At 59.3% G+C, this 57,671-nt stretch carries 45 protein-coding genes and 3 pseudogenes; 31 read left to right on the top strand and 17 right to left on the bottom strand.

Annotated elements, in window-relative coordinates; genetic code table 11:
* Positions 1-218: 218 nt before the first annotated feature.
* From mraY to ACVWZF_RS10035, 4 genes are all read right to left on the bottom strand, one after another.
* Positions 219-1,265, bottom strand: a complete 1,047-nt coding sequence (gene mraY / locus ACVWZF_RS10050; RefSeq protein ID WP_457411368.1) for a phospho-N-acetylmuramoyl-pentapeptide-transferase — start codon at positions 1,263-1,265, stop codon at positions 219-221.
* A 148-nt stretch (positions 1,266-1,413) separates the two neighbouring features.
* Positions 1,414-3,789 carry a phosphoketolase family protein gene (locus ACVWZF_RS10045; RefSeq protein WP_414329861.1) on the bottom strand — a complete coding sequence of 792 codons (2,376 nt, stop codon included), beginning with the start codon at positions 3,787-3,789 and terminating at the stop codon, positions 1,414-1,416.
* 111 nt (positions 3,790-3,900) lie between these two features.
* On the bottom strand, positions 3,901-5,016 hold the full coding sequence (locus ACVWZF_RS10040; RefSeq protein WP_457411364.1) for a pentapeptide repeat-containing protein: 1,116 nt from the start codon (positions 5,014-5,016) through the stop codon (positions 3,901-3,903).
* A gap of 23 nt (positions 5,017-5,039) precedes the next feature.
* Positions 5,040-5,414, bottom strand: a complete 375-nt coding sequence (locus ACVWZF_RS10035) for a DUF1257 domain-containing protein (protein WP_011432773.1) — start codon at positions 5,412-5,414, stop codon at positions 5,040-5,042.
* Between the two features lie 935 nt (positions 5,415-6,349).
* On the opposite strand from ACVWZF_RS10035, the gene ACVWZF_RS10030 reads away from it, so the two are divergent.
* Positions 6,350-7,309, top strand: a complete 960-nt coding sequence (locus ACVWZF_RS10030; RefSeq protein ID WP_011432772.1) for a sigma-70 family RNA polymerase sigma factor — start codon at positions 6,350-6,352, stop codon at positions 7,307-7,309.
* Between the two features lie 9 nt (positions 7,310-7,318).
* Here the strand turns inward: ACVWZF_RS10030 and gcvT are convergent, their stop codons facing one another.
* The gene (gene gcvT, locus ACVWZF_RS10025) at positions 7,319-8,443 is read right to left on the bottom strand and encodes a glycine cleavage system aminomethyltransferase GcvT (protein WP_011432771.1); all 1,125 of its coding nucleotides are present in this window, start codon (positions 8,441-8,443) and stop codon (positions 7,319-7,321) included.
* A 270-nt stretch (positions 8,444-8,713) separates the two neighbouring features.
* Here gcvT and ACVWZF_RS10020 point away from each other — a divergent pair, with 270 nt between their 5' ends.
* The gene (locus ACVWZF_RS10020) at positions 8,714-9,421 is read left to right on the top strand and encodes an RNA-guided endonuclease InsQ/TnpB family protein (protein WP_011432770.1); all 708 of its coding nucleotides are present in this window, start codon (positions 8,714-8,716) and stop codon (positions 9,419-9,421) included.
* Between the two features lie 164 nt (positions 9,422-9,585).
* Here ACVWZF_RS10020 and ACVWZF_RS10015 read toward each other — a convergent pair whose 3' ends face one another.
* Positions 9,586-10,731 carry an energy transducer TonB gene (locus ACVWZF_RS10015; protein ID WP_457411363.1) on the bottom strand — a complete coding sequence of 382 codons (1,146 nt, stop codon included), beginning with the start codon at positions 10,729-10,731 and terminating at the stop codon, positions 9,586-9,588.
* Positions 10,732-11,030: 299 nt separating this feature from the next.
* Here ACVWZF_RS10015 and ACVWZF_RS10010 point away from each other — a divergent pair, with 299 nt between their 5' ends.
* Both ACVWZF_RS10010 and ACVWZF_RS10005 read left to right on the top strand, forming a co-directional pair.
* Complete coding sequence (locus tag ACVWZF_RS10010) at positions 11,031-11,507, top strand: VOC family protein (protein WP_414382198.1); 477 nt, start codon at positions 11,031-11,033, stop codon at positions 11,505-11,507.
* An 18-nt stretch (positions 11,508-11,525) separates the two neighbouring features.
* A complete protein-coding gene (locus ACVWZF_RS10005; protein ID WP_011432767.1) occupies positions 11,526-12,407 on the top strand; it encodes a Tab2/Atab2 family RNA-binding protein in 882 nt (293 codons plus the stop codon).
* 361 nt (positions 12,408-12,768) lie between these two features.
* Here the strand turns inward: ACVWZF_RS10005 and psbQ are convergent, their stop codons facing one another.
* The gene (gene psbQ / locus ACVWZF_RS10000; RefSeq protein ID WP_414349863.1) at positions 12,769-13,212 is read right to left on the bottom strand and encodes a photosystem II protein PsbQ; all 444 of its coding nucleotides are present in this window, start codon (positions 13,210-13,212) and stop codon (positions 12,769-12,771) included.
* 143 nt (positions 13,213-13,355) lie between these two features.
* On the opposite strand from psbQ, the gene ACVWZF_RS09995 reads away from it, so the two are divergent.
* The 11 genes and pseudogenes from ACVWZF_RS09995 to ACVWZF_RS09945 all read left to right on the top strand — a co-directional run bounded on the left by ACVWZF_RS09995 (position 13,356) and on the right by ACVWZF_RS09945 (position 25,147).
* Positions 13,356-14,534, top strand: a complete 1,179-nt coding sequence (locus ACVWZF_RS09995) for a TRC40/GET3/ArsA family transport-energizing ATPase (RefSeq protein WP_414332153.1) — start codon at positions 13,356-13,358, stop codon at positions 14,532-14,534.
* Positions 14,535-14,770: 236 nt separating this feature from the next.
* Positions 14,771-15,337 (top strand): thylakoid membrane photosystem I accumulation factor, encoded by a 567-nt coding sequence (locus tag ACVWZF_RS09990; RefSeq protein ID WP_457411361.1) that lies wholly within the window; start codon positions 14,771-14,773, stop codon positions 15,335-15,337.
* A complete protein-coding gene (locus ACVWZF_RS09985) occupies positions 15,334-15,618 on the top strand; it encodes a hypothetical protein (RefSeq protein ID WP_041436379.1) in 285 nt (94 codons plus the stop codon). Before ACVWZF_RS09990 ends, ACVWZF_RS09985 begins: the two co-directional genes overlap by 4 nt.
* A 51-nt stretch (positions 15,619-15,669) precedes the next feature.
* Positions 15,670-16,539, top strand: a complete 870-nt coding sequence (locus tag ACVWZF_RS09980; protein WP_148202707.1) for a prohibitin family protein — start codon at positions 15,670-15,672, stop codon at positions 16,537-16,539.
* A 423-nt stretch (positions 16,540-16,962) separates the two neighbouring features.
* A pseudogene (locus tag ACVWZF_RS09975) lies at positions 16,963-17,146 on the top strand (hypothetical protein); the annotation flags it as partial.
* A gap of 187 nt (positions 17,147-17,333) precedes the next feature.
* On the top strand, positions 17,334-18,353 hold the full coding sequence (locus tag ACVWZF_RS09970) for an HD domain-containing phosphohydrolase (protein WP_457411360.1): 1,020 nt from the start codon (positions 17,334-17,336) through the stop codon (positions 18,351-18,353).
* Positions 18,354-18,397: 44 nt separating this feature from the next.
* Positions 18,398-18,688, top strand: a complete 291-nt coding sequence (locus ACVWZF_RS09965) for a YlxR family protein (protein ID WP_011432759.1) — start codon at positions 18,398-18,400, stop codon at positions 18,686-18,688.
* Between the two features lie 396 nt (positions 18,689-19,084).
* Entirely contained in the window at positions 19,085-22,249 is a 3,165-nt protein-coding gene (gene infB, locus ACVWZF_RS09960) for a translation initiation factor IF-2 (protein WP_457411359.1), read from the top strand.
* Between the two features lie 114 nt (positions 22,250-22,363).
* Complete coding sequence (locus ACVWZF_RS09955; RefSeq protein WP_457394030.1) at positions 22,364-24,193, top strand: proline--tRNA ligase; 1,830 nt, start codon at positions 22,364-22,366, stop codon at positions 24,191-24,193.
* A gap of 21 nt (positions 24,194-24,214) precedes the next feature.
* Entirely contained in the window at positions 24,215-24,832 is a 618-nt protein-coding gene (locus tag ACVWZF_RS09950; protein WP_414382213.1) for a hypothetical protein, read from the top strand.
* Positions 24,833-24,859: 27 nt separating this feature from the next.
* Entirely contained in the window at positions 24,860-25,147 is a 288-nt protein-coding gene (locus ACVWZF_RS09945; RefSeq protein WP_011432754.1) for a hypothetical protein, read from the top strand.
* Positions 25,148-25,228: 81 nt separating this feature from the next.
* Here ACVWZF_RS09945 and ACVWZF_RS09940 read toward each other — a convergent pair whose 3' ends face one another.
* Both ACVWZF_RS09940 and ACVWZF_RS09935 read right to left on the bottom strand, forming a co-directional pair.
* Entirely contained in the window at positions 25,229-26,278 is a 1,050-nt protein-coding gene (locus tag ACVWZF_RS09940; protein ID WP_238376920.1) for a hypothetical protein, read from the bottom strand.
* A gap of 345 nt (positions 26,279-26,623) precedes the next feature.
* Complete coding sequence (locus tag ACVWZF_RS09935; RefSeq protein ID WP_457411358.1) at positions 26,624-27,109, bottom strand: hypothetical protein; 486 nt, start codon at positions 27,107-27,109, stop codon at positions 26,624-26,626.
* Positions 27,110-27,293: 184 nt separating this feature from the next.
* Between ACVWZF_RS09935 and ACVWZF_RS09930 the strand changes: the two genes are divergently transcribed.
* Positions 27,294-27,422 carry a hypothetical protein gene (locus tag ACVWZF_RS09930; RefSeq protein ID WP_011432750.1) on the top strand — a complete coding sequence of 43 codons (129 nt, stop codon included), beginning with the start codon at positions 27,294-27,296 and terminating at the stop codon, positions 27,420-27,422.
* Between the two features lie 407 nt (positions 27,423-27,829).
* On the opposite strand, the gene tkt is transcribed toward ACVWZF_RS09930, so the two are convergent.
* Positions 27,830-29,830, bottom strand: a complete 2,001-nt coding sequence (gene tkt / locus ACVWZF_RS09925) for a transketolase (RefSeq protein WP_457411357.1) — start codon at positions 29,828-29,830, stop codon at positions 27,830-27,832.
* A gap of 175 nt (positions 29,831-30,005) precedes the next feature.
* Between tkt and lipA the strand changes: the two genes are divergently transcribed.
* Positions 30,006-30,893 carry a lipoyl synthase gene (gene lipA / locus ACVWZF_RS09920; RefSeq protein WP_457411356.1) on the top strand — a complete coding sequence of 296 codons (888 nt, stop codon included), beginning with the start codon at positions 30,006-30,008 and terminating at the stop codon, positions 30,891-30,893.
* 91 nt (positions 30,894-30,984) lie between these two features.
* Here the strand turns inward: lipA and ACVWZF_RS09915 are convergent, their stop codons facing one another.
* Both ACVWZF_RS09915 and ppsA read right to left on the bottom strand, forming a co-directional pair.
* Positions 30,985-32,259: a dihydrolipoamide acetyltransferase family protein gene (locus ACVWZF_RS09915; protein WP_457411355.1), complete on the bottom strand. Its 1,275-nt coding sequence runs from the start codon at positions 32,257-32,259 to the stop codon at positions 30,985-30,987.
* Between the two features lie 81 nt (positions 32,260-32,340).
* Positions 32,341-34,806: a phosphoenolpyruvate synthase gene (gene ppsA / locus ACVWZF_RS09910; RefSeq protein WP_011432745.1), complete on the bottom strand. Its 2,466-nt coding sequence runs from the start codon at positions 34,804-34,806 to the stop codon at positions 32,341-32,343.
* 337 nt (positions 34,807-35,143) lie between these two features.
* On the opposite strand from ppsA, the gene ACVWZF_RS09905 reads away from it, so the two are divergent.
* The 6 genes and pseudogenes from ACVWZF_RS09905 (at position 35,144) to ACVWZF_RS09880 (ending at position 40,214) form a co-directional block, all read left to right on the top strand.
* The gene (locus tag ACVWZF_RS09905; protein ID WP_011432743.1) at positions 35,144-36,097 is read left to right on the top strand and encodes an RluA family pseudouridine synthase; all 954 of its coding nucleotides are present in this window, start codon (positions 35,144-35,146) and stop codon (positions 36,095-36,097) included.
* A gap of 290 nt (positions 36,098-36,387) precedes the next feature.
* Entirely contained in the window at positions 36,388-37,566 is a 1,179-nt protein-coding gene (locus ACVWZF_RS09900) for a transaldolase (RefSeq protein WP_011432742.1), read from the top strand.
* 47 nt (positions 37,567-37,613) lie between these two features.
* A pseudogene (locus tag ACVWZF_RS09895) lies at positions 37,614-39,098 on the top strand (cobaltochelatase subunit CobN); the annotation flags it as partial.
* 50 nt (positions 39,099-39,148) lie between these two features.
* The gene (locus ACVWZF_RS09890) at positions 39,149-39,460 is read left to right on the top strand and encodes a DUF2605 domain-containing protein (protein WP_041436371.1); all 312 of its coding nucleotides are present in this window, start codon (positions 39,149-39,151) and stop codon (positions 39,458-39,460) included.
* The gene (locus tag ACVWZF_RS09885) at positions 39,460-39,723 is read left to right on the top strand and encodes a DUF2973 domain-containing protein (RefSeq protein ID WP_011432739.1); all 264 of its coding nucleotides are present in this window, start codon (positions 39,460-39,462) and stop codon (positions 39,721-39,723) included. Before ACVWZF_RS09890 ends, ACVWZF_RS09885 begins: the two co-directional genes overlap by 1 nt.
* Before the next feature lie 98 nt (positions 39,724-39,821).
* A complete protein-coding gene (locus ACVWZF_RS09880) occupies positions 39,822-40,214 on the top strand; it encodes a GerW family sporulation protein (RefSeq protein WP_011432738.1) in 393 nt (130 codons plus the stop codon).
* Positions 40,215-40,219: 5 nt separating this feature from the next.
* On the opposite strand, the gene ACVWZF_RS09875 is transcribed toward ACVWZF_RS09880, so the two are convergent.
* From ACVWZF_RS09875 to ACVWZF_RS09865, 3 genes are all read right to left on the bottom strand, one after another.
* Positions 40,220-43,537 (bottom strand): AAA family ATPase, encoded by a 3,318-nt coding sequence (locus tag ACVWZF_RS09875; RefSeq protein ID WP_011432737.1) that lies wholly within the window; start codon positions 43,535-43,537, stop codon positions 40,220-40,222.
* 134 nt (positions 43,538-43,671) lie between these two features.
* Positions 43,672-45,948, bottom strand: coding sequence for a single-stranded-DNA-specific exonuclease RecJ (gene recJ, locus ACVWZF_RS09870; RefSeq protein WP_011432736.1), 2,277 nt, complete (start codon positions 45,946-45,948; stop codon positions 43,672-43,674).
* 104 nt (positions 45,949-46,052) lie between these two features.
* Positions 46,053-46,220 (bottom strand): hypothetical protein, encoded by a 168-nt coding sequence (locus ACVWZF_RS09865; RefSeq protein WP_083757636.1) that lies wholly within the window; start codon positions 46,218-46,220, stop codon positions 46,053-46,055.
* A 178-nt stretch (positions 46,221-46,398) separates the two neighbouring features.
* On the opposite strand from ACVWZF_RS09865, the pseudogene ACVWZF_RS09860 reads away from it, so the two are divergent.
* The 5 genes and pseudogenes from ACVWZF_RS09860 (at position 46,399) to ACVWZF_RS09840 (ending at position 51,427) form a co-directional block, all read left to right on the top strand.
* Positions 46,399-47,321: pseudogene (locus tag ACVWZF_RS09860) on the top strand (IS630 family transposase).
* A 320-nt stretch (positions 47,322-47,641) separates the two neighbouring features.
* A complete protein-coding gene (locus tag ACVWZF_RS09855) occupies positions 47,642-49,408 on the top strand; it encodes a coiled-coil domain-containing protein (protein WP_011432734.1) in 1,767 nt (588 codons plus the stop codon).
* Between the two features lie 24 nt (positions 49,409-49,432).
* Complete coding sequence (locus tag ACVWZF_RS09850) at positions 49,433-49,912, top strand: hypothetical protein (RefSeq protein WP_011432733.1); 480 nt, start codon at positions 49,433-49,435, stop codon at positions 49,910-49,912.
* A gap of 276 nt (positions 49,913-50,188) precedes the next feature.
* Positions 50,189-50,368, top strand: coding sequence for a hypothetical protein (locus ACVWZF_RS09845; protein WP_011432732.1), 180 nt, complete (start codon positions 50,189-50,191; stop codon positions 50,366-50,368).
* 3 nt (positions 50,369-50,371) lie between these two features.
* The gene (locus ACVWZF_RS09840) at positions 50,372-51,427 is read left to right on the top strand and encodes a DNA polymerase III subunit delta' (protein WP_457384408.1); all 1,056 of its coding nucleotides are present in this window, start codon (positions 50,372-50,374) and stop codon (positions 51,425-51,427) included.
* Here ACVWZF_RS09840 and ACVWZF_RS09835 read toward each other — a convergent pair.
* Together ACVWZF_RS09835 and ACVWZF_RS09830 are read right to left on the bottom strand one after the other, a co-directional pair.
* Positions 51,411-52,715 carry an ATP phosphoribosyltransferase regulatory subunit gene (locus ACVWZF_RS09835; protein ID WP_011432729.1) on the bottom strand — a complete coding sequence of 435 codons (1,305 nt, stop codon included), beginning with the start codon at positions 52,713-52,715 and terminating at the stop codon, positions 51,411-51,413. The genes ACVWZF_RS09840 and ACVWZF_RS09835 overlap by 17 nt on opposite strands.
* Positions 52,716-52,764: 49 nt before the next feature.
* Positions 52,765-53,835: a cysteine hydrolase family protein gene (locus ACVWZF_RS09830; RefSeq protein ID WP_041436368.1), complete on the bottom strand. Its 1,071-nt coding sequence runs from the start codon at positions 53,833-53,835 to the stop codon at positions 52,765-52,767.
* A gap of 306 nt (positions 53,836-54,141) precedes the next feature.
* Between ACVWZF_RS09830 and ACVWZF_RS09825 the strand changes: the two genes are divergently transcribed.
* The 3 genes from ACVWZF_RS09825 to rpsD all read left to right on the top strand — a co-directional run bounded on the left by ACVWZF_RS09825 (position 54,142) and on the right by rpsD (position 57,581).
* Positions 54,142-55,524 carry a nicotinate phosphoribosyltransferase gene (locus ACVWZF_RS09825; protein ID WP_011432726.1) on the top strand — a complete coding sequence of 461 codons (1,383 nt, stop codon included), beginning with the start codon at positions 54,142-54,144 and terminating at the stop codon, positions 55,522-55,524.
* A 132-nt stretch (positions 55,525-55,656) separates the two neighbouring features.
* Entirely contained in the window at positions 55,657-56,793 is a 1,137-nt protein-coding gene (gene gmd / locus ACVWZF_RS09820) for a GDP-mannose 4,6-dehydratase (RefSeq protein WP_011432725.1), read from the top strand.
* Positions 56,794-56,969: 176 nt separating this feature from the next.
* On the top strand, positions 56,970-57,581 hold the full coding sequence (gene rpsD, locus ACVWZF_RS09815; protein ID WP_011432724.1) for a 30S ribosomal protein S4: 612 nt from the start codon (positions 56,970-56,972) through the stop codon (positions 57,579-57,581).
* The last annotated feature ends 90 nt before the right edge of the window (positions 57,582-57,671 follow it).

Below are 57,671 nucleotides of genomic sequence, written 5' to 3'. Positions count from 1 at the left end.
TACAGCGATCCCCGATCTGCAACGGTGAATGTAAAAGATTCAGTTGGAAATTTGACAGGGAACAAACATCGGTCAGTAATCTTTGCGTTTTCCTCACAACAGAAGGGATCCCGGGACTTAGCGGGTGGGGGCCGATCTGCCGGTGGCCATTTCCCACGCCGAACAACCCGTTTGAGGTCAGGCCCCCATTGGAATCCCGGTGGATCCCCAGCTCGAACTCACATTCCGGTCCAGTGCCACCAGGCCCAGCCCAGCCCCACCAGCAGCGCCGTTACCCCGTAGAAGGATCCCACCACCTGCACCTCCGACCAGCCCCCCAGCTCCAGATGGTGGTGCAAGGGCGACATGCGCAACAGCCGTTGGCCTGTGCCGGTTTTGCGTTTGGTGTATTGGAAGTAGCCCACCTGCAGCATCACCGACAGCGCCTCGGCCACCAGCACGCCCCCCATCAGGGCCAAGGCCCAGAGCTGATCCCCCAGCAGCGCCAACCCGGCCAGAGCGCCCCCCAACCCCAGGGATCCGGTATCGCCCATGAACAGCCGCGCCCGGTGGTGGTTGTGAACCAGGAACCCCAAGCAGGCACCGCTCAGTGTGAAAGCCAACACCGATAGCTCTGGATCCCTGTGAAGGAGCCCCAGCCCAATCAGCAGGATGGCCACCACCCCTGCCGCCAAGCCGTCCATACCATCGGTGAGGTTTACGGCATTATTGGTGCCCACCAACACAAACAGGGCCAAGGGCCAGAACAGCCAGCCCAGAGAGAGGGTGCCTATCCCCGGCAAGGTCAGACTGGTCGGGATCCCCTGCCAGGCCAGGTAGACACAAAACCCAAGGGCAACTCCCACCTGGAGCAACAGCTTGTGTTGGGGAGACAACCCCTTGTTGGATTGCTGTCGGATCACCAGCCAATCGTCCAGCCAGCCGACAAAGCTGTAGGCCAGCGTGAGCAGCGCGACGGCCAGCCAATGGGGATCCCAGCCGTTCGCGTAAGCGGGCCGTAGGCCTTTCCAGATCCCGGCCACCAGTAGCCCCACGGGCAAAAAGCTGATCCCGCCCATGGTGGGTGTGCCTGCTTTTTTCTGGTGGGATTGGGGCCCCTCCTGGCGGATCACTTGCCCCGCCTTCCAGCGCCGCAACCCAGGGATGAGCAGGGATCCCAGCAGGGCCGAACCCAACGCGCTCAATCCAAAAGGAACGACCACCTGGGGGCGGATCCCGATCACAAGGGCCGAGAGGGCTAAACCCAGCCCCAGCGAGAGCGCCATCCCGCCCCACTCTGTTTCTTCCACCTCCAGATCGGGAAGGGTATCCGCATCCACCCTTTCTGAACCCCTCACACTCTCAACCTCCAAACCCTCAAAAACTCTATCCTGCCAGAGCTCAGAGGCGAAAGTTAGTTGAGTGGGGATCCCTTCAATAGGGCCACTTCCAGTTGCGCACCTCCGGCAGATCTTCCCCGTGTTTGCAGATGTACTGCTTGTGCTCCACCAGCTTGTCCCGGATAAGCTGCTGGACGTGATCCCGCCGGTACTTGAAGCGATCCACCCGCTCCAAGACGTCGTTGGCCAAGTTAAAGCGATCCACCTGGTTGAGAACGCACATGTCGAAGGGGGTGGTGGTGGTGCCTTCCTCCTTGTAGCCGCGCACGTGCAGGTTGTGGTGGTTGGGACGGCGGTAGGTGAGGCGGTGGATGAGCCAAGGATAGCCGTGGAAGGCAAACACGATGGGCTTGTCGGGGGTGAAGATACTGACAAACTCCTTGTCGCTAATGCCGTGGGGGTGTTCGCTGGGCGGCTGCAGCTTCATTAGGTTCACCACGTTCACCACCCGGATCTTGATCTCCGGCAGGTGCTGCCGCAAAAAGTCCACCGCCGCCAGGGTTTCCATCGTCGGCACATCGCCACAGCAGGCCATCACCACATCCGGCTCTGAACCCTGATCGTTGCTGGCCCATTCCCAGATTCCCAAGCCCTGGGTGCAGTGTTTGATGGCCGCATCCATGTCCAGGTACTGCAGGGCCGGCTGTTTGCCTGCCACGATCACGTTCACGTAGTGGCGACTGCGCAGGCAGTGGTCGGCCACCGAGAGCAGAGTATTGGTATCCGGGGGCAGGTAGACGCGGATGATTTCGGCCTTTTTGTTGACCACGTGATCCAAAAAGCCGGGATCCTGATGGCTAAAGCCGTTGTGATCCTGCCGCCACACGTGGGAAGTCAGCAGGTAGTTGAGGGAAGGAATGGGCCGCCGCCAAGGAATGTGCCGGGTGGTTTTCAACCATTTGGCGTGTTGGTTGAACATCGAGTCCACCAGGTGGATGAAGGCTTCGTAACAGGAAAAGAACCCGTGTCGCCCGGTCAACAGGTAGCCTTCTAGCCAGCCCTGACAGACGTGCTCGCTGAGGATCTCCATCACCCGTCCATCTGGGGAGAGGTGCTCGTCGCAATCGTAGATGGGAGCTACCCAGGTGCGGTCGCTGGCCTCAAACACAGCATCCAAGCGGTTGGAAGCCGTCTCGTCGGGGCCAAAGAGGCGGAAGTTGTGGGGGTTGAGCTTCATCACATCCCGCAAAAATTGCCCCAGAACTCGGGTGGCTTCGGCTTCGGTGGTGCCGGGGCGGGGGACAGGCACGGCGTAGCGACGGAAATCTGGCATTTTCAGCTCCCGCGTCAGCAGGCCGCCGTTGGCGTGGGGCAAAGCCCCCATGCGTTTTTCCCCTTTGGGGGCCAGCTCTTGCAGCTCCGGCAGCAGACGGCCATTTTCATCGAAGAGTTCTTCCGGCTTGTAGCTGCGCATCCAGTCCTCCAGAGCCTTGAGGTGCTCCGGTTTTTTGGCCAGATCCGCCAGGGGCACTTGGTGGGAGCGCCAGAAATCTTCCACCTTTTTGCCGTCCACCTCTTTGGGGCCGGTCCAGCCTTTGGGGGTGCGCAGGATGATCATCGGCCATTGGGGACGAGTGGGATCCCCTTTGCTGCGGGCATGCTGCTGGATTTCTTGGATCTCGTGGATCACCGTGTCCAAAGTGGCGGCCATCAACTGGTGCATCTCTGCCGGCTCGCAGCCTTCTACGAAGTAGGGTTTGTAGCCGTAGCCCACAAACAGATTTTGCAGCTCGTCACGGCTGAGGCGGGCCAAAACGGTGGGATTGGCGATCTTGTAGCCGTTCAGGTGCAGAATCGGCAGCACTGCTCCGTCGTGGATGGGGTTGAGGAACTTGTTGGAATGCCAGGAAGCGGCCAAGGGGCCGGTTTCCGCTTCTCCATCCCCCACCACACAGGCCACCAGCAGATCGGGGTTGTCGAAGGCCGCCCCAAAGGCATGGGCTAGGGCATAGCCCAGTTCTCCCCCCTCGTGGATGGAGCCAGGGGTTTCCGGAGCCACGTGGCTGGGCACGCCGCCGGGGAAGGAGAATTGCTTGAAGAGCTTGCGCATGCCTTCGGCGTCTTGGCCGATGTTGGGATACACCTCGCTGTAGGTGCCTTCCAAGTAGGTGTTGGCCACTAGAGCAGGGCCACCGTGGCCGGGGCCGGTGATGTAGAGGATATTGAGGTTTTCCCGTTTGATGATGCGGTTGAGATGCACGTAGATGAAGTTCAACCCGGGTGTGGTGCCCCAGTGCCCCAGCAGGCGCGGCTTCACGTGTTCCAGTTTCAGGGGTTCTCGCAGCAGCGGGTTATCCATCAAATAGATTTGCCCGACCGACAGATAGTTGGCGGCCCGCCAGTAGGCATCCATTTTGCGAAGCTCGTCGGCGGTGAGCGGTTTTGTCGAGAGCTGTTCTGCCAGAACCATAGCTGTACTCCATAGGTATCTCTACTCCTATGGTGATCCGGGTTTGCCCAATTGCCGGGGGATCTTGGGATTCCTTTGGATTTGGCTCATTGGGTGAGCGGTAGGCACCTGTTACCACCACCAGGGCTTGATCGGGGTGCCGTCGGGAAAGATCAGGCCGGCAATCCGGGATCCGCTGTGCTTTAACCCTTCGATCTGAGCTCCTTCCAGGTTGGCTTGGGTTAGGTTGGCCCCGCTGACATCGGCCCGCCGCAGGTTAGCCCCCTGAAACTGGGCCTGACGCAGCTCGGCGCCGCTGAGATTGGCCCCTTCCAGGTCGGCATTGGACAGCTTGGCCCCCCGCAAGTCCGCCCGCTGTAGGTTGGCTCCCCCCAAATCTGCTCCCTCTAGGTTGGATCCACGCAGATCCGCCCGGTTCAGATCCGCTCCCCTCAGCCGGATCTGACAGAGCACCAGTTCCCGCAGATCGGCTTTGCTCAGGTCTTGGCCGGAGAAATCCTGTCCCTGTCCCCCCCAGTTTTGCAACTGCCAAATGTGGCGCACCCGTTCTTCCAGGTGGGTCTCTTCCGAAAGCCGGGATCCCCGCAGGCTGGTGCCGCTAACTTTTACCCCCCTCAGGTCGGATCCCCGCAGGTCGGCTCCCTGTAAGTCGGCTCCGCTCAGCTTGGCCCCTTGCAAATCCGCTTGGCGCAAATCCGTTTGCCGCAGCCGGGCGCCGTTGAAGTTGCAAAAGCGCAAGTTGGCCCGCCTCAGGTTGGCCTCCCACAGGTTGATCCCCCCCAGCCGTGCTTCTTGAAGGTCGGCTCCCTCCAGGTCTGCATAGGCAAAGTTCCGCTCCCCACGCCGATAGGCCACGATCACCCCTTGCGCTCCCCCCACCGGGCGAAAAGGGCTGTAGGTGCGACAGGCCCGTTCTGCCTCCGGCTGGCCAAGCTGAGACAACAGCCGCCAAGCTGCCAAGCGGACTGCCCAAGAGCTATTGCCGGCGAGGGCTTCAATGAGTTCGGCCAGGCCCGCCGACCCGTACTGCAGCAACTGGGGCAGGGTGGCCAAGCGCACGGCTTCATCGCTATGAGCGAGTCGTCGCCGCGCCCCCTCGAGACCTCCCAGCACTAAGGCATGGGCCGGGGCGCTCCCGGTTGCCGTTTGCCCCCCCAACACCAGATCCCAAGGTTGGGGCCGGGATCCCTGGCCAGTTCTGACAGCCGGCTGAGGCTTACCTACCATGGGCAGATCCCGATGAACCTGGCTTATAGCCAACGCCCCACCACCACGCGGATGGTGCCATCCTCCAGCACTTCTTCGGCCTCGATGGTATAGCCCTGCTCACGGGCTGAGCGCAGCAAACTTTTGTGGGCGTAGCGCTGCAAAATCGGCTCCAGGAAGGTCTTGGGATCGATGCCCGCCCCCCACAGATCGGCCACCAGCTCGTAGTGATCCCCGTTGCGACGAAACCCGATGTCGAAGCCATTCTTTTGCCGGATCACCAGATCGGCGCGGGTGCGGTTCCAGAGATAGCCCCGCAGGCTGGCATTCCGCTGCACAGCGTAGCCCAATTCCTTCAGAGTCTCTTCCAGGAGATCGGCGTCTTTGATTTGCACTTGCAGGGTGGTGAAGTGAGACATGGCCCTTCCAATCCTTTGACCGATGGAGACCGGATCCTCACTATAAAGCGCCCTTGGGGTGGTGGAAGAAATGTAAACCATCCTGCGGTGGGTCGAGCGAGCGGAACGCAGCTCCCCCTTTCTCCCGCAGGAGTGCAACACACCTGGGCCTGGAGGGTCGCTGGGCTGGCCTGACCTGCCTTCTTATGTAGGCGCGCGCTGCGGCATTCGCGATAGCGGTACGGAGCACCAAGGCTGAGGCATCCGCGCCTGGCGTGTTCGGTAACACAGAAATCTTGGATCTACATCTAGCGTCTAAAGTCAAGAATTGACGATAGTCTCCACTATGTTTGGAGGCAGCAGCAAAAATCTGTCCCACAGGGATCTGTTCTCGTCTGTCTCCGGCTGGAATTGCCGGCGATGAGGTACCAAACCAGCCCCAAGCCGTTCCAAAAACCCGCCGATGACCCTTGCTGTGCCTTGCCAAGTAAGCTTTTCCGATGGCTCTGCGAACAAAAATACTCATCTCTAGTCCCACAAATTGGATGAAAAAAATTGCTTTTTTGTCTCTTGAAGATCTCTTGAAGATCTGATTTGGTACCAAAAACTGGTCAAGCAAGTGGAATAATTTTTTCAATCTATCTAGAACTTAAGATTGAGTTTATAAAATAGTTGATCTCTTCCCTCCTACTTGAGGTAGAGTTACTACTCAATAAAAAAGGACTTAAAGCACTGCCGGTAGTGTCTAGTGAAGCAGCCTCAATAAATTTAGTGAGTCAAACACCGAGTTCTGGATTAGATTTTTCGAAGTCAAAGCCTTTACGAAAAGGCTTTTGTGCTGGTATGAATAAGGTGCTGTTTGCAGAAAGGTCAGCTTCGTGTGTAGGAAGAGGGCCCGATGCAGCAGGAGAAGTAGAGATTCTGACAGGACATGAATTTATGGTGTGGGGTTTGATATGTCAGAAAGTCTTGACTTGCAAGATGCGGTGGGGCGTTTCTTAAAGACGATTGGCCGCTACTCGTTGCTCACCGCTGAAGAAGAGCTCCGCCTGGCTCACCAGGTGCAGCGGATGGTGACGCTCTTGGAGCAACGGCAGCCCCATGAGTCTGTGGAAGGTTGGAGCCAGCGGCTGGGGATCCCTTTAGCAGAGCTGCAGCAGATCCTGCGGCAGGGGGAAGCAGCCAAGAAACGAATGGTGGAGTGTAACCTCCGCTTGGTGGTGTCGATTGCCAAGCGCTATCGCAATCGAGGCTTGCCGTTTCTGGATCTGATTCAGGAAGGCACCATCGGCCTCACCCGCGCCGTGGAAAAGTTCGATCCCACCCGTGGCTACAAGTTCTCCACCTATGCCACTTGGTGGATCCGGCAAAGCGTGAACCGGGGCATCCAAAACAAGGGGCGGATGATCCGTCTGCCGGCCCACATGTACGAAAAGGTCTCCCAGGTGAAGCGGCGCTACCGCGAGTTATCTGCCGAAAGGGGATCCCGTCCCCAAGCGGAAGAAGTTTTTGATTCTCTGGATATTGGCGATAACTACCGGGAGCTGATCACCCGCCACATGGCAGAGATGCGTTCCTTGAATGTGGGGGTAGGGGATGAAGACGGCACCGAGCTGCAGCACTTCATCCCAGATGAAGACAACGACCCTGTTGAACACCTAACCCAGCTTGCCCGTCGAGAGGAAGTCCGCGCGCTGGTGGGCCAACTGAGTGAACGAGAACGACAGGTGATCGTGGCTCGCTATGGGCTGGATGGATCGAGGGGCCTAACGCTGCGGGAAATTGGGGAGCACATCGGCCTTTCGCGAGAGCGAGTCCGACAAATTGAGCGGCGGGCCTTGCGGAAATTGCGGCGGCTGCAACAGGAATACTCCACGCCCAAAGCTGCCAAACCCTGGGTTAACGGGAACCTGTAACCGTTTGCGTCAGCGGTGCGCAGCACTGTAGAAAGGTTTTTTCACCACTTCGGCAGGCTGGCGCTGCCCCCGAATTTCAATTTCCAGCCGGGATCCCACCTTGGCCCAAGCCGGAGCGACATAGCCCAAGCCGATGCCGTAGCCCAAACTGGGAGAATGGGTGCCGCTGGTTACCCGTCCGATCGGCTCAGGGGAGTTGGGAGCGTAGATGGCATAGCCGCTGCGGGGGATGGCCGGATGCAGCATGCGAAACCCCACCAGGTGGCGAGGGATCCCTTGCTGCCGTTGGCTTTCGATGGCGGGCTTGCCGATGTAGTCCCCTGGGTTGTTCACCAACCAGCCCAAGCCGGCTTCTAAGGGAGTGGTGCTCTCGTCCATGTCCTGCCCGTAGAGATGGAGCGCGGCCTCCAGACGTAGGGTATCGCGGCAGCCCAGCCCACAGGGTTGCACGCCGGCCTGGATCAGTTGCTCCCAAAGGCGGATGCCGTCTTCGGGGCTGAGCATAACTTCAAAGCCATCTTCTCCGGTGTAGCCGGTGCGGGCCACAAAGATAGTCTCTCCCGAGGTTCCCGCTGCTGTGGCAAACCGACCGTGCTGAAACCGGCGCAAAGCCTTCAGGGATCCCTCTAAAAAGGGCTGGAGAACCTCCTCGGCTGCCGGCCCCTGCACCGCCAACAAGACCCGAGTGTCGGAGTGATCCTGAAGGTTGACTCCGGGGATCCCTTGGAAGTGGTGGTTGAGCCAATCCCAATCCTTCTGCCGGGTAGCTGCATTGACGATCACGCTCCAGTGCTCCAGCTCACCCTCCGGTGGATGCCGGTAGAAGATGACATCATCCAAAATGCCCCCCAGCGGATTGAGCAGGACGGTGTAGCGACCGGATCCCACAGGAACAGCGCTCAGATCGCTGGGAACCAGACGGCTGAGGTGGGATCCCAGCTCCGGCCCCCAGAGGGTGAACTTGCCCATGTGGGAAATGTCGAATGTCCCCACCCTCTCCCGCACTGCCCGATGTTCTGCTATCACTCCCCGATACTGCAGCGGCATTTCCCAGCCGGCAAAAGAGACAAATCGCGCCCCCAAAGCTTGATGAAGGGGGAACAAGGGGGTGCGCTGCAGCGGGGTTGAACTCATCAGGGATCCCTTTGGCGTCCAGCGTAACGACCAGAATAAACTCACCGTCGCGCATTTTGGGGATCCTGTCCATCGACGACGGTGGGAGCTGGTACCCTGGGTCTTCTCCACACCCTGAGCTGCGTTGGCAACCTGTAGGGATCCCTGCGGTTTTACCGAAAAAACGCCGTAAAGCCCTGCCCTTGAGGGCAGGGATGTAAGGCGCAGACCGTTTTATCCCTTCAGGAACGCTGTTCGCGGTAGCGGTGCGTAGCACTTTAAAATAGCAATATGTTGGTCAGAGAAGCCAAGCTGCTCAACGGCACAGCAGAGCAGTACCAAGCTCTGGATGAAGCCATTCGCACTGCGCAGTTTGTGCAAAACAAGTGTCTGCGGTACTGGATGGATAACCGGGGCGCGACCAAAGCGGTTCTGTATTCCCTCTGCAAGGACTTGGCCAAAGAGTTCCCCTTCGCCCGCCAGCTCAATTCTGCCGCCCGTCAAGCTAGTGCCGAAAGAGCTTGGTCTGCCCTCTCCAACTTCTACCGCCGTTGCAAGAACAAAGAGCCAAGGAAAGGCTATCCGCAGTTCAAGAAGAACTGTCGGTCGGTCGAGTACAAGCTGTCCGGCTGGAAGCTGTCTCCTGACGGCATGTCCATCACGTTCACCGACGGCTTCAACGCAGGAACATTTGCCTTGTACTGCAATGGTGAGGCAAGACACCATATCCTAAACTCCAAAATCAATCGGGTGCGGGTGATACGCAGGGCAGATGGGTACTATGCCCAGTTCTGCTTGGATGTGGAGCGCAAGGAGCAGGGAGAATACACAGGCAATGTTATTGGCATTGACTTGGGCTGGAAGGCTTTCTACACCGACCAGAACGGCAACTCTGTAGAGTGTCCAAAGTTTCTCAGACGCAGCGAAAGGAGGTTAAAGCAGCACCAGCGCAGATTAAGTCAGTATCGGGAGGAATACACAACTTCACTTGCCTTGTGATACAATAATTAATAATACTGCGGACACCAGAAACGGTTGTTTAAGGCACTGGTAACGGTCGATTGGGGGTGTCGTAAACCATCCCAGAGGTCCGTGGTTAGTTTACTAACTGCAGGGCTACTAAAAGCCTACTCTGTACCGCGAAGCAGTCAGGGTCGGGTAGTTTACTTGGCGGATTCCCCTACAGTCAACTGGCCCAGCACGTTGATATCAAAGGTGAAATTAATTGTCACCGAGTTGCCCTCGTAGGCCTCAGGCAGCGGCAGGAAGGGAGCTGCCCTCTGGATAGCCGTCAGCGCTGCATCGTCTGTTTGTTGGCTGCCGGACGTGCGCCCCAGGCGAATGCTCTGCAGATCGCCAGCTCGACCCACTGTAAAGATCACCACTGTGCGGCGCGAGGTACCGGTCTGCCCAGGTATCCAATTTTGCTCCACTTTCCGCTGCAAAGCGGCCAGCCAGGGGCCCCAATCCACATTGGCCCGCGCTGCCACGCTGGGGGGATTGGGAGCGGATTGGGTGGGGTTGACCAATCCACTAGCTCCACTGCTCTGGATCCCGGCTCCATTGCTGGGAGCAGAGGCACTGACCGGAGGCCCCAACTGGGAAGAGTCAGAGGGCCGCTGGGCGGGAAGAACCTCTGTCACCGGTTGCGGAGCGGGCGGAACGGGAGCCAATTGGCTGGGATCCGAAACCCGCTCGCTTGGCTGTGTGGGCAAGGGCTCCGCAGTTGGCGGGGGAGTGGGCCTTGGGGAGGGAGCAGCCGCCACAGGCGGTGGAGTTTGGGTCGGAGTAGGTCTGGGGACAGGCGTGGGAGGGGGCGGTGCCGCAGTCGGGGTCGCGGTGGGCTGAGGGGGAGCGGGGGTTGGGGTAGGCGTGGGCTTGGGTGGAGGGGTTGGAGTTGGGGTTGCCAGGGCAACTGCAGCCGGGGCAGGTGGTGGTGGAACAGGGGCAGGCTGCTGGGGTGGCGGCGGTTGGGGTCTTGGCGGCGGCGGCGGAGGGGCCTCCTGGGGAGGGGCGGCCTGAGATTGAGGTGGACTGCCTTGAGACGGAGGGGCTTCTACCCGCTCACCCCCATCGCGGGAATCAACTTCTGAAACCAGATCTGCTTCCTCTGGGGGCTGCAGATCTTCTGGATCCAGAAGGATAAACTCGATGGCCTCCTGTTCCGGCTCGCGAATGAGCCAAAGCCGCCCCAAGTGGAGCAATCCCAGCAGCACCAGCACATGCAGCAGCAGCGATAGCGCCACCATCCAAAAAAAGTTGCGAGATTCATCCTCGCGGCGGCGCTGCTCAATCCAGATGCTGGTCATAGCCAAGATTGCCCTTTCCTTTCTTCAACGCTCTCAACACACCGAGTTGTCTGTTGCAGACTGGGCCACGGGGGTAACACCCCAGCTAGTGTTATAGCATCCGAGCAGTTGGCACTCCTGCGCAAAGGCGTATAGTCTATCTCGGGCTTGGGAAGGGATCCCACCTTGCAGCAGCTCTAAGATCGCCTACCTTGAAAAGAGCGGGGATCCCATTAGCCGGGGAAAAGCCCCACAGCTCGGGGTGCTGGCTCTGATGTTGGCTGGTGGGGCACTTTTGGTGGCTTTTTAGGAGCGACGTTATGGAACCCATCCGCTTTCATCTGGCCTTTCCAGTTGCCGATATTGCCTTGGCCAAGGCCTACTACGGCGATGGCTTGGGCTGTGAGATCGGTCGAGAAACCTCTGCTGCCGTTATTTTTAACCTGTACGGCCATCAACTGGTGGCCCACCTCACCCACGAAGAGCTGACGCCCCAGCGGGGCATCTACCCTCGTCATTTTGGCCTGATCTTCCCCACCCAAGGGGATTGGCAGGCGCTGGCCGACCGTGCCTTGGCGCGGGCCTTGCCCTTTTATCAAGAGCCGCGCTGGCGCTTTGTTGGCACCCCCTTGGAGCATGGCACCTTCTTTTTGCAGGATCCCTTCCATAACCTGCTGGAGTTTAAGTACTACCGCAACGCTTCCGCCATTTTCGGGGAGCGGGAATTGGCCTTGGTCGGGGACAGTGCTTCCCACCGCTCGCGCGAACGATCCCCGGCCCGCTCAAGTGGCATGTAGTGCAAACAGGAGGAACCTTTGGCCACTCAACCCCTGCGTTCTGGCCCTGCGCGCGGCCCTATCTGGCAGATGGATTTCAACGCCGTCCCCCTGCGGGATGAGCAGAACCGAAGGGTTTGGGAGCTGTTGGTATGCGATCCCACCGGCCGGTTTCGCCAAGCGCAGTATTGCAGTAACCAAGAGGTGAATAGCACCTGGGTGGCACGACAGTTGCGGAGCTACCTCGAAGCGGCTCCCCAGCCTCCCTCGGCCATTCGTGTGTTTCGAGCCCGCATGAGTTCCATCCTGCAACGGGCCTGCGATGCGGTTGGGATCCCGATGCTGCCCAGTCGTCGCGTTTACACCCTCAAAGCTTGGATGCGAGAACGGGCAGAGCAGGTTTACCCTCAAGAGACTCAGTTTACCTACAGCCCCGAACCTCCTGTGGATCCGGATCCGCCGGATCCCATCCGTCTGCCGGACAAGTTGCAGGGAGAACGCTGGGCCTTCGTGACCTTGCGAGCTGAGGATCTGCGGGAAGCCGACGCCTGGCCGATAGAATTTGGCGAGCTTTTTCCGGTTGCCTGGGACACTTTGACGCCCGACACATTGGCACCAGTGGTGCGGAGCACCCTCATTCCCGGCTTGGTGATTACCTCGCAGCGGGCTTTGCCGATGGCAGCCTGGATGAGCGGTATGGAACCCGCCTACTTGAGTGTGGCAGACGGACGGCTACTGCTCGAGGCGGGCCTCAACGATTGTTATCTGTTTGCACAATTGAGAGATGAAACACTGCGAACAGAGGCAGAAGTCTTTGCCCAGCGCCAGCAGCAGGCCCAGGGGCTCCACTTTCTTGCCATTCAAACCGATCTCAGGGCCCAGTCTTTCGCCGGCTTCTGGCTGATGCAACATCCGCTGTAAGTAGCAGCCGTTACAGCCTGTTTGTAAATTACAGTCATTTCAAACTAGATTGAGACACTCCCCAAACGCTCCGCGCCGCTGCCGCGACCACCCCCAGCTCCTCTCCCAGAGGGAGAGGGGAGTTAGAGACCAATGCGACAGAAATGTTTCATTACCTGTTTAAAAAATGACTACACTACTTGAAATGACTGCGTTTTCGATTCAAACTAGGGCCCTGCATCCGCACCCAAAACCTTGAATGCGCAGGGCCAGAAGGCTTTTCAAGGACTCCGTCCCGCTGGCGCGATCAGTGGCCTAGGCGTCTCACCCTAACTTGAAACCACCATATTGCCAAAGTCGCCAAAGAGAGAAGGGATCCTCACTAGGAAAACACAGCCTCCAGCGCCTGCAAGGTCTTTTTCACCTTGGCCTGGGCTGCCTCCACCTCGGGTTGGTCATAGGCTTTGGCGGCAAAGTCTAGTTGTTCTAAGCTGCGGCCCATCTCCTTAGCCAGGCGCAGCACTTCCCGCTTTTGTTTATCTGGCAGGGTAGCCGCCAGGCCGGTCAAGGTCTTACGAGTGAGTCCCATCGGCCCGTGGATGTAGGAGCGGATCTCCAACCAGTCCTCCGCCTCCACCAGGCTTTGCAGCCGCTCTACCTGTTGCTCCAGTTGTTGCAGCTCTCGGGGCAGGCCAGCAGCCGCTTGCACAGAAAGGGATCCCAGCCACAGCCCCAATGTCAGGATGGCAACCAGCAACACACTCCGCCAGCGACAGATCATCACATACCTCCCACATGCCTGCAACAGGCTTGACTTCTTGGCCATGATTGCCATCAGCTTTTTGGCAATCATTTGGTAATCAAATGAATAGTTTACCCGCTGGCTGCACCTCAGCCCCTTGGCTGCCTCTCGAAGAGCACAGCAAATCGGTTAGGCTAGGGATGTAAAAGAATGTAAATGGCACTCTCATGCAACGCATCATCCTCATGACCGGCAAGGGTGGAGTCGGCAAAACCTCGATGGCGGCGGCGACCGGCTGGCGTTGTGCCGAGATTGGCCTGAAAACTTTGGTGCTGAGCACAGATCCGGCCCACTCTTTGGCCGATAGCTTCGATCAGCCCTTGGGCCATGAGCCGGTCGAGGTCAAACCTAACCTTTGGGGGGCGGAGCTGGACGCCCTCAACGAACTGGAGCTGAATTGGGGATCCGTCAAAACCTACATTACCCAGGTGTTGCAGGCGCGAGGGCTAGATGGGGTGCAGGCACAGGAGCTGGCGATTTTGCCAGGGATGGATGAGATCTTTGCCCTAGTGCGGGTGAATCGCCATTACGACGAAGGCAAGTTCGATGTGTTGATCATCGACTCGGCCCCTACAGGCACGGCCCTGCGCCTCTTGAGCCTGCCGGATGTTTCTGGCTGGTACATGCGCAGGTTCTACAAACCCCTGCAGGGGCTGGCGCAAATGCTGCGTCCTATTGCCGAGCCGATTGTGAAGGGGCTGACCGGGATCCCGCTGCCGAATGACCAGGTGCTGGATGCTCCTTATGAGTTCTATCAGAAGATTGAGCGGCTGGAGCGCATCCTCACCAACAACCGCATCACCTCAGTGCGGCTGGTCACTAACCCCGAAAAGATGGTGATCAAAGAATCGCTGCGGGCCCACGCCTACCTCAGCCTTTACGGGGTGGCCACCGATTTGGTGATTGCCAACCGCATCTTGCCCGATGGAGTGGTGGATCCCTACTTTGCCGCCTGGAAGGCAGCCCAACAGAAATATCGCCAGGAAATCCACGAAAACTTTGCCCCCCTGCCGGTCTTCGAGATCCCGCTGTACTCCGAGGAGTTGGTGGGATGGGACGCCCTAGCCCGCCTGAAAAAAGACCTCTGGGGGGATCGCAACCCGGCGGACGTGCTCTATGCCGAGCAAACCCTGAATGTGGTAACCGACAACGGCCAGTACCGGCTGGATCTTTACTTGCCCGGGATCCCGAAAGAGCAGGTGGAATTGACCAAAACCGGGGATGAGCTGAACATCCGCATCGGCAACCACCGCCGCAACTTGGTTCTGCCCCAGACTTTAGCGGCCATGACCCCGGCCCGCGCCAAGATGGAAGAAGACTACCTGCGCATTCATTTTGCCGCTTGAGCCTGTAGCCGCTAACAGGCCCGTTTCGCTTACTTTTGGGTCCCCGAACGTGAAGTTGACCTTCTGGGCTTTTTTCAAGCGCATACAAGCCCACGCTCTTCCGTCTCCACCTCGACCCTGGTCGCGTCAGTGTTGAACGGCAACGACGCAGCGACAGCGCAAGATGGCACAATGAGAAAATCCCCCACCTCTAAAGATTGATCGCCAAGGATCCCTCCACAGAAGAGCATGAGATCATGCTGTTGCTTCGTATCTTCCTGGTGGCTCTGCTCATCGCTTTGACAGGTTGGTTTTCCCCTCCCGCCAGCGCCCTGCTCAACGACGACCGTTACGATGGCAACATCTTTGCCCTCTACGGGGCCAATGGCGGCATGATCCCCCCCCGCGTTTCCTTGAAGCAGGCGAAAGAGCAAGGGATCCCGGCCCTCCTCATGTATTACATCGATGACAGTAGCGATTGCAAAAAATACGCCGCCACCATTGCCAACCTGCAGGTTCGCTACGGGCTGGGGGTCTATTTCATCCCCTATTCCGTCGATTCCCTCCTGCCCGGCGACGAGCGCGGCCAATACTACACCGGACAAGTGCCTCAAACCCTCCTCTTCGACCCAGAGGGAAATATCGTCTATCAATCCGTCGGCAACCGCCCCATCACCGAGGTGGAAAACGCTATTCGCGCCCTCTTCAAGTTGGATCCCGTTCCCCCAGGGCTGATCAAAGCCAAACCCTTCAACGAGATCCAAACCGGATTTGCCGGATCCCGTTCTCCCCAAGCCTACCCCCCCACAAAAGCCCAGCCGTGACGGCCAATCCCGATCCCTTTGATCCTCTCGAGGCTCTGCAGGAAAAACTCCAGAGTCTCCAGGCTCGTCTTGCCGACCTCAGAGAATTGGAGCGCATAGCCCAGCTTTCCCCTGAACAATGGGCCGAAATCCAAGCTGAAGCCAGTCAACTGGAGCAACGCCTGCAGGCTTATGTGCTAGAGGTGTTTAATCCTGTCCCCGCTACCTTTTGGCAGGTGGTACGCTTCGGCGGCCTTGGCCTGCTGCTGGGCATTGCCCTGCAGCGCTGGGTGCTGAGCTAGCCAGCACACCCCTTAAGATAAAAAAGCTCTTGGATCCCGGAGCCCTTGCCCATGCGCATGCGACGCCCTAGACCATTTAGTCTTGACCGCAAGACTTCGCGCTTTCTGCCTCTGCTGGGCCTGCTTTTGGCGCTGCTGACCCTCCTGCCCCGTTGTCTGCTGGTTGTCCAACCCGGCTACGAAGCCGTCATCTTCAACCGCCTCACGGGAGTGGAAATGACTCCCCGCCGCGAGGGGATCCATCTGCTGATTCCGGTGCTGCAGTTCCCCACCCTTTACGATGTGCGCACCCAAACCTACAACATGACCAGCCGAAGTGAAGAGCGCAGCGTCAAAGCCGACGATACCCTCACCGCTCTCACTGCCGATGGGCAACGGGTGGATCTGGATGTTTCGGTGCGCTATCGCCTGGATCCGGATCGGGTTCCCGAAATCCATCGCAATGTAGGCCCCGATTACCTGAACAAAATTATTCGCCCCGCCTCCCAAGCCGTGGTGCGCAATGTTATCGCCCGCTATTCGGCCATTGGCGTTTATTCTGAGCAACGAGCTGAAATCCAAGAACAAATTGCCGCTGAGCTCTCTCGCCTAATGCAGCCAGAAGGGCTGGTGCTGCAGAGCTTGCTCTTGCGCAATGTGGAATTTTCCAAAGAGTTTCAGTCGGCCATCGAAGCCAAACAAATTGCCGAGCAAGAGAAGCAAAGAGAAGTGTTTCGCGTAGAGCAGGCTCAACTCATCAAACAACGAATGATTGTCAAAGCCAGCGGTGAGGCCCAAGCCATCGCCCTCAAAGGGGAAGCGCTGCGCAGCAACCCGAACGTCATCCAGCTCGAGTATGTCCGCAACTTGCCCGACGACATCCAAGCCATCGTCAGCGAGCAAAACACCATCCTCAATCTGGGGGACTTTCTCAACAAGTAATCGATTCGAGAGTCCCAAGTTAGGATTGGATCCATCCAGTTCAGGTGCATCCACTCCAAGCCCGTTCTCAACAGACCATCAGCCCCAGCCCCTCTCCCAGAGAAGTGTTGCTGCTGTGCCCCTTAATTTCTTGATGGGCCGTAATTCTCGGCCTTTGCATTCATTTTGCATTCATAGAGAACCCAGCACTCTCCGGTACTCCGGGGGCCAAATACCGGGCCCGACACTCAACTGGCAAGCTGACGTAGGAGCCTGGGGAGTTGACTGGGGCATCCACTCTCCGGAGCATCTGTATCAGACTAAACAGAAGGAGGCTGCCAGGATATCTAGGCTTTGTACAATTGCTCACAAAGCCCTGGGTTGATGGGAGCATGACTCTAGTCAATAATAAGCTCAACTATACTGAAAATAATGTATAATATGTTCAGTACGGATTACTACCAGTTGATCTTTCTGTTTACTTTCGAGTCTGCCAACATGGTAGCCAAAGCAAAGCAGAAAATTGGTAGTAAGACGACACGGAAACTGCGCTTTGGGTATTCTACTCAAAGCTTTGCGGGATACCGCCATTCTGGTTGGAAACAAACAGAATGCTATCGCTGCATAGTTGAACAGTGATGTTCAGCAGTGTTCAGCGTAAATGTATCAGAAAACCCTTCCCTTTCCCGGAGCAGCTCAGTGTAAAGCCTGATGCTCTTTTTTCTCTGATGGGATTACCGTAGAGGTGTTGCTACTGGGATCCTGCAGTGACCAGCTTTTCCTGTGCCCAACTCGCCAAACTCGAGATGCCCAAGATGCCCGTGACAGTTGGGATCCCTGTCACACCTTCTGCGGATGAGGCGGATGAGACAGAGATCGGTCATCTTTTGATCGTCGATGATCAGCCCAACAGCCGCCTGCTGCTGGGGGATCTGCTGCAGAGCATTGGCTATCGGGTCAGCGAGGCCGAAAGCGGCAATCAAGCCCTGCAAATGTTGAAAACCTTCCAGCCGGATCTGATCTTGCTGGATGTCATGATGCCGGGGTTAGATGGGTTCGAGGTCTGTCGACGCATCAAAGTGAATGATGAGACACGCTTGATCCCGGTGGTATTGGTTACAGCGGCCAGCGATCGCAAAAATCGCGTGCGCGGTATTGAAGCTGGGGCAGATGATTTCTTGAGCAAGCCCTTTGACGAGTCGGAATTGTTGGCGCGGGTGCGTTCCCTCGTTCGCCAAAAGCACCTCAATGAAGACTTGGATCATGCTGCTCAGGTTCTGTTCGCCATTGCCCGCAGTGTGGAAAGCCGGGATCCCACCACCGGGGATCACTGTGAGCGCCTGGCACAAATGGCCAAGAGCTTCGGCGAGTTTTTGCATCTGCCCCGTCCCCTGATCAAGGTGCTGATGTGGGGAGGTTACCTGCACGACATCGGCAAAGTGGGCATACCCGATGCCATTTTGGGTAAAACAGGCAAGCATACGCCGGAAGAGTGGGAGGTGATGAAATCCCATGTCTTGATCGGGGAGCAAATCTGCCGCCCACTGCGCACCATGAAAGAGGTGTTGCCCCTCATCCGCCACCACCACGAGCGTTGGGATGGCAGCGGTTATCCCGACGGCCTCAAGGGGGAAGAGATCCCCCTGGTGGCCCGCATCTTTCAGATCATCGACATCTACGACGCCCTCACCTCAGAGCGACCTTACAAGCGAGCGTTCACCGTTCAAGAGGCCATAAGCATCTTGCGGGAAGAAACAGACAGGGGTTGGCGGGATCCCCAGTTGGTGGAGTATTTCTTTGAGTTTCTGCGATCGCAGGCGCCAGATTTGGAGTAGGCTGGATAGAGCTTGCTTGTAGTGTATCAGCAGGATAGAGTCTTTTGCCGGGTGCCGATCCGCTGCGTCGTTGTGTAGGCTGTCGCCAGTTGTTTCCTCGCTCACAACTGTGGCGGCTGGTCAGGCAATTTGATTCCCACCAAGTGCTTTTGGGCGGGGGTATGGGGCGCTCTGCCTATGTCTGTCGGCGGCTGGAATGTCTGCAAGCAGCCCGGCGCAAGCAACAGATAAACCGAGCCCTCAAGGCACCTGTGCCTGACTCGTTGTTCCAACGGCTGCTGGATTCTCTTGAGCAAGATTCCCAGGGACATCTCCTCCAAAAGCCTGAGCCTTAGAGGTATTCCCAATGTAGGTAAGATATTCAAAGCGCCTCTTCAGGTTCGCTAAGTTGCGAACCACACGGCAGCCCCTCTCAACTGTCAGAATGGGAGTTGGCCGGAAAACTGAGGTCAGGCTGGAGGAGCTGCAGAGAGGTTATTCTGGAGGCGCTGTTGACATTTGCTCGTTCTTCCTCGGTTGCTTTACTGGATGTCCCCTGTGGATGTTGCCAGAGCAGCTTCAGACCTGGGTTCCCTTCAGGCCGGATCCCCGGAGGATTGCCGAGCTGTTCTCGATGCGCCGGAGGAAGCCCCCGCAAGCCCGAAAGGTTCGGCTCAACCCAATAACTTGGTTCCCATTGAGTTTGGATAGTAAAACTGACGAGAAGTAAAGGAGCAGAGGCTAGCAGACGAATGACCGATAAAGTTCGAATTTATGATATTGCCCGTGAGATGGGGCGTGACAGTCGGGATGTGCTGGAGGTTTGTGAGCAACTGGGGATCCCTTTCAAAACCCACAGCAGCACCATTTCTCCGGAGCAAGCTGAGTTGGTGCGCAGCAAGCTGGGCGCCCCCCACATTGTGAAACCTCCTCGACCCCGGCCCAAACCCCCATCTGAAAGCCTGCCGCCGGAGCCTCCTGCTGAAGCTAAAGCCAGTGAGCGCCCTCAGCAGAAAGCGCCCGGCACCGCTAGCGCGATCGTCGGCATTCGTCGGCCCGCGCCTGCTCAGCAGCCAGCTCCAGTTGGCGAAGCCAAGACTGCTGAAACTCTGCCGGCTGCCAAGCCCTCGCTGTCTCGACCTGAGCGAGTCTCCCCCGAAAAGGGATCGGCTGGTGGTGCTCAGCTCATAGGCCCACCGCGGCGGCAGGTTACCCCTCTTGTCCGCTCGTCTGAGGCCACCCAAAAGCCGGAGACTGTTTCTCAACCGGCAACCCCTCCCACTCCCTCTGAGTCTGCCACGGCCAAAGCCAGCGGCTCGGAGCCCAGTCCTGTGGCCAAGCGCCCAATCGTACTCTCGCCCCCTCAACGAGCTACCTCCGGGACAAAACCGCCGGCAGAGCGGCCTGAACCGCCGCAAAAAGCTCCCGAGCCCAGTCGCCCCAGCCCTTCAGAAGCACCATCCCCCAGCCACGCCCGCGTTCCTCAGCCTGCGGAAGAAAAAGCTCCTTCTCCTCCACCTGCGCAGCGCCCCCGTCCACAACTGGTGAGCGCACCCGTTCGCCCTGGCACGCGCTCCCCGGCAACCAAAGAAGACAGTGTCAGCAGCAGCAAAGTCGGTGAAGCTCCTCGTCCGCAGCGGCGGATGGAATTGGTGGGGCCCCCTACCCGTCCTGTGGCCAAGCCGGCTCCCCCTGACCCAGATGCTGCCTCTCCCTTGCCAGAAAGAATCCCTGGGGAACGTCCCAGCCCAGTGTTGGCGGAGGCTCCCGTAAGACCTACCCCACCCAAGGTCAAGCGCAAAACGGAAGAAGAAGAGGACGACGAGCTACAAGCTCTCAGTCGGCGGGCTGCCCGCGTCCAAGCCAAACGCAAACGCAGTCGGAGACGGGGGGAAGGAGATGGAGATGGTTTGGATTTGGATCCCATGACCATCATTTCAGCGGTCAAGCAGGCTGAGCTGAACGCCCTCAAGCCCTTGGCTCGCCCCACCGCCAAGCCTCCTTCCTATCGCCCACCCGCGGCAACGGCTGCTCCCTCTGCCCGCCCCCGCCCTGCTGCCCGTTTGCAGCAGCAACCTACCTCCGCTGAGGCTGGTGCTGCCGATCGCGCTAGCGGGACAGAGCCCTTGCCCGAAGAGAAGGTGTTGCTCTTGGATGGCAGCCTCACCGTTCAGGAATTGGCCCATCGCCTGCGCGTGGCCGAAACTGAGATCATCAAAACCCTCTTTTTCAAGGGGGTGATGGTGACCATCAACCAGGTCTTGGATGAGTCGCTGGCCGAGTCGGTGGCCAAAGAGTTGGGCTACGAGATTCGCCGGCCCAAGGCAGAACCCGAGGCTAAAAAAACCGAAATGCTGGACGTGGAGGACATCGACCATCTGGTCTCGCGTCCGCCGGTGGTAACCATCATGGGCCACGTGGACCACGGCAAAACCACTCTCCTCGATGCCATCCGCGACACCAAAGTGGCGCAGGGAGAGGCTGGCGGGATCACCCAGCGCATCGGTGCCTACCATGTGGATGTGAACTTTGAAGGCCAGAAGCGGCGCATCGTTTTCCTGGATACTCCTGGCCACCAGGCTTTTACCGCCATGCGCGCCCGGGGAGCCCGCGTCACCGACATTGCGGTTTTGGTGGTGGCCGCCGACGATGGGGTACAACCGCAAACTCTGGAAGCGATCAGCCATGCGCGGGCGGCTCAGGTGCCGATCATCGTGGCCATCAACAAGATCGACAAGCCCGGCAGCCAGCCAGAGCGCATCAAGCAGCAGTTGGCGGAGCACGGCCTATTGCCAGAGGAGTGGGGTGGCGACACGCCCATGGTGGAGGTGAGCGCTCTCACCCGCCGTAACCTGGATGCTCTGCTGGAGATGATCCTATTGGTGGCCGATGTGGCGGAGCTGCAGGCCAACCCCAATCGTCCCGCTCGCGGCACGGTGATCGAGGCCCACTTGGACAAAGCCCGCGGGCCAGTGGCCACTTTGTTGGTGCAAAACGGCACCCTGCGGGTGGGGGATACCCTGGTGGCCGGCGCAGTGCTGGGCCGGGTCAAAGCGATGATGGACGACCGCGGCCAGCGGTTGCAGGAAGCTGGGCCGTCTTCGGCGGTACAACTGCTGGGCTTGGATGAAGTCCCGGCAGCCGGGGATGAGTTTCAGGTTTACACCGACGAAAAAGAGGCCCGTCGCATTGCCCAAGAGCGGGCGGAGGTGCTGCGGCAAACCCGTCTACAACAGGCGCTGCTGTCTCGTCGCGTGAGCTTGGGTAGCGTTTCCGCCAAAGCCCAAGAAGGTCAGCTCAAGGAGTTGAACTTGATCATCAAGACGGATGTCCAGGGATCCGCCGAGGCCATTCAGACAGCGCTGCGGGATTTGCCCCAAGAGGAAGTCCAGTTGCGGGTTCTGCTGGCGGCTCCTGGCGAGATCACGGAAACCGACGTGGATTTGGCTGCGGCCAGCGACGCCATCATCCTCGGCTTCAACACTACCCTGGCCCCCGGCGCCCGTCAGGCTGCCGATGACAAGGGTGTGGACGTGCGGGAGTACGACATCATCTACAACCTGCTGGACGATCTGCGGGCAGCGATGGAGGGCTTGCTGGAGCCGGAAGAAGTGGAGGAGCCGCTGGGCCAAGCGGAAGTGCGCCTGGTGATCCCCATCGGGCGCGGTGCGGTTGCCGGCAGCTATGTGCTCTCGGGCAAGGTGCAGCGCAATGCTCTGGTGCGAGTTCGCCGCAGAGGGGAGGTAGTTTACGAGGGACGTCTAGACTCCCTGAAGCGCTTCAAGGACGACGTGCGGGAAGTGGCTGCGGGCTTCGAGTGTGGGATCGGCATCGACAAGTTCCAATCCTGGCAGGAAGGCGACATCATCGAGGTGTACCAGATGGTCACCAAGCGGCGGACGCTCACTCCCGCCTAGCTTCACCCCAAGCGACTCTAGGTCGGCCTGCGTTCTCGGGCAGGGGATCCCAAACAGGGCGGGAAAGTTTGAGCTGATCGTGCGAGCGGGAGGAGTCCTCAGAGGGGGGAATGGATGCAACAGAGCCAGAGACTGAGCCAGATGCTGTTTGTAACGCTGCGGGAGGATCCCGTTGAGGCCGAGCTGCCCAGCCACAAATTGCTGCTGCGGGGCTGCTTTATCCGGCGGCTCTCCCCAGGGATCTACACCTATCTGCCGCTCCTCTGGCGGGTGCTGCAAAAGATCTCGGAGATTGTCCGGGAGGAGATGAACGCCATCGGCGCTCAGGAGTGTCTTTTGCCCCAGCTGCAGCCGGCAGAGATCTGGCGGGAGTCGGGCCGCTGGGAGGTGTACACCCAGGCGGAAGGGATCATGTTTGCCCTTAAGGATCGCCAGGGACGTGAGCAGGCCCTAGGCCCCACCCATGAGGAGGTGATCACCTTGCTGGCCCGGGATCTCATCCGCTCCTATCGCCAGTTGCCGCAGACGCTCTACCAGATCCAGACCAAGTTCCGGGATGAGATTCGGCCCCGCTTTGGCCTAATGCGAGGGCGGGAATTCATCATGAAAGACGCCTATTCCTTCCACGCCAACGAGGAAAGCCTGCGCCAGACCTACCAAGATATGTACCGAGCCTATAGCCGCATCCTCAGGCGCTGTGGGCTGGAGTTTCGCGTGGTGGATGCTGATGCCGGGGCGATCGGGGGGCCATCGGCGGCCTCGCAGGAGTTTATGGTGCTGGCCTCTGCCGGAGAAGATGAGATTCTCTACACGCCCGATGGCTCCTATGCTGCCAATGTGGAGAAGGCCGTCTCCATCCCGCCGCCAGCGGCAGAGTCTCCCTACACCGCCTTCCAGGTTCTGGATACGCCGGGAACCGAAACCATCGAGAAGCTGGCCGCTTTCCTAAAAATCTCCTCTACCCTGATCGTTAAAAACGTCCTCTACCAAGCCCTTTACGACAACGGCCTGCGGGTGGCAGTGCTGCTCAGCATCCGCGGGGATCAAGAAGTCAATGAGGTCAAACTGGCCAACCACCTCAGCCGCCTGGCAGAGCGCTACCAAGCCAGCAAATTGCTCAAGCTCGCCTTGGCCGATGCCGAGATCCAAAACAGTTGGCAGGGGGATCCCATCCCGGTGGGCTACATTGCCCCCGACTTGCCGGATAGCTGTCTGGGCCGGCAAAAAAACCTTGCCCCCCAGATCCTGCGCTTGGCCGACCAGACGGCAGCCCTGCTGCAGAACTTCGTAACCGGCGGCAACCAGGTGGGGCAGCACGTGGTGGGGGCCAACTGGGGCGAGCAATATCCCCTGCCGGAAGTGGTGGATGTGCGCAAGGCACAGGCGGGGGATCGTTCTGTACTCAACCCCGACCAGATCCTGGAAACGGCCCGTGGCATCGAGATCGGCCATATCTTTCAGCTAGGCCTCAAGTTCTCGCTGCCAATGCGGGCCACCTTTACCGACGAACAGGGATCCGAGCAGCCCCTCTGGATGGGCTGTTATGGCATTGGGGTATCCCGCTTGGCCCAGGCGGCGGTGGAACAGTCCCACGATGCCAATGGCATCATCTGGCCCGTGGCCATTGCCCCCTATCACGTAGTGGTGGTGGTGCCCAACATCTCCGACGCCGAGCAGATGAGCGTGGCGGAAAAACTGGTGCAAGATCTCGCTGCTGCCGGCATCGAGACCCTCTGGGATGACCGGGACGAGCGGGCCGGCGTCAAGTTCAAGGATGCAGATCTCATCGGGATCCCCTATCGCCTCACCACGGGGCGCAGCCTCAAACAAGGCAAGGTGGAACTCACCGAGCGGGCCAGCGGCCAAGCCACGGAAATTCCCATTGAAGAAGTGGTGACCACCCTGAAAGAGCGGATTGAAGCAGCCCTAGCTGTGCCAGACTGAGCGTGGTTTCTCCTGAACTCCATGCTGAACATCTCCATTCTTAAAGAAGACGAATCCTATACTTTTCGCTCTTATTTTGAGATGCCCTACGAGCCGGATGAAATCTTGGCTCAGTTTGGCTATCGACTGGAAATTGGGGAGTGGACATGGCCTGTTGCCCCTGCGCCGCCGCAAACCCCAGTTTTGAAAGATCGGATCCGACAATTGTTACCTTTGGTTAGCCTCACCAGCGAAACAGCGCGGCGGGAATTGCTGGTGGCTCCTGTGCTGACCGAAGTGGCTCTCCATTGTCGAGTTCCTTTGCGGCTGGAGTATCCCCTGATGGTCAACAATTGGTTGAAGGGCAGCCTCGATTATCTGTTGCGAGGGAAGAACATCCTGCTGGTGGTTGAAGCCAAAAAGGACGATCTAACGCGGGCCTTTGTGCAAATGGCTGTAGAAATGATTGCCCTGGCGCAGGTGGAGCAGCAGGCTCAGATCTACGGTGCAGTGACGATGGGGTCTATCTGGCAGTTCGGACAAATTCTTGCCCATCAGCAGGTGATCAAACAAGACTTAACGCTGTATCGGGTACCTGAGGAGCTAGAAACCATTGCCGGCATTCTCACTGCCATGGTCAGCAACCCCAGCCCATCGTGAATTAAAAGCGTGAATTAAAAGTAAGTCATGGATCGAAAAACAGTCTGGTTTGCCCTAAAATTGATGCTGGCTGCTGCCGGGATCAGCACAGCCATCAAGTATGGTGGCCCTTACTTGGCCTTGCCGGAGCAAATGCCAGTGGTGGTCGGGATGATCGTTTTGCCCACCTTGATCATGGCCGGGATCCTGTGGCGCTGGCAAATGCAGTCTCCTCTATCCAAAACTCCCCTACAAGCCGGCAAGGGATCCCTGGGAATTGAAGATGATAGAGCCTTCACCCCCAGCCCTTCTCCCAGGGGAGAGAGGGAAGTCTGAACTGCTGGACATGGAAGGCTGCCCAGATCCCTTGATGGGTGGGGGGAAGTCTATCGGGATGGGCTGGGATCCCTTGAACCCCTACTGCTGGGTAAGGCGCAGGGTTACCGTTGGGCTGGTTTGGTTGCCGGAAGTGGCCGTGAGATTCACCTGATACACCGTGCCAGAGGCCGGAATGGGAGGCCGAACGGTGATGGTGAAACGGCCCTGGGCATCTGCCTGCACCGTTTGGTTGGTCACGGTCTGTTGGGCGCTGATGATGCCCCCCAGAGAGGTCGAAGCCGTTACATTCACCCGCACCGAAGCATTGGGAGCTGTAGTGCCCTGCAGCGTAAACGAAGAACCGGAAACCCGATCCCCATCCTGCAGGTTGGTGATTTGAGGCAAGAGGGGGCTGGGGGCGCTGACTGTAGCGGAAACCTCTTGGGTGGTCAGCCGCTGGATGCCCCCGGTGGCCCCTTCGATCAGGCGGGCCGGTTGTTCGGCGGTCATGAAGCGCACTTGGCCGCCATTTTCCAGGCGGGCGACGACGATCCCTTCCCGGGTGGTATCTTTCGCCTCGATTAGGGCGTTCACTACATAGGTGCCGCTGGAAACTTCCTGAGCCGGCAAGGTTTGCACTTGCCGTCCATCCTGGATGAGGTAAACCGTTACCCGGCTGGAAGGGGTACCTTTGACGGTGACCAACAGGATTTCTCCCGCTGCCAAAGGGCGACTGCCGGCATTGTGATCCACTAAGTCGATGGAAGCGCGGACAGGGCTACCCACGGTGAAGCTCCAAGTCACGCGGCGGGTCACCCCCTGGGTATTGGTGAACTCCAGCAAGACTTCCCGACGCCCCGGCGGCAGAGGTTGGGCAGGGCGATAGGTGAAGAAATCGCGGGTAATCACCGACTGGGAAGTGACGTCTTGGCCATCCAGGAAAACCCTCACCGTTTCCGGACGCACGCTGACTCCATCTTGGCTGCGAAAAGAAGCCGAGATTGGGGAGGTAGGTTCAACATTGGTGGCCGCTTGAGCTGGGCTGGGATCCGTAATTTGCTGAGCCCTTGCAGGCAAGCTCGACAACCCCACAACCGCAGCGCCAATCACCAAGGCCCGGGGAAACCAGGAATACAAGTTATCGCTCATGAGACCATCCAAGAAAAAGATAGACTACAGACAGACTACACAGGCAACAAGCCCAGAGAAAGGCTAAACAGAGTCCGGCAGAACATCGGCCTCGATATCCTGTTCGAATCCTGTCACAGGGGATGGCCCCTGTCGATACGCCTAAACCTCTGATCGGCTCTCCAATAGACTCAATCCCAGCGTCAAAACCGGGCAAAGTCAACTGCCATCTACCGTGTGGGATCCCATGTCCATCCTGGCAAAATCCAGAAGATGACTGTAGGTGAGGATGTAAGGGATCCCTTTGATCAACTAACTTGTGTCGTGACCGCCGATCGCCGATCGATTTATGTCAGTTTATTGATATCAATTCACAAAAATAGCCCCTGTCTCTTGCAGATCGAGGCAATGATCGCCGGAGACATCGTTGACCAGCCGCACCTCTACGGTGATCACATTCAAGGGATCCACGCTCACCTGGTAGCCCACAGGAGCCAACATCGGCGTGTTGATGGCCATGCAATTGGGGATCAACAGGTTGCTCAGGCGCAACGTTTCGCCGGCAGGCAGTTCCGAGACTTTCTGGCGGGGATCGGTAAAGCCGTATTCCAAAGGCAGACCGGTGCGATTGCGGATCACCAGCTCGGCAGGTAGGTTGGGGTTAAAGCGGGCTACCGGGCGATCGAAGACCAATTGATCGACACCCACCGGTAAGCGCGGCAACGGCACTGTCTGAAAGGTAGGCTGAGCGGCAACCCAGAGGGATCCCTGCAACAACCCTCCGCCAACCCAGCCGCCCAGCAGAGTCGCCAACGTCAAAACCATTCTTTTGCTCCGTTCTGCATAGCTCATGGCTTTCGCCTCAGGATGTGCTTCCAGACTGGTGGGAGTTGGATCCCTTGCCTGCTTGTATTGTTCCCAAAAACGGCTGGCCGGGCCAGATGGCTGCTGTTTTTTCCAGGGTATGCCCCAACCAGCTAAGATCCCGTGGGGGGGAAGTTAAGTTAGAGTTGGCAATGCAAAGGGAGGCATGGCCATGCCAGCAGAACCGAAAAAGTCGGAGAAAAACTTCTCGTGGAAGGGCAGTGCCGACGCGGGCCGGGCGCTGACGATTTTGGCTGCCGTGGGAGCCGCGGTGATTTTACTGGCGGGGTTCCTACAGTAGGCAAACAGTAGGCAAAGCTGTTTGTGTCTGCAGCCGGCACAAGCACCTCAGCACGGCGGCGGAAGCCAAAGTTTCTTCTTCAAGGCGATTTCAAGGCGATGGTGGCAGCCTGCTCGACTTCCAACTTGCCTTCAAGGATCATCCCCGCCATGGTTGAAGATGTCCTCAAGGCAAAGGTGTTGTCTGCGGGGCAGGAAGCCGCCCTCGACTGCGTTCTCCGCCATGGCTGCCCTACAGAAAGAAGCAGATCCGGATGCTTTGGAAGTCCTGCTGATTGGTTGATGCGAGGTTCGCTACGCCTGTCCGGGTCACGCCGCTGGGCAGCAGGCTCAACAGGGAAAAAAGCCCAGCAGAGAAGGGATCCCTGCTGAGCCCCTTGAAAGCGCCGAGGAAGGGGTAAAGTGCCCTCAGCCCAGCAGCCGGCGGGCAGTGTTGACCACGTTTTCCACCGTGAAGCCGAACTTCTCCATGCACACCGGGCCGGGGGCAGAGGCGCCAAAGCGATCGATGCCAATGGCCACCCCCTCAAACCCCAGGTACTTGTGCCAGCCGAAGGTGCAGCCTGCCTCGACGGAGACGCGCTTGGTGACGTTGGGGGGCAGAACGGAATCGCGGTAGCTCTGGGGCTGGGCCTCAAACAGCTCCATACAGGGCATAGAGACCACCCGCACGGCCCGGCCTTCCTGCTTCAGTTGGGCTGCAGCTTTCACTGCCAGCTCCAGTTCAGAGCCGGTGGCGATCAAGATCAGCTCTGGGTTGGGGGCATCCACCACCACATAGGCCCCTTTGGCTACGCCTTCAACAGAGGTGCCCTCCACCGGGTTGACCGCCTGCCGGGTGAACACCAGCACAGAAGGGGTGGTCTTGGCTTCTAGGGCCACCTGGTAGGATCCCACCGTTTCGCGGGCATCTGCCGGGCGCAGCACATAGAGATTGGGAATGGCCCGCAGGGAGGCCAAAGTTTCCACCGGCTGGTGGGTGGGGCCATCTTCTCCCAAGGCGACGGAGTCGTGGGTCATGACGTGCAGCACCCGCACTTGCGAGAGGGCCGATAGGCGGATGGCAGGCCGCATGTAGTCTGTGAAGATCAAAAAGGTGGCGTCGTAAGGGATGAGACCTCCATGAAGCGCCATGCCGTTGGCAATGGCTCCCATGCCGTGTTCCCGCACCCCAAAGCGGAAGTTACGCCCCTCGTAAGAGCCGGCCTGAAACTCTGGGATCCCCTTTAGATAAGTCATGTTGGAGTGGGCGAGATCTGCGGATCCCCCCAGCAGTTCCGGCACCGCTTTGGCCAAGGCATTCAGACAAAACTTGGAGAGGTTGCGGGTGGATTCTCTGCCGGTTTCGGCAATGGGGGCCAGCGCTTCTTTCCGGCCCACCGGCAGCTCCCCGGCCATGATGCGCTTGAACTCGGCGGCCTCTTCGGGGTAAGCCTTCTCGTAGGCGGCGAAGCGCTCGTTCCACTCGGCCTCGGCCTTGGCCCCTTTTTCGATGGCCTGGCGGAAGTGGGCCAGCACCTCGTCGGGAATGTAAAACTCCGGCTCCAGCGGCCAGCCCAGGTTTTGTTTGGTGAGCTTCACCTCTTCCGGCCCCAGGGGTGCCCCATGGACGCTCTCGCTGCCGGCCTTGTTGGGGGATCCGTAGCCGATGGTGGTCTCGACAATAATCAAGGACGGCTTGTTGGTGACTTCCTTGGCTCTCTGGATGGCCTCGGCGATCCCCTTCAGGTCGTGGTTGCCGTCGTCTACCTTTTGCACGTGCCAGCCGTAGGCTTCATAGCGTTTGCCCACATCTTCCGTAAAGGCGATTTCCGTTCTGCCGTCGATGGAGATGTGGTTGCTGTCGTAAAGCATGATCAGCTTGCCCAGTTGCAGGTGGCCGGCCAGAGAAGCTGCTTCAGAAGCCACCCCTTCCATGTTGCAGCCATCGCCCAAGATCACGTAAGTGTAGTGATCCACAATGGTGTGGCCGGGCTTGTTGAAGCGGGCGGCCAGATGGGCCTCGGCAATGGCCAACCCTACCGCATTGCCCACCCCTTGCCCCAGCGGGCCGGTGGTCACCTCCACCCCCGGAGTTTCAAAGTTTTCCGGGTGGCCGGGGGTTTTGGAGCCCCACTGGCGGAACTGCTTAATGTCCTCCAGGCTTACATCGAAGCCGGTTAGGTGCAGCAGCGCGTACTGCAGCATGCAGCCATGCCCCGCCGAGAGCACAAAGCGATCCCGATCCACCCACTTGGGGTTGCGGGGGTTGAACTTCATGAACTGCTGCCACAACACATAGGCCATGGGTGCTGCTCCCATCGGCAGGCCAGGGTGGCCGGAGTTGGCCTTCTGAACAGCATCCACCGCCAAAAAGCGAATCGTATTGATGGCAAGTTGTTCCAGAGAGGGAGGAGCAGCAACAACCATGTGGGATCCCTATCGCTCGACATTTGCTTTCCAGTATGCCGTGTTTTGGGTCTTGCTTCCGAGGCGCTAGGGATCAATTGGGCCGGGAAATTGGCTTTGTCCAAATTCCAACGGGGCCAAATGGCAGGCTAAGCTGAGTGATACCGTCGCTGCTGTTTTGTGTTGGAGCACTTCTTTGACCGTTGTTTCTTCTGGTAGCAAACCCTCCTGGCTGCGGGCCAAGGCCCCTCAACGGGTGGGATCCGTCAAACAACTGCTGCGGGACTTGGGCCTGAACACGGTTTGCGAAGAGGCTTCCTGTCCCAACCTGGGGGAGTGTTTTGCCAACGGCACCGCCACCTTTTTGATCATGGGCCCGGCCTGTACCCGCGCCTGCCCCTACTGCGATATCGACTTCACCAAACGCCCTCTGCCCCTGGATGCCACTGAACCCCTGCGGGTGGCAGAAGCAGTGGAACGCTTGGGGTTGCGCCATGCGGTGATTACGTCGGTGAATCGGGACGACCTGCCCGATGGGGGAGCCGGCCAGTTTGTGGCCTGCATTGCCGAAATCCGCCGCCGCATGCCCCAGACGACCATCGAGGTCTTGATCCCAGATCTGTGCGGTAACTGGCAGGCGCTGCAGCAGATCTTGGCCGCCCGACCGACGGTGCTCAACCACAATACCGAAACGGTGCCCCGCCTCTATCGCCGTGTACGCCCGCAAGGGAACTACGAGCGCTCCCTCAAACTGTTGGAGTTGGCACGGCAATGGGATCCCGGCCTGTACACCAAGTCAGGGGTGATGTTGGGCCTGGGAGAAACTGCCGAGGAGATCTTGCAGGTGATGCGGGATCTGCGCCGGGCAGGGTGTGACATTCTCACCTTGGGCCAGTATCTGGCTCCCAGCCCCAAGCACTTGCCGGTGGAGCGCTACGTTCCCCCCGAAGAGTTCGACCATTGGCGACGGGTGGGAGAGGAACTGGGCTTTTTGCAGGTGGTGTCTTCGCCCCTAACCCGCAGCTCCTACCATGCCGAGGCTGTGCAAGAGTTGATGCAGCGCTTTCCCAGGAGGAGCTCCTGAGCGCTGGGGCCTCGCCGGCTGCCCGACCTTGTGGGTTGCGCGAGAGAAGAACCCTACTCTGAGATTGGCTCAAGGCCGGGTTTCAGGGCGGCTACAACGTCAGGGATCCCACCTTGTGCTCTATGAGCTGCGCCAGATCTTGCAGGAAGGCCGCTGCATGGGCGCCGTAGATGACACGGTGATCGCAGGTGAGGTTCACCTGCATTTGGGAACGGATGGCAATGGCTTTTTCCGGCGTCGCCACCACCGTGGGGCGAGAAGCGCCGATGGCCAAAATGGATCCCTGGTTGGGGGGCAAAATGGCATCGAAGCGATCCACCCCGAACATGCCCAGGTTGGAGAGGGTAAAGGTGCCGCTATTGTACTCTTCCGGCTGCAGTTGCTTGCGCCGCGCCCGCTCCACCAGATCCTTCCAACGGCGGGAGATCTCGTAGAGATCAATCCGATTGGCTTGCTTTAGGACAGGGGTGATCAGCCCGCCATCCTCCATGGCCACGGCCACGGCGATGTTGATATCCGATTTGTAATGGATGCCGTTTTCTGTGTAGCTGGCATTCAGAAGGGGGTGCTTCTCCAGGGTCATGGCCACGGCTTTGACCAAGAGGGCCGTCAGGGTGACTCCTTTGGGCTTCACCTGTTGGTAGAGGTGATCCAGGCTATCGGTGGTGATGGTGTAGCCCACGTGGAACACCGGCACGCCAAGGCTGGCGTTCATGTTGCGCACCACCGCCGCTTGTAAAGTGCTGAGGGGAACCGTTTCTCCCAAGGGGACAGCTACAGGAGTTGGAGGCGCGGGGGCTGGAGCAGAGGGGGCAGCCACTGCAGGAGCGGAAAGGGCCGCAGCTCGCTCCACGTCTTCGGCTATGATGCGACCGTTGGGGCCGGAGCCGCGCACGGTGCGCAGATCGATCCCCAGGCTTTCCGCCAATTTTTTCGCCCGCGGGGAAGCCACGATCCGCTGGGATCCGGCGCCATCCGATCCATTTGGCAGTGTAGAGGTGGGGGTTGCCGCAGGGGCAGGACTTGTCGGCTGAGCTGCAGAGGCGCGGTCTGCGCTAGGTGGAGCCGCAGGGGTAACGCCAGCAGCGAGGGCTTTGGCTTTTTCCTGAGCTTGGGCCACTTCCGCTTCGCTTTCGGCAATCAGGGCAATGGGGGCGCCCACCGGGGCTGATTCCCCTGCCGGCACCAGGATACTGGCCAGGATGCCGCTGTGGAAGGACTCCACGTCCATGTCCGCTTTGTCGGACTCCACCACCAGGATGTTTTCTCCTTTCTCCACGCGGTCGCCGGGGTTTTTCAGCCAGGTGACGATCTTGCCCGTTTCCATGGTGGAGCTGAGGGCCGGCATGGAGAGTTCGTGGATCATCGATGGGGATGGGAACACAGCAGAAGAGATTGTAACCCAGGAGACGGGATCCCCGCGCACGTCCCTGGGCCGGCTTTGGGCTCACCGGGCGCCAGCCGCTTCTGCTTCGGCCACCACCAGCAGGGTTTTCAACAGGGAATCGGGGTTGAGGCTGATGGAATCGATCCCTGCTTGCACCAGGAAGCGGGCGAAGTCGGGGTAGTCGCTGGGGGCCTGCCCGCAGATGCCGATCTTGCGGCCATGGCTTTTCACCGTCTGGATTACCTGGGCGATCATCCGCCTGACGGCCTCGTGGCGCTCGTCAAAAAGGTGGGCCACCAGGGCTGAGTCGCGATCCAGGCCCAGAGTGAGCTGGGTGAGGTCGTTGGAGCCGATGGAGAAGCCGTCGAAGATCTGGCAGAACTCGTCGGCCAGGATAACATTGCTGGGCAATTCGCACATCACGTACACCTGCAGGCCGTTTTCTCCCCGCACCAGGCCATGGCGGGCCATCTCCTCCAGCACCTTGTGCCCCTCTTCCGGCGTGCGGCAGAAGGGGATCATCAAGATGACGTTGGTCAGGCCCATCTCATCCCGCACCCGTTTCATGGCCCGACACTCCAAGGCAAAGCCCTCACGGTAGCGGGGATCCGTGTAGCGGGAGGCCCCCCGCCAGCCAATCATGGGGTTTTCCTCGTGGGGTTCGTAGCGGGATCCCCCCAACAGGTGGGCATACTCGTTGCTCTTGAAATCCGACAGCCGCACGATCACCGGCTTGGGGTAAAAGGCGGCAGCAATGGTGGCCACCCCCTGGGCCAGCTTGTCCACAAAGTACTCCGGCTTGTCGGCATACTGGGCGGTGAGCTCTGCCAGGCGCGGCTCCTCTTTCACCGCCTGCTCATAGTTGAGCAAAGCCAGCGGGTGGACCTGAATGTGGTTGGCAATGATGAACTCTAGCCGCGCCAGCCCCACGCCATCGCAAGGGATCCCGCTGAGGCCGAAGGCTTTTTCTGGGTTGCCCACATTCATCATCAGCTGGGTGCGGGGACGGGGCAGCTCCTCCAGCGGGATCTCCGTCACCTCATAGGGCAACAGGCCCGGGTAGACCCGCCCTTCTTCCCCTTCAGCGCAGGAGACGGTGATGGGATCGCCGGAACGGAGCACCTGCGTGGCGTTGCCGCAGCCAACAATGGCCGGGATCCCCAGCTCGCGGGCGATGATGGCCGCATGGCAAGTTCTGCCCCCCTGGTTGGTGACGATGGCGCTGGCTTTCTTCATGATGGGCTCCCAGTCGGGATCCGTCTTCTCGGTCACCAGCACCTCGCCGGCCTGAAACTGATCCGAGCGGCGCACATCCAAAATGACGCGGGCTGTGCCCTGGCCAATGGCCTCGCCTACGGCCCGTCCCCGCACCAGAGGCTCGGGCTGCGCCCCAGGCTGGGTGAAGCGATAGGTGGTCAGCTGGTTGGCCCCTTTTTGCGACTGCACTGTTTCGGGGCGGGCCTGGACGATAAACAGCTCGCCGGTGATCCCATCTTTGGCCCACTCGATGTCCATGGGGGTGAAGCGGCCCCGCTGTGCCGAGTAGTGCTCCTCGATCAAGCAGGCCCACTGGGCCAATTTGAGGATTTCCTCATCCCTGAGGGCATATTGCTTGCGCAGGCTTTCGGGGACAGCCACGTTTTTGGTGGAACGGGATCCCCCCTCGTCGTAGACCAGCTTCAGGGCCTTGCTGCCCAGCTTGCGGGAGAGGATGGGGCGCAGTCCCTGCTTGAGGGTGGGTTTGAAGACCACGTACTCATCGGGGTTGACGATCCCTTGCACCACGTTTTCCCCCAGGCCGTAGGCGGCGGTGATCAGCACCGCATCTTTAAAGCCGGTTTCTGGGTCGATGGAGAACATCACCCCCGAGCAAGCCAGATCCGAGCGCACCATCTTCTGCACCCCCACCGAGAGGGCTACTTGAAAATGGTCAAAGCCCTTGATTTGGCGGTAGGAAATGGCCCGGTCGGTAAACAGGCTGGCAAAACAGTGGTGGCAGGCGTTGAGCACCGCCCGCACTCCACGCACGTTCAGGTAGGTCTCCTGCTGGCCGGCAAAGCTGGCATCCGGCAAGTCTTCTGCCGTGGCACTGGAGCGCACCGCCACATCGGTGTCGGGGCCGTAGCGCTCGCACAGCTTTTGGTAGGCTTCGGCGATGGCCTGCTCTAGCTGAGGGGGGAAGGGAGTTTGCAAGATCAAGGTGCGGGCAGCCTTGCCCCGCTCGCGCAAATTTTGGACATTCTCAATGTCTAAGTCTTTGAAAATCTCCTGCAACTTCTCCTCTAGGCCCGCAGAGGCGATGAACTGGCGATACGCATGGGCGGTGGTGGCAAATCCTGTCGGCACCTGGATCCCCTTTGAGGTGAGCTGCTGCAGCATTTCTCCCAAGGAGGCGTTTTTCCCGCCCACCTGGGCAACGTCCCGCAGCCCCACCTCCGTCAGGGGCAAGACCAAAGGCGGCTCTGAGCCAAGCTGGGGTTGAGAGGGTTGCTGAAGCTGGGATCCCCTGGTTGCTCCATCCGACATGCCTTACCTCCTTCTTAGATCCATTGAGCGATCCATTGAGCCAACGCCAATTGCTGGGGTGTGCTGTGTTGTCGGCTTGGGATCGCTCCCGGCTCTCCTATGCCAACACTCGGCCCAACTCATTCTTGGTGGGCCATAGCCTCACTCTAGTCAGGATTTTCTGCCCCTTAAAATTGCCCAGGGATCCCCCCAAGAAGGCTTAGAAGGCGATGAGACAAGGCAGATCCCCCCACCACCTGCCTGCGGAAGTTGCTGCAAATCTTCGACCTTTTTTACTCAGTGCAAAAGTAGCCGGGCTGCCACAATGGTCAAAGAAGGCAATTTGGGCAACAACGGCATGGAGGGCCACAAGGAGGCTGCAGCAGACATTCGCCAGATCAGGGTGACGGAAAAACAGCAGGGCTTGCGGCTGGATCGAGGATTGGCAGAGCAACTGCCGGAGCTGTCGCGGTCGCGCCTGCAGCAGCTTATCCGCCAGGGCCAGGTTTGGCTCAATGGGCAGCCCTGCCGGGATAAGGATCGCCCCCTGCAAGCTGGGGATGAAGTCGAGGTGCGGATCCCGCCAGCCACCCCGACTGCCCTGCAGCCGGAGCCGATCCCCTTGGACATTCTTTACGAAGATGACGATTTGCTTGTGATCAACAAGCCCCGCGGTTTGGTGGTGCACCCCGCCCCCGGCCACGCCAGCGGCACACTGGTTCACGCGCTGCTGGCCCATTGTCCCCGCCTGTCGGGCATCAACGGCGAACAGCGTCCGGGCATTGTGCATCGCCTCGACAAAGACACCACCGGCGCGCTGGTGATCGCCAAACACGATCAAGCCCACCAGCATCTGCAAGCCCAAATTCAAGCCAAAACTGCCCGGCGCCTCTATTTGGGGGTGGTGTTCGGTCGTCCGGCTCAAAGTCAGGGCACCGTCTCTGCCCCCATTGGGAGGCACCCGGTGGATCGGCAAAAGATGGCCGTCCTGACCCCTGGCCAAGGGCGAGTGGCGGTAACCCACTGGCAAGTGTTGGAGCGGCTGGGCAACTACACCCTGATGCAGTTTGAGCTGGAGACGGGGCGCACCCATCAAATTCGGGTTCATGCTGCCCATTTGCGCCTGCCGATTGTCGGGGATCCCCTCTACACCCAGAGCAAAACCAGCCCTGTTAAGCTGGGCGGCCAAGCTCTCCATGCCTGGAAGCTCTCCTTTGTTCAGCCGCGCACAGGCCAGCCGCTGCAGTTTACCGCTCCCCTGCCGGAGGAGTTTGAGCGGCTCTTGCGGCAGTTGCGCAGCCAGGCGGGCTAGGCAGCCTCTGGGGTTTCCCCCTTGCTTTGCCTGGTCATTGCAAACGGCTGTGGAACAGCTGGTTGGTTGATCCCCAGCTCCCCTCGCCCACAAGGGGTGAGGGTCAGCGGCGAAGGGTCTTCATCTTGTTTGAAACGAGTATGCCCAGTTGTCCCCACACCCGTGGGGGTGAACCCGGCCAGAGAAGAGAATTAAGACAATCTCATGTCTACCGGGATCCCTGAATGGGATGGGTAACACTGAAACTAGGTCGCAGAAGCGGCGCGTAGCGCAATCTCAAGGAGCCGAACATGAGCAAGAGCTTGCTGGAGCAATTGCGACAGATGACTGTCGTGGTCGCCGATACGGGGGATATCAACGCCATCGAGAGCTTTAAGCCGCAGGATGCCACCACCAATCCCTCTTTGATCACAGCGGCTGCCCAAATGCCCCAGTACCAGGGCATTGTCGATGAAACCTTGCTCAAGGCCCGCCAAGAACTGGGATCCAAAGCCGACATCAAAACCGTGGTGGCCCACGCCATCGATCAACTGGCCGTGGCCTTTGGCGTGCGCATTTTGTCCATCATTCCTGGCCGGGTCTCGACGGAGGTGGATGCCCGCCTCTCTTACGACACAGAAGCCACAGTTGCCAAAGCCCGCCATTTGATCGAGCTCTACAAGGCGGCAGGAGCGGATCCCAAGCGGGTGCTGATTAAAATTGCCTCGACTTGGGAAGGGATCCGAGCTGCCGAGATCCTGGAAAAAGAAGGGATCCATTGCAACCTCACCCTGTTGTTTGGCTTGCACCAGGCCATCGCCTGCGCCGAAGCGGGGGTGAAGCTGATCTCGCCCTTTGTGGGCCGCATCTTGGATTGGTACAAGAAACACACGGGCCGGGAGAGCTACCCTCCTGCCGAAGATCCGGGGGTGCAGTCGGTGACCCAGATTTACAACTACTTCCGCAAATACGATTTTCCGACGGAAGTGATGGGGGCCAGCTTCCGCAACATCGGGGAGATCATCGAGTTGGCCGGCTGTGATCTCCTGACCATCTCGCCCGCCTTGCTGGCGGAGCTGCAAAACACCGAGGGTTACCTGGAGCGCAAACTGGATCCGGAAAAAGCCAAGAAAATGGACATCCCGCGCCTGGTGATGGATCGAGCTACCTTCGACCAGATGCACCGGGAAAACCGCATGGCCTCAGAAAAGCTGGAAGAAGGGATCCAGGGCTTCTCCAAAGCGCTGGAGGTGCTGGAAAAACTGCTCACCGAGCGGCTGCAGAAGCTGGAGGGTGCCAAGGAAACCATTACCCACGCCGCCCAGGATGTCTTCCGCCTCTACGACCTGGATGGGGATGGCTTCATCACCCGCGAGGAGTGGATGGGGGCAGATCGCGTTTTCGATGCCCTGGATACCAACCAAGATGGCAAAATTACCCCTGAGGAAATGTTGGTCGGCCTAGGGGCGGCGGTCTATCTGAAGAATTAGCCGCTGGCAGCCGGCCTGGGAAAACCTCAAGGTCTATGGGCGAGAACTTTCGCCACATCGGAGACGGGGTGGCCGCCCTGGAGGCACAAGCCCGCCTGTGGATTGCCCAGCGGCTGCAAGGGATCCCTTACGATCCGCCGCCGGGGCCAGCAGCCAGGCAGGTGCTGTATTGGATCGAGACGGATCTGCTGCCGCGCCTGCAGCAAACCCCCCAGGAGCTGGAGAACCTGCTGCATGGGCTAGGGGGCGGCTATGTGCCCAGCGGCCCTTCCGGCGCCCCCACCCGAGGCCGAGTGGACGTGTTGCCCACGGGGCGCAACTTTTACTCGGTGGATATTCGCGCCATCCCCACCCCCACCGCCTGGCAGGTCGGCTCACTGGCCGCCGAGCGGCTGGTGGAGCGCTACGTGCAAGAGCAGGGGGAATATCCCCGTCGCCTGGGCCTATCCGTTTGGGGCACTTCAACTCTAAGAACTGGCGGCGACGATTGGGCCGAGGCCCTGGCGCTCTTGGGGGTCAAACCCCGCTGGGATGGAGGACGGGTGGTGGACATCGAGATCCTGCCTGTAGCGGTTTTGGGCCGCCCCCGTGTGGATGTAACCCTGCGCATTTCTGGCTTCTTTCGCGATGCCTTTCCCAATCTGATTGCCCTGTTTGACCGGGCCGTGCAGGCCGTGGCTGACCTGGAGGAGCCAGAAGCCGACAATCCCCTGCGGGCCCACGTGCTGGCCGATACCCAGTACTGGCAGGAGCAAGGGATCCCAACGCAAGCAGCGGCGGAGCGGGCGCGGCTGCGCATCTTCGGTTCCAAGCCAGGGGCCTACGGGGCCGGCCTACAGGGGCTGATCGAGGCGCAAAACTGGGAAACAGAAGCGGATCTGGCCCGCGCCTACCTCAACTGGAGCAGCTACGCCTACCGGGCCGATGGCGAGGGAGAGCCGGCCCCCGAAGCCCTGCGGCGGCAATTGGCCCACCTGCAAATTGTGCTCCACAACCAAGACAACCGCGAGCACGACCTGCTGGACTCCGATGACTACTACCAGTTTCAAGGGGGGATGGTGGCGGCAGTGCGAACGCTCCAGGGCCGCAACCCGCGGATTTACTTCGGGGATCACGCCCGTCCCCACAACCCTAAGATCCGCACCCTGGCCGAAGAAATTGACCGCGTCTATCGCGCCCGCGTGATCAACCCCAAGTGGATTGCCGGCGTGATGCGCCACGGCTACAAAGGCGCTTTCGAGATGGCCGCCACCCTGGACTACCTCTTTGCCTACGACGTCACCACCCATGCTGTGCCGGATTTCATGTACGCCGGCCTGGCCCGCGCCTACCTATTGGATCCCCAAGTCCAGCAGTTCCTGCGATCCCGCAACCCCTGGGCGCTGCGGGACATGAGCGAGCGGCTGCTGGAAGCCCACCAGCGGGGCTACTGGCAAGAGCAGGCCCTGGAATTGCTGCCTCAGATCGAAGCCCTGATGCTGGAGATGGAAGCCTACCTGGAATCCCGCTCTCCCGTGGCGAGAGAAGGTTAAGTTCTGCTAAGATTTTTTCATCCAAACCAGTTGTGGAGGGATCCCAGGCCATGAGCAAATCTGAGCTGTTGCGAGAGATTCTGGGGCCACTGTTGGAGGACTACCGCTACTGGTTTGAGCGTTCTCGCCGCTTTTTGCAGGAAGAGACCCTGGAATTGATCAGCCCAGAAGAGCAGCAGTCCTTGCTGGAAGAGGTTTTGGCTGCCCAGGCGGAGCTACAGGTAGCCAAAGCGCTTTATCAGGCCTCTGATCAAGAGGTTGGCATCGACCCTGGGCTGATGGCAAAATGGCATCGCCTGCTGATGAAATGTGCCGAATTGGGCCGTCAATTTCGCCAGATTCACCCCTCCCCCGACCTGTAATGCTGCAGATTCTCTACCTCATCGCTTTTGTGGCCATTGCCTTTTTGGCCCTGCGCAACTTGGTTGCCAATGTCATCACGTTGGGCGTGGAAGAGCGCAAGGCCTCTCCTCGTCGTGCCCGCAAGCGGATCCCTCACCCAGAGCTGCTGGATGAAGATGGCAACCTCACCGAGGAGCCTCTACTGGTGATTCGCTCGGCCAGCTTGGAAGAAGCTCGCAGCCGTTTGGAAGATCTCTATTCCGGCTCGCCGGACGAAGATTAGGGGAGTTTCTTGGGCTTTCTCTCTTGGGCGTGGCTGCACTAGCCTGGGAAGGTACTGCGCGCCATTTGCCCGAGCGTCTGGTGGGCTAGTCAACGGAGATGGGATCCGACTTCAACGTGGAATCGGTGCTGGAGGCGGTGCTCGGCAAGCTGAAGGTTTTGGCGGAAACGGGACAAACCTTTGGTCAGCCGATCACTATTGGTGAGACGATTATTGTCCCTTACATGTCCTTGCATTTTGGCTTGGGTGGGGGAGGGGGTAACTTTGGAAAGACTGCTCCTGGCTGTCGCGGCAACGGCGGGGATCCGGCCAGTCTGTTCGGGGGAGCGGGGGGTGGGGTGCGCATCGAGCCAGTTGGCTTTCTGGTGATCCGAGGCGAGCGAGTGGAGCTGCTGACCACCGTCCAGAAGCCCGACCAGTGGAACCAACTCAGCGAGACTCTGGTGCCCCTGTTGCAGCAGTGGCTGCAAAATCGTGCCGGCAACTCCTGAAGGGACTAGCCGCGAATGGAGAGGCGGGATCCCTGGGGAGAGGGCTGTATCTCGATGCGGTGGGGGAAAGCATCCTGCAGGCTGGGGATGTGGGTAATCACCAAGATGCAGGCAAAGTCCGGGGCGATGGCGTTGATGGCAGCCAGCAGTTGGGCGCGTCCGGTGGCATCCTGGGATCCAAACCCCTCGTCGATGATTAAGGTTTGCAGGTCGGATCCCGAGCGCTGGGTGAGCAGGCGGGACAAGGCCAGGCGAATGGCGAAGTTGATGCGGAAGGCTTCTCCACCGGAGTAAGTCTCGTAGGGGCGGGTGCCGTGGGGATCGGCAATGAGAATGTCGAGGGTGTCATAGGGACTCCGTCCCGCTACGGAGGACAGCTTGGCCGGTGAGCAATAGCGTCGCCCGGAGCGCTGGGTAACCAATTGCAGGTGCAGGCGGTGTTGGGTAAGGCGGGCCAGGATCTGGTTGGCCTGGGCTTCCAGCTCGGGCAGGACATTTTCGACGATCAGGGCGGGGATGCCGTTGCGGCCGTAGGCATTGGCCAGCTCTTGGTACACCTGCTGCTGGCGGCGGGCCTGTTGCAGTTGCTGTTCCAGCTCGGCCTGTTCCGCTTGCTGTTGAACCGCCTGTTGTAGCCGTTGTTGGGCGGCCCCTATCTGAGACAGCACCTCATCCAGCCGCCGGCGGTGCTCCCGCAGGGTTTGGCGGATCCCTTCCAGCTGAGCAGGCAAAACCTCGGGATGCTCCGCCAGTTGTTGCTGAAGCCGTTCCAACTCTTGGGTGGCCTGGGCAAAGTGCTGGCGGCTTTCCTGTAGGCGTTGGGATAAGGCTTGGGTGCGGGCTGCCACCTCCGGCAGTTCCTGGCGGGCCACCTGTAGGGCTTGCAGGCGCACCGGCCAGAGTTGCGCTTGGGCCAGTTCGGCTTTCACCTGCTGGTGCAGGGATCCATCGTAGCCCAGGTGGTTTAACGCCTGTTCCACCTGAGCCAACCGCTCCGCCAGGGGAGAATCCGATCCCACTGGCGGGACGGAGTCCTTGGATCCCACCTGTTGCAGGGTTTCCAGTTGTGCCTGTAGGGAGGCGATTTGCTCCCATAGGTGAGAGCGGCGCTCCTGGGCCTTGCGGAGTTCCTGAGAGCGGCCCAGTGCCCAGCGCCAGCGCTCCAGTTCTCCTCGTTGTAAGGCGTGCTCGCGCTCGTCATAGCCCAGTTGTTGCAGGGCCTGCTGGATCTGCTGGAGCTGTTGCCGAGCTTCTTGAGCGTAAGCTTCCCGGTCAAGGATTTCCCTCAACTCTGCCGCTTCTGCTTGCCAGAGCTGGATTTGCCGGCGGCGTTCCTGCTCGGCTTCCCACTGCTGTTGCAATCGCCCTTGCAGATGCAGGCGCTCATCCCAGGTGGCCAGTTCTTGGCTGAGACGGCGGTATTCTGCTTGCAAGAGTTCAATCTCCCGGTCGGCCACCGCCAGTTGTTCGCGGATAACAAACAGTTCGCCGGCAATTTCTTCTTGACGCTCGCGGTGTTTTTTCAGCACCACATCCCGCAGGCGCAGGCTGAGGGGACGGCTACAGAGGGGGCAAGTCCAGTGGCGACGGCGCTGCGGAGCCATAAGGCTGGATCCCTGCGGCTCTGGTGTTGGCGTTGCGGGGGATGACTCGGCAGGTTGACCGGCGGAAGATAGGGCCAGGGATCCCTTCTCTTGTTCGGCTGTCTCCTCGACAAGGGCTGTCTCCTCGACAAGGGCTGTCACCCTCGCCAAAGTGGGGGTGACCTGATCTCGTTCGCTGCGCGGAGCACTTTGAGCGGAAAACACCTCTTGACCTTCCTCCCAGGTGGTCACCAACAGGCGGCAGCGTTCTTCCTCCTGTTGCCACTGTTGCTGGAGAACCCGCTGGCGTTCCTGGAGCTTTTGCACGAACAGCCGCCGTTCTTGGACTTTTTCCAACACCCGCTGCTGGTAGAGACGCCGTCGCTCCAGCTCTGCCAGGGCGGCCTCTCCTTCGGCAATTTTCTGCTCCAGGTGCTGCTGCTGCTGGGCTAGAGTTTCCTGGCTTTGCAGTTGCTGGCTGAGAAGCTGGAGGCGGGCTTGCAGACGTTCCCGCTCGCGGCGGATTTGCTCTTGCCAATGCTGTTGCTGCTGGAGAAGGATGGCGGCTTGCGCTTGGGCTTGGTTCAAGGCCTGGAGACGCTCTTGAGCTTGCTGGTAGTGGCGCAGGCCGATTTCGATGCGCTCCTGTTCTGCCAGCAATTGGGCATCGGCTTGGGCCTGGGCTTGGCAGGTGGCCAACTCCTGTTGCAGCCGTTGCATCTTGCGCAGTTGCTGCTGTTGCTGCTCTGCTTGCTGGGCTTGCAGCTTTTGGCGTTCTTGGAGCAGATGCTGCTGTTGCTCGAAGAGGTGGTGGAGATGGCGATCTTGGGCCATCAGGGCTTGGTAGCGTTCGTAACCCGCCAGGATGTCTTCACTCTGGGCGATCAGCTCTTCCAACTGGAGCAGGTGCTGTCGCTGGGCACGCCACTGTTGCTCGGTGTGCTGTAGGTTGGTGCCGAGCTTTTGCAAGTGTTGGGTAAGGTGTTGGTGGCGCTCCTGCAGGATGCAGCGATGTTCGTAGAGGCGCTCTAGGGCTTGCAATTCCTGCTGTTGCTGGGCTAGGAGCTGCTGCAGATGAGTTTGCCGTTGTTGGAGTCGCTCCAGCTCGGCTTGAATTTGGCCAAGGTGGGCCTGTTGTTGGTCAAGCTGCTGCAGGCGCTCTTGGAGCAGATCGGCTTTGAGCTTGGCGCTGCGTGCCCGTTCCCGACAGCGCTCGGCCAGCAAATCGTACTGCCCCAACTTGAGCATGTCGGCCAAGATCTGCTTGCGCTCGCCGGGACGCTTCAGAGTGAAGGCATCCGCTTGTCCTTGTCGCAGATAGGCGGAGTGAATAAAGGTCTCGTAGTCGAGGCTGAGCTGACTTTGAATGGCCTGTTGGGTGGCGCGCATGCCGCGGCGGGTCAAGCTACGCCAGCGAGGTTGGCCGTCGGTTTCTCCGGTTTGAATTTGCCACTCCAGGGATCCCTCGCCCGATAGATGACGGCTGCGCAGGATGCGGTAGGTTTGTCCTCGCGAGCGGTAGATCACCTCTACCCAGGCTTCGCTGGCCCCCTTGCGGATGAGATCGCTATCGTTGCTGGCCCGGCTTTGCCCCCAGAGGCCCCAGGTGAGGGCGTCGAGCAGGGCGGACTTGCCTGCCCCATTGGGGCCACAGATACAGGCGGTGTGGATCCCGCGCAGATCCAAAACGGCGTGAGCGTAACAGAGAAAATTGTGCAAGGTTAGGCGAACCGGGATCACAGAAAACTCTGAGGGGCTCTGGTTGCTGGAAAAAATGAGGTTGAGCCATTTGATCCAGAGTATCGCGTCAGCGGTGGGGAGCAACAATGAGGAGTGAGAAGTGAGGAGAGAGGAGTGAGGATACTCCCTTCTCACTACTCTCCGTTCTTTTCTCTTTTCTCTCTTGTCTCTCTTGAGAGGGGATCCGATTGCATTAGCCGCTGACACAGTTGGGCAATCTGGGTGAGGCTAGCCTCGTCCAGCCAGCGGTGAAAGGCTTGGGATTCCTGAAGGCGGCCCATCAGCAGCGTGGGGATCTGCTCCGGACTGTCCAGTTCCGCCAGCCACTGCCGGGGAAAGCCGGTTGCCGCAGCCAGCTCGTCGGGATCCCGTCGGCCTGCCTGCCACTGTTGCATCAGCCAGTTGACTCGGGCGGGGATCTGATCCCAGGGGGAGGCAGAAGCGGCCAGGATCAGGGTTCGGGGCTGTACCTGTTGCAGCAGTTGGGCCAAGTCCGCCGGTAGCCAGGGCCAGCGGGCCAGCACCAGCTTTGCCCCTTTTGGTGGTGGAACAAGGTTCTCGGCCTCCTGCCCGTCGTAACAGATGGCCCCTTTCAGCGAATCCGGCAGGGGTTTCTGCCGAAAATCTTGGATCTCTATGGGGGGAGCAGAAAGGGTGGGTGCCTGCCACTCTCCCGAAGGGCGCACTGCCAGCACCTTGCCCTGCCAAGGCTGTTTGCCCCGGTCATCCGCTTCCAACTGGAGGGCGATGTCCAAAGCTTGGCATTTTTGCCAACGCTCCAGCTCTTCTCCGGCCTGCCAAAACCACAGGGTACGGGATCCCGGCGAGCCTTGGAGTTCAAACTTGAGGTGGCGGCCATTGCGGGAGACTCCCAGGTTGGAGCTATTGGGACGGAAGTTCATCAAGGCAACGACGGGGTTGGGGTTGCCGTGCCCAAAGGGCTGCAGAAGCTGCAATTGCCGATACACCTCATCCAGCTCTGCCACCCCATCCCGATCCTGAGAGACCAGTAGCTCCCAGTCGAGGATAATCTCCACCGCCAAGGCGCGAGCCTGCTGATCCGGGCTAACCCGCGCGGCCAGCTCCCGCTGCAACGCCAGTTGCACAGCGGCCAGGCAAGCCAGATCCACTTGGATCCTGGCGGCCATGGGGTGTCCGCCTCCCCGCCGCAAGAGGGGGCGCACGGCCTCGATGGCCTCCACCAGGTTCACCCCTGGCAGGGAACGGCCCGACCCATAGCCCCGTCCCGCCGCTTCGTCTTTGGCGATCAACACCGTTGGGCAGTTATACTGCTCCACCAAGTGCGCCGCCGCGATCCCTAGAACCCCTGGGTTCCAGCCGGCTTCCGCCAGAACAATGGCTCCTTCCCGGGTCAGATCCAAGCTCTCTACCTGTTGGCTGGCCTCTTGGATCACTTGCTGGGTGAGCTGCCGGCGCTCTTCGTCAAGGGCAACAAACCGTTGCACCAGCGCCTGGGCCCGCTCTGGATCGGAGGTGGTCAGCAGCTCCACTGCTAAGCTGGCGTCTTCCAAGCGGCCAATGACGTTCAACTTGGGGGCGATGCGAAAAGCAATATCCTGGGCTGTCGGCACCCCCTGGGATTGGCCGTTGTCAACCCGAGCCAGGAGAGCCTGCAGCCCCGGACGCTGCGTACTGGGCTGCGTACTGGCCAGCACCGGCAGGCCCCGCTGCACCAAGTAGCGGCACTCCCGCTGCAACACCGCCACATCGGCCACAATTCCCACCGCCACCAGATCCAGGTGCTGCTCGACACCAGGGATCCCTAGGGCTTGGTAGAGCGCCTCCGCCAACTTGTAGGCCACTCCCACCCCCGGCAAGAAGCGCAGCGGATGTTCAGCCGGCAATCGCAAGGGGTTGACCACCGCATAGGCAGCGGGCAAGGGATCCGGCAGCATGTGGTGATCCGTCACGATCACGTCCACCCCCTGGGCTTGGGCCATGGCAATTTCGGCAGCATTGCCCACCCCGCAATCCACCGTCAGGATCACTTGGCAGCCCTGGGCCAGCACCTGCTGTAGCCGTTGAGGATTGAGCCCGTGCCCCTCGGTGCTGCGCAGCGGTATGGAGAACTGGACTCGGAAGCCCAAGGGTTGTAACGCCGAGAGGAGGAGACTGGTACTGGTGACACCATCGCAGTCAAAGTCCCCCCAAATGCACAGGGTCTCTTCCCTTTCCCGTGCCTGCAGCAGCCGCGCCACCGCCCGCTCCAGATCCGGCAGGGATGCTGGTGGTGTGGGGGAATAGTGTTCGGGATCCACGAAGGCCTGCGCCTGCTCCCAGGTGTGCAGACCCCGCAGAGCCATCACCTTGGCCGCATACTTGCCATATTCCCGGCTCAGTTGCGGATTGAACTGGGGGGGAGTGGGCAGCAGCTCCCAGCGGTATTCCATGCAAGCTCGACAGGGATAAAGGTTCCTAGGAGCCTATCAAAAACGGCCCAGGGGGGAAATGGATCCCAGAGGAAAGGGCTGGGGATGATGGGCTACCTTGAACCCTACTGGCAGCAGTGAGAAGCCACACAGCAGGCGGAAGGGTGCTCGTGATTGTGGGTGGCACAGGCTTCGCTGCAGTAGAGTTGACCTTCGTAGCGATAGCCTTGGCTGCTCTCGAAGCTGCAGTTGCAGTGTTCACAGGCGCAACGGACAAGGGTGCTGGCAGACATGATTTTCTCTCCTTCTTTCTCGTTTTTTCCTAGGGATCCTCTTGTCGAAGATCCGCGTCTCTACACCCTAGCGGTTGCTCAGCAACGATGCTGAAACAAGAATCAGAATCATTTTTGGCAATTCACCGATTACAGCCTATGAATTAGGATACAAGTATCCAAGAGAAAAGAGAGATATATACCAACCTATTTGTTAGATTTATCCCAAAGAGTTGTGGCAGCTTATCAGGCAGGCAAGACCTCCACTTGCCAGGTAGCGGAACAGTTCATGGTAACCCAAAGAACACTGCACCACTGGGTGCATCAGTATCAACAAACTCAGGATTTATCCCCCAAGAAAGTCGGCACAAAGCGAGTAGGTATTCTGGAACAACACCGGCAAGAAGTTATGACGGTCATTGAAAGGCGCCTGAACTATTATCCGTGGTAGTATCAAGAACTGCTACGAGAGCAACTGGATACTGATGTGAGTGCTGTTACGATAGACAACTTTTTAAAAAAGCGAGGAATGACGCTAAAAAGAATTACCGCAGTGTAAAAATCAGAGAAGAGGAGGTGCAAAGGCAACAATTAGCCTATAGTTAAGAAGTCAAGAATATACCAGTGGAAGATATAGCTATTCTAGACCAGACAAGGGTGTGAGAGGCAATGGAACGGAGGGGTATCTCGGAGTTTACGCAGTCGAAGAGCTTACAGTTACCGTCAGAGATGCAAAGGGAAAAAACATAAGATTATTGAAGCTATTTCCTGGAGAGAGGCAGTAGGCTGTTGTGTTATCAAGGGTGGAATGCGGAAGAGCAATTTTCTGGAGTTTTTGCAAAGTGACTCATGTCCGGAACTGGATGCGCGGAAGGTGGTGATTAGAGTTCGGAAGTGGAGGGTTTGATTCAAGGAACAGGTGCGCGGATCATAGACCTGCCCGTGTATGCACCAGAGTTGAATCCGATTGAGAGGATGTGGTCGGTATTGAAGCCTTTTATCCGGCAGTTTTCCAGAGCCGGGAAGTATGGGATGGAGCAGATAGCAGAGACCTCTTGACTACTCATCAATCCATTCTGCTTCCGAAGTTGGTTTGCTAGGTGTTGCTACTGTGCCCCTTGATTCCTTAACAGGCTGTACTGCTCCATCCCTATGCACGAAGAGGGATGCCGCCGCCCTAATTACTGGGAAGAGACTCCCAGATACTTTGTCCCTCTAATGTCCCTCTAGTAAGAGGTACTGCACCACGAAGCACTCAGTGCCGCCGCAGGCGAACAAGCTGGCGGAGTTCGCAGTTACTGTATCAAGAAGCCGTCATAAAGGGCGGGGCTTGTAACCCAGTTTTCTGGTCAATGTGGCGTTGGCATCTCTTTGTGCTTTATCCTGAGGGGCGATAAGCTAAAGTACAGCAACAACACAGTCCTAAACTGGGAACTTTATTGATGCCTCCGCGCTCCTCTTCCTCCCAGAGTGGCTCTACCCCATTCCCCTTTCTGGAGGGGCGGGGTGCTGCTGCCGACGGGGCTGAGTCGAGCTTACCGCTGGGACAGCGTTTGCTGCGGGCGGGTCTGATCTCCCAATCCCAGTTGGCTCAGGCTCTGCGAGAGCAACAGCAAAACCACCTCAAGTTGGGAGAAGTGTGTCTCGAGCGCGGCTGGCTCACTCTGGCTGATCTCTACCGCTTCCTGCCCAGCCAGTCTCTTTCTCTGGGAGAGATTTTGGTGGCACTGGGCCATTTGGATTTCGAGCAATTGCGGGTTGCTCTGGCTCAACAGCGTCGCTATGGGCGGAAATTGGGGGAAATCCTCACCTGGAAAGGTTGGGTACAGCCCGCCATTTTGGATCGCGCCTTGGATGTCCAGGTGCAACTGCAGCGGATGGCTTCCCCCAATGCGTGGGAGGCGCTGCAGCCTTTTTTGGCCAGGGATCCCAAACCCGAGGTTCAGCTTACCCCCCAAAGAGCGGCAACTCCTGGCCGAGAAGCTCTGGCCCAGGATTTGGCTGTACCCGAAGAGGCCAAGATCCCTTGCGAGGGAACAATTCAGCCATCGAGTCTCGAATCCGCAGTTGGGGGAGATCCCATCCCTGGAACATTGGCTGCGGCGGCCTCGGATCCCTTTGCCGATGAGCCTCAACCGGCCACCTTGGCCGACTACCGCAAGCAAGTGGAAGCCTTGCAGCTACAAATCGAGCTCCAGGAACAGGAATGGGATCGGATCCTGGCCAACATGAACCAGCAGATTGCCGATTTTCAAAACCAGTATCAGCAGCGCATTCAAAAACTGGAAGCCACCATTCGTCTCCAGCAGGCGGAGCTCCAGCACCAGGCTACGCTGCAGCAGGATTTGCGGGTTTGGCGGGAACAACTGCAACGTCTAGAAACGGAGCTGGCCCTTGCCCGCGCTGCCGAGCAGAAGGCGCAGCGGCAGTTGCAAACCCAGCGAGATTGCTATCAGTCGGAACTGGAGCAGTTGCAAGAGCAAATCCAGATTCTGCAGAAACGCCAGTTGGACTCGGTGCCCAGCAGCGTTGTGGCTGACCTACGCGCCCAATTGGAGGCAGCGCTTCATCAAATCCAGCAGCTCCGATCGGAGCGGGATCAGTTGCAGGCCCAACTTGCCCAGCAAGCTGCAGAGTCAGAGGCTGCTCTATCCCGGCATCTGGATTCCTTCTGGCCAGAGCAGGTTGCCGCCTTGGAGCAACAGATTGCGGAGCTGAGGGCCGCTTTGCAGATGTGGCAAGAGCGCTACGCTCAGTTACAGCAAGAGCACGAGGCCCAAATGGCGCGGCTTTCCGGCTATGTTCCCCCAGAGCAGGTGGAAAGCTTACAGGTGCAGCTACAACAACTGCAAGCGGAAATGGCGCGGCTGATGGCAGCCAACCGTGACTACGAAGCGCACATTGCCCAACTGGAGGAGCAACTACAGCAGAGCCAAGCCCTGATCCTTCAGCTCAGGACAGAACAGGCCGAAGCCGACCAGCGCATTGTCCAACTGGAGGGATCCCTGCAAGCCCGCCAAGAAGCCTTGGAGCAAGCTCAACAACAACTGAAAACCACGGGATCCCGCCTCAGCGCCCTTCAACAGCAGCAGGCCAACTTGACGGTGGAACTGCGAGACGCGCGAGAGCTGCTAGCGGCCTATCGGCAGAGCCTGGAGACTTTACAGGAGAATCTCAAGATTGAGCAGAAAAGTGCTCCGCACCGCTAACGCGATCGCAACCGTCTGCTGCAGGTGAGTTACGAACAGCAAAAGCTGATCGCCGAGGCAGCGCAGGCTCAGTTGAGAGCAGCCAACTTCTCTGGTTCAACCGCCAAAGATGAGCCAGCACGCTTGCGTGAGCGAAACGCAGTCCTTACGGGGAGACCGGAGGAACCCGAGACCGACGCCGACACTCCTGAGGATACGCCGACGGATCCCTTGTTGGCAGAACTCACCCCATGGGCCAGGCATCTGTTCCAAAACTTGCAGGCAGCGGGCTTGCTGGATCGGCCCCAGATCCAAGACATCCTCAGCCGCTGGCAACAGTCGGGGGGCAAGCTGACCGCGGTCATTGGCGAGTGTACCGGCCTGAAGGCAACCACGGTCGCGGTAGCGGTGCGGTTCCCGGTAGGGTGCCGGAGGCATAGCACTTTCAAGTTCTTTGCGGATGGGGGGTATTCTGCCCGTTTGTCGGGGTGCCGCACGGTGGGAGAGCATGACTCTAGTCAATAATAAGCTCAACTATACTGAAAATAATGTATAATATGTTCAGTACGGATTACTACCAGTTGATCTTTCTGTTTACTTTCGAGTCTGCCAACATGGTAGCCAAAGCAAAGCAGAAAATTGGTAGTAAGACGACACGGAAACTGCGCTTTGGGTATTCTACTCAAAGCTTTGCGGGATACCGCCATTCTGTTTGGACTCCGTCCCGCTAACGCGAATGGAAACAAACAGAATGCTATCGCTGCATAGTTGAACAGTGATGTTCAGCAGTGTTCAGCGTAAATGTATCAGTTCCTCAAGGCTGCCGACTTGTTGGCTGCTGAAGTGCTGGAGTCCTTGCCGCCGATGGATGAATCTTCGCCCCACTGGGGGGATCCCTTGGTGGAGCGGGGGTTATTGCGACCGGAGACGCTGCAGTATTTTCGCAAACATTTCCTGCCAGCTTCTGCCAGCGGATGCTGAGATATGCCAGAACTCCGTCCGAGCGCCGAGACCGTCAAGCGGATGAAGGTCTTGCCTCCACAGCACATTGTCGGGCAGGAGATGGCGGCACGACTGCTTGTGGCGGCCCTGGAGAAGGGGCGGGTGACTTCCAGCTACTGCTTCTTGGGCCCCCAAGGGGTGGGGCGGAAGCTGATGGCCCGTTGGTTTGCCCAGGCCCTCTTGTGCGAATCCAGCTCCGGGATCCCTTGCGGCAAGTGCTCCCACTGCCGTTGGCTGCTGGCGGGCAACCATCCCAATCTCCACTGGGTCAGCCCCACCTACCTGCACCAAGGCCGCCTAATTGCGGCAGACTCCCCGGAGGCGCAAACCTTGCAACGGCGCTCGCCGCCCCAAATTCGCCTGGAGCAGGTGCAGGGGGTATCCCGCTTCTGTGCCCGCAAGCCGATTCGAGCCCAGCGAAAGGGCTCCGCCCCGCTATCCCGAGCAGTGGTGGTGCTGGAGGGAGCCGAAACCTTGGCGGAAAGCGCTGCCAATGCTTTGTTGAAAACTCTGGAAGAGCCCGGCCCGGCCCACATTGTTCTCATCGCCCCCCAGGCGGCCTCCCTGCTGCCGACGCTGTTGTCCCGCTGCCAGATGGTGCCTTTTCGCCGCCTCAGCCCAGAAGAGGTCGACCGGGTGCTGAGTGGGTTGGGTTGCCCAGATCTGGCAGGGATCCCTCGATCCGAGCTGATTGCCTTGGCCCAGGGCAGCCCCGGCTTGGCCTTGCTGGCCCACCAGCACCTGCAGCAGATCCCGCCGTCGCTCCTTGAGGAACTCAAACGTTGGCCCTGGCACTCTTCTCTCCAGCAGGCATTGGAATTGGGCAGAGCGGTGGCCAGTTTGGAGCTGCCGGCACAACTGTGGCTGATCGATTATTTGCAGCAGCATTTTTGGGCGCAGGGATCCCGTCAGCCGTTTGCGCCAGGGGTGCAGAGGGCCATCCGGCAGTTGGAACGCATTCGCCAACACCTGTTGCAACTGGTGCAGCCCCGTCTCTGTTGGGAGGTCAACCTTGCCAGCATTAGCCCGGGTGGGTGATGTGGTAGCTGCCGTCGGCTTGTACCCAGGCGATCTCCGGGATCCGACATTGGCGGGCATAGGCTTCGATCTCTTCAGGGGCCCGATCCAGCAATTCCAGCTCCACCGCCTCCGTTCGCGTCAGCGGTGCGGTGCACTCTTCTCGCCAGCGGGCGGCCAAGGCCAGCGCCGCCGGGATCCCTGCCGGCACCAGGGGCACCACCAACCGTTTGCAGCCCATCTCCTCGGTTTGGGGATCGGGGGGCAAGAGCCGGAGCAGCGTATCCGGCAGAAGGGTAAAGCCGATCCCCGGCTGTTCGACCTGCTGAGGGCTGTAGAGGGCGTACAGCCGGTCGTAGCGTCCCCCCAGAGCAATGATCTCCCCGCTCGCCACCGCCTGAAAAACGATGCCGGTGTAGTAGGCCAGGGTTTGCAACAAGCTCAGATCCAGCACCACCCGCACCCCATGTTCCTCCAGCACCTGGCAGAGCTGCCGCAGATCCCGCAGCCGCTCAGGCGGGACAGGCAACTGAGCCAGGTCAGAAAGAACTGAGCCGGGCTGGCCCCGCAGCCCCAGAATCTGCAAGCCAATCTGGCGGGCGGCTTCCGGCAGAGGGGCCGATTCCAGGTAAACGTAGTCGAGCTGGGCAATGGCACGGCGTACTGCCGCTTGAGCCGTGGGGGCAACGGCGCTGAGCAAACTCTCGGTGAGGCTGACATCTCCCAGCAACAGCGTCCAAGAGAACTCACAAGAGGAGATGCCGACCGAGCGAATGCAATCGGCCAGCAGCAGCAGAATCTCGGCATCTGCCAGCCATCCCCCTGCCCCGATCAGCTCCACTCCGGACTGAAAAAACTCCTGGCTACTGTAGGATCCCTCCTCCCGCCGGCTGTTGCGAAAAACGCTGCCGTGGTAGTAGAGCCGCAACGGCAAAGGCCCACCGGCTAGACGGGTGGCTGCCGCCCGCACAATGGAAGCAGTGAACTCGGGGCGCAGCCCCAGCATCGTCCCTTCGCCATCCCGCAGTTGCAGCACCGACTCAGCGCGGATGGATCCCCCCGCCAGCAGCGTTTCCAGCCGCTCTAGGGTGGGAGTGATGATGCGCTGGTAGCCATGGCGCCGGAAAACCCGGGTCAGCTGAGCCTCCAGCTTCTCCCGCCGTTGTACTTCCCGCGGCAGGAGATCCCGGGCACCGCTGGGGGGGCGCAGACTGCTGGAGACGGTGGAACTGGCCTCAGGGCGGGGATCCCAAAAGTGCTCCGCACCGCTACCGCGAGAGTGCTCCGCACCGCTACCGCGACCGTACACAGGGCTGCTCCAGCAGAGGATCCTGCTGCATCATACCGGATGTTGGAGGTCAGCTGGGATCCCGGGGAAACTCAGGCCACTCCCAGATGGGATCCGTGGAGCGCACTCGGTGCATTCCTGCTTCCGCAAAGCGGGCGAAAGCGGCCTCCGCCTGTTCGCTGAAATCCACAACGCCGGGGATCACCACCGCCGAGGTGCAGTCCTCCAGAAGGTAGACTTTCTTGGCCAAGCTGGGATCCGTGGCCTGGATCTCTTGCAGCAGGTCGCTCACCGTCCAGGCCACGCAGTGGCTTTTGGCTTGGCCAGCCACGATCAGGGCGTCAAACTGCAGCAGGTGGTGGATGAGGAGCTCATTTTTCTCGTCGATGGGATCCCCTTCCGGCCCAGTCAAAACCTCCGGGCTAAGCACGGAATAATTTTCCGTCAAGGGATTGGCTCCCTTGAGCTGCAGGCTGGGCTGGCTGCAGCGGGCCATGCCGTGAAAGAAAATCGCCTCCTCCACCGCTGGCACCAGGGCATGGCCAATCCCCCCCAGCATGGAGTGGTAGGGCCAGACGATGAGGGGATATTTTCCCCCCTGCTCCAACTGCTCGGCGTAGTGCAGAGCGTAGACCTGCAACCGCGTCAGATCCCCCTGGGTGAGGTTGGCAGCCATGGCGGGGTTAACCCGCCAGCGTCCGCAGCGGATATCGGCTGCCGAAATGGCCGTGGCCGGCTCAGGATGGGCTCCCTGCGCGTCCACCCAAAAGACGGGGTGGAAGATCTGCATGGCCGTGTGGGTGTCGAGAGTGGCAATGATCTGGGTGAGGCAAGCCAAATTGCGGTAGATGAACTGACAAAGCCGTCGATTGTCTTCCACCGCTCCCAATCCGCCGGAACCGGCCACAAACAACTCAAAGCCGGGAATGCAAAAGGTGTTCTGCACATCAATGAGCAGCAAGCCCACCCGCACCCGATCCGCCTCTGCCGGCGGGATCCCTTGCTCCTTGGCCCAGAGCTCGGCTTCTGCTGCCCGCTGTTGGTAGGGCACGCGCCAAATCTCTCCCACCCGCTCCGGATCAAAGTGGGGGGGAAGGCCCGCTGGAGCCTTAACAGTTAGCTCCTGTAGAGTGGTATTCATGGCGTTCTTCCGGTGGGGGCTGGATTGACCAGGCTTGCACCCGCTCGATAGAGTTGGACGGGTAACACTTATGGTTGGTTTCACTATAAGTTGGGGGCAAGATTTTGTCCAGATGGCCGCCTGTATTTCTGGCTGAGTTTGGGTTTGGTGTCTTGTCGAGGCCGATTTTTAGGGTTTTTTGGGGTTGTGATGCTTCTGGTGGATCCCTACAAGCAGCCTTACTTATGGTAAGTTTCACTATAACCTTCGCAACAGCCCTCTGCTCGATCCCGCCGTTCCCCACTGGCTTCTGCCCCGAGGTTTTTCATGTTGAGCCCTGATTTCTCGTCGTTGCGGCCCCAAGACTATGGCCTGCTAACCGACCTGTACCAGTTCACCATGGCCGCCTGCTACGTGGGGGAAGGGCTAGAGTCTCAGCCCGCTGCCTTTGAGCTGTTTGTGCGGCGGCTGCCCACCGACTATGGCTACCTAATCGCCATGGGGCTCACCCAGGCAGTGGACTATCTGCAGCAACTGAGCTTCGCCCCCGAGGCTTTGCGAGCGCTGCGGGAAACGGGCATTTTCGCCGATGCGCCGGAGCGCTTTTGGGAGCTGCTGGCCCGCTGCCGGTTTGAGGGGGATGTGTGGGCGGTGCCGGAAGGAACCGCCATTTTCGCCAACCAGCCCCTGTTGCGGGTGGAAGCCCCCCTCTGGCAAGCCCAACTGGTGGAAACTTACTTGCTGTCCACCTTTAACTACCAGACCCTGATCGCCACCAAGGCGGCCCGTATGCGAGATGCAGCAGGGGATGAGGCCATTTTGTTGGAGTTCGGCACCCGGCGAGCTTTTGGTCCCCAGGCGGGGCTGTGGGCAGCCCGGGCGGCTCTGGCGGCAGGGTTCAATGCCACCTCCAACGTCTTGGCAGCCCTGAAATTGGGGCGCAAGCCGGCAGGAACCATGGCCCATTCCCTAGTGATGGCCATTGCTGCTCTCTCGGGAGACGAAACCCGCGCCTTTCAATCCTTTCGGCGCTACTTTCCCCAAGCTGCGCTTCTAATCGATACCTACGATCCCATCCAAGGGGCGCGCACAGCAGCCCAGCTCTTTGCGGCCAGAAGCCCAGATCAACTGGGATCCCAGGGGGAAATCGGCGGGGTGCGCATCGACTCGGGAGATTTGGAAGATCTCTCTCGCCGGGTGAAACAAATTTTGCCTCAAGGCGCCCCGGTGTTCGTCAGTGGGGATTTGGACGAATACGAGATCGAGCGCCTGCATCGCTCCCAAGCCCCCATCAGCGGTTATGGGGTGGGCACCCGCCTGGTAACTGGAGAAGGCGTAAACGGGGTGTACAAATTGGTGGAAATCAATGGGATCCCAGTGGCCAAAGCTTCCTTTGCCAAAGCCACCCTTCCCGGTCGCAAGCAGATCTTTCGCGGCCCTGAAGGAGACTTGTTGGGCCATGCTGACGAGCCCCCGCCTCCTGGCTACGAACCGCTCTTGCGCAAAGTTATGGAAAAAGGGCTGCTGCTGGATCCCTTGCCGGATCTGGAAGCCATTGCCCGCACCAGCCGCGCCTCTGTGCTGTGCCTGCCCCAGGGAGTGCGACAACTGCGCCAGCCGGATCCCTGGCCCACAGCCCTGACTGCCGCTTTGCAACGGTTGAAAGACCACACCCTTGGCCAGGAATGTGCCTCGGCGGGCCCTGCCTGAGGAGAAGGAGTCCCGCTGCACTATAATGTTCTAGCTTCAAGGTCTCCGCTTTGAGGTTTGAGTTTTGCCATTGGACTTGAGCCTCAGGCCATTTTGATTTTTGGTGTTTTCCTAGTCTTTGCCCCCAGCTCTATGACCCAACGTGCCCTAATTACCGGCATCACCGGACAGGATGGCTCCTATCTGGCCGAGCTGTTGTTGAAGAAAAACTACGAAGTTCACGGCATCATCCGCCGCGCCAGCACCTTCAACACCGACCGCATCGACCACATCTACGTGGATGCCCATGACCCCCAGGCTAGGCTATTCCTTCACTACGGGGATCTCACGGATGGCACCACCCTGCGCAGGATCCTGGAACAGGTGCAGCCGACGGAAGTGTACAACCTGGGGGCCCAATCCCACGTGCGGGTGAGCTTTGATGCGCCGGAATACACTGTTGATGCAGTGGCCATGGGCACGCTGCGTCTTCTAGAGGCCATCCGCGACTACCAGCAGCGCACCGGGATCCGGGTGAAGTTTTACCAGGCAGGCTCCTCGGAGATGTTCGGCCTGGTGCAGGAGATCCCGCAAAAGGAGACCACCCCCTTCTACCCGCGCAGCCCCTATGCCTGTGCCAAGGTGTACGGCTACTGGCAGACGGTCAACTACCGCGAAGCCTACAACCTCTTCGCCTGCAACGGTATCTTGTTCAACCACGAAAGCCCACGGCGAGGGGAAACCTTTGTAACCCGCAAGATCACCCGCGCCGTCAGCCGCATTGTGGCCGGCAAACAGGACAAGCTCTACCTGGGCAACCTGGATGCCAAGAGGGACTGGGGCTACGCCAAAGACTACGTCGAGGGGATGTGGATGATGCTCCAACAACCCCAGCCGGATGACTATGTGCTGGCTACCGGGGAAACCCACACTGTGCGCGAGTTTGTGGAACGGGCCTTCGCGCTGGTGGGCCTGCCGATTACCTGGAAAGGCTCCGGCCAAGCCGAACAGGGGCTGTACAAAGACCAAGTGTTGATCGAGATCGATCCCCGCTACTACCGCCCAACCGAGGTGGATCTGCTGTTGGGGGATGCTTCAAAAGCCAAGCGAGTCCTAGGATGGGAGCCCAAGGTGAGCTTCCCGCAGTTGGTGGAGCTGATGGTGCTGGCCGACTTGGAAGCCATCGGCCTGGATCCGGATCCCATCTTGGGGGAACGGCGCACCCTCAACGGCCTGCTCAGCGAAGATCGCGCTTTCATCCGCACCCAGCTGGGGGTTCACTACGACTGACAGGGTGAATACAACGGTGGAGACGGGATCCCAAAAGACAGCCTTGACCCCTTGTCCAAAGCAGGAACTAAACGCTTAATATAGTAGATCGCCGATTCTTTTGGTGCCTCGTCCTCTTGCTCCCCAGCTGACCATCTCTTGCTGACTTTGTTTGCTGATTTCGGAGAAATGCCCGCATGTCCCGCTACACAGGCCCCCGCCTAAAAATTATTCGTCGCTTCGGGGGACTTGATCTGCCCGGCTTGACGCGCAAGCGCCCCAAAAATACCAACCCGCCCGGTATGCATGGCGCCGAGCGCAAGAAAAAATCCGAATATGCCATTCGCTTAGAAGAAAAGCAGAAGGTGCGCTTCAACTACGGGCTGAGCGAGCGGCAGATGATCCGCTACATGCGCAAGGCACGGCGCTCCAAGGGATCCACCGGTTTGGCCTTGCTGCAAATGCTGGAAATGCGGTTGGATTGCATCGTGTTTCGTCTGGGCATGGCTCCAACCATTCCGGCAGCTCGGCAGCTCGTGAGCCACGGCCACATAGAGGTTAACGGCCAAAAGGTAACCATTCCCAGCTATGGCTGCAAAGTGGGGGATGTGATTACAGTAAAAAACAAGGAATCTTCCCGCAAGCTGGTGGCCGCCTACGCGGAGTATCCGGGGTTGTTTTTGCCGGACTACCTGGAGTTTGACAAAGAAAAGCTGCGCGGACGCATCAAGGAATTGCCCCCCCGCGAGCAAATTTGCGCCCCGGTCAACGAGCTTTTGGTGGTTGAGTTCTATTCCCGCAAGCTCTAGGTTGTGTTGATCTTTCATTTGAGCCAAAAGAGAGCACTGACGAGATAGAGAAAACTCAAGAAGTTCCTGGCCAATTTGTCAAAACGAGAA

The organism is Thermostichus sp. OS-CIW-30, from assembly GCF_054060215.1.
The sequence above is the reverse complement of the archived record's forward strand: the minus strand, read 5'-3'. Positions and strand labels throughout refer to the sequence as shown.

Coding starts and splice junctions, on each gene's coding strand:
- mraY (WP_457411368.1), bottom strand. CDS start 1,265: ATGGCGCTCTCGCTGGGGCTGGGTTTAGCCCTCTCGGCCCTTGTGATC.
- ACVWZF_RS10045 (WP_414329861.1), bottom strand. CDS start 3,789: ATGGTTCTGGCAGAACAGCTCTCGACAAAACCGCTCACCGCCGACGAG.
- ACVWZF_RS10040 (WP_457411364.1), bottom strand. CDS start 5,016: ATGGTAGGTAAGCCTCAGCCGGCTGTCAGAACTGGCCAGGGATCCCGG.
- ACVWZF_RS10035 (WP_011432773.1), bottom strand. CDS start 5,414: ATGTCTCACTTCACCACCCTGCAAGTGCAAATCAAAGACGCCGATCTC.
- ACVWZF_RS10030 (WP_011432772.1), top strand. CDS start 6,350: ATGTCAGAAAGTCTTGACTTGCAAGATGCGGTGGGGCGTTTCTTAAAG.
- gcvT (WP_011432771.1), bottom strand. CDS start 8,443: ATGAGTTCAACCCCGCTGCAGCGCACCCCCTTGTTCCCCCTTCATCAA.
- ACVWZF_RS10020 (WP_011432770.1), top strand. CDS start 8,714: ATGTTGGTCAGAGAAGCCAAGCTGCTCAACGGCACAGCAGAGCAGTAC.
- ACVWZF_RS10015 (WP_457411363.1), bottom strand. CDS start 10,731: ATGACCAGCATCTGGATTGAGCAGCGCCGCCGCGAGGATGAATCTCGC.
- ACVWZF_RS10010 (WP_414382198.1), top strand. CDS start 11,031: ATGGAACCCATCCGCTTTCATCTGGCCTTTCCAGTTGCCGATATTGCC.
- psbQ (WP_414349863.1), bottom strand. CDS start 13,212: ATGGCCAAGAAGTCAAGCCTGTTGCAGGCATGTGGGAGGTATGTGATG.
- ACVWZF_RS09995 (WP_414332153.1), top strand. CDS start 13,356: ATGCAACGCATCATCCTCATGACCGGCAAGGGTGGAGTCGGCAAAACC.
- ACVWZF_RS09990 (WP_457411361.1), top strand. CDS start 14,771: ATGCTGTTGCTTCGTATCTTCCTGGTGGCTCTGCTCATCGCTTTGACA.
- ACVWZF_RS09980 (WP_148202707.1), top strand. CDS start 15,670: ATGCGCATGCGACGCCCTAGACCATTTAGTCTTGACCGCAAGACTTCG.
- ACVWZF_RS09970 (WP_457411360.1), top strand. CDS start 17,334: ATGCCCGTGACAGTTGGGATCCCTGTCACACCTTCTGCGGATGAGGCG.
- infB (WP_457411359.1), top strand. CDS start 19,085: ATGACCGATAAAGTTCGAATTTATGATATTGCCCGTGAGATGGGGCGT.
- ACVWZF_RS09955 (WP_457394030.1), top strand. CDS start 22,364: ATGCAACAGAGCCAGAGACTGAGCCAGATGCTGTTTGTAACGCTGCGG.
- ACVWZF_RS09950 (WP_414382213.1), top strand. CDS start 24,215: ATGCTGAACATCTCCATTCTTAAAGAAGACGAATCCTATACTTTTCGC.
- ACVWZF_RS09945 (WP_011432754.1), top strand. CDS start 24,860: ATGGATCGAAAAACAGTCTGGTTTGCCCTAAAATTGATGCTGGCTGCT.
- ACVWZF_RS09940 (WP_238376920.1), bottom strand. CDS start 26,278: ATGAGCGATAACTTGTATTCCTGGTTTCCCCGGGCCTTGGTGATTGGC.
- ACVWZF_RS09935 (WP_457411358.1), bottom strand. CDS start 27,109: ATGAGCTATGCAGAACGGAGCAAAAGAATGGTTTTGACGTTGGCGACT.
- ACVWZF_RS09930 (WP_011432750.1), top strand. CDS start 27,294: ATGCCAGCAGAACCGAAAAAGTCGGAGAAAAACTTCTCGTGGAAGGGC.
- tkt (WP_457411357.1), bottom strand. CDS start 29,830: ATGGTTGTTGCTGCTCCTCCCTCTCTGGAACAACTTGCCATCAATACG.
- ACVWZF_RS09915 (WP_457411355.1), bottom strand. CDS start 32,259: ATGATCCACGAACTCTCCATGCCGGCCCTCAGCTCCACCATGGAAACG.
- ppsA (WP_011432745.1), bottom strand. CDS start 34,806: ATGTCGGATGGAGCAACCAGGGGATCCCAGCTTCAGCAACCCTCTCAA.
- ACVWZF_RS09905 (WP_011432743.1), top strand. CDS start 35,144: ATGGAGGGCCACAAGGAGGCTGCAGCAGACATTCGCCAGATCAGGGTG.
- ACVWZF_RS09900 (WP_011432742.1), top strand. CDS start 36,388: ATGAGCAAGAGCTTGCTGGAGCAATTGCGACAGATGACTGTCGTGGTC.
- ACVWZF_RS09890 (WP_041436371.1), top strand. CDS start 39,149: ATGAGCAAATCTGAGCTGTTGCGAGAGATTCTGGGGCCACTGTTGGAG.
- ACVWZF_RS09885 (WP_011432739.1), top strand. CDS start 39,460: ATGCTGCAGATTCTCTACCTCATCGCTTTTGTGGCCATTGCCTTTTTG.
- ACVWZF_RS09880 (WP_011432738.1), top strand. CDS start 39,822: ATGGGATCCGACTTCAACGTGGAATCGGTGCTGGAGGCGGTGCTCGGC.
- recJ (WP_011432736.1), bottom strand. CDS start 45,948: ATGGAATACCGCTGGGAGCTGCTGCCCACTCCCCCCCAGTTCAATCCG.
- ACVWZF_RS09865 (WP_083757636.1), bottom strand. CDS start 46,220: ATGTCTGCCAGCACCCTTGTCCGTTGCGCCTGTGAACACTGCAACTGC.
- ACVWZF_RS09855 (WP_011432734.1), top strand. CDS start 47,642: ATGCCTCCGCGCTCCTCTTCCTCCCAGAGTGGCTCTACCCCATTCCCC.
- ACVWZF_RS09845 (WP_011432732.1), top strand. CDS start 50,189: ATGTATCAGTTCCTCAAGGCTGCCGACTTGTTGGCTGCTGAAGTGCTG.
- ACVWZF_RS09840 (WP_457384408.1), top strand. CDS start 50,372: ATGCCAGAACTCCGTCCGAGCGCCGAGACCGTCAAGCGGATGAAGGTC.
- ACVWZF_RS09830 (WP_041436368.1), bottom strand. CDS start 53,835: ATGAATACCACTCTACAGGAGCTAACTGTTAAGGCTCCAGCGGGCCTT.
- ACVWZF_RS09825 (WP_011432726.1), top strand. CDS start 54,142: ATGTTGAGCCCTGATTTCTCGTCGTTGCGGCCCCAAGACTATGGCCTG.
- gmd (WP_011432725.1), top strand. CDS start 55,657: ATGACCCAACGTGCCCTAATTACCGGCATCACCGGACAGGATGGCTCC.
- rpsD (WP_011432724.1), top strand. CDS start 56,970: ATGTCCCGCTACACAGGCCCCCGCCTAAAAATTATTCGTCGCTTCGGG.